This is a genomic window from Chryseobacterium rhizosphaerae, from assembly GCF_003385455.1.
Lineage (GTDB): Bacteria > Bacteroidota > Bacteroidia > Flavobacteriales > Weeksellaceae > Chryseobacterium > Chryseobacterium rhizosphaerae.
Map to the genome: position 1 here is coordinate 1 of NZ_QNUF01000031.1, position 57,671 is coordinate 57,671.

At 35.2% G+C, this 57,671-nt stretch carries 50 protein-coding genes and 1 tRNA gene (1 of these 51 running past the window's edge); 28 read left to right on the top strand and 23 right to left on the bottom strand.

Going from position 1 to position 57,671, the window contains the following annotated elements; translation table 11 throughout:
- Window positions 1–164: 164 nt before the first annotated feature.
- On the bottom strand, window positions 165–689 hold the full coding sequence (locus DRF57_RS19975) for a hypothetical protein (RefSeq protein WP_115920476.1): 525 nt from the start codon (window positions 687–689) through the stop codon (window positions 165–167).
- A 142-nt stretch (window positions 690–831) separates the two neighbouring features.
- Here DRF57_RS19975 and DRF57_RS19980 point away from each other — a divergent pair, with 142 nt between their 5' ends.
- The 9 genes from DRF57_RS19980 to DRF57_RS20020 all read left to right on the top strand — a co-directional run bounded on the left by DRF57_RS19980 (window position 832) and on the right by DRF57_RS20020 (window position 6,268).
- Entirely contained in the window at window positions 832–1,449 is a 618-nt protein-coding gene (locus tag DRF57_RS19980) for a hypothetical protein (protein WP_047496740.1), read from the top strand.
- A 59-nt stretch (window positions 1,450–1,508) separates the two neighbouring features.
- Window positions 1,509–1,799, top strand: coding sequence for a winged helix-turn-helix domain-containing protein (locus DRF57_RS19985; protein ID WP_115920478.1), 291 nt, complete (start codon window positions 1,509–1,511; stop codon window positions 1,797–1,799).
- A gap of 72 nt (window positions 1,800–1,871) precedes the next feature.
- A complete protein-coding gene (locus tag DRF57_RS19990; RefSeq protein WP_115920480.1) occupies window positions 1,872–2,168 on the top strand; it encodes a hypothetical protein in 297 nt (98 codons plus the stop codon).
- A 14-nt stretch (window positions 2,169–2,182) separates the two neighbouring features.
- Window positions 2,183–2,668, top strand: a complete 486-nt coding sequence (locus DRF57_RS19995; RefSeq protein ID WP_115920482.1) for a Coq4 family protein — start codon at window positions 2,183–2,185, stop codon at window positions 2,666–2,668.
- An 11-nt stretch (window positions 2,669–2,679) separates the two neighbouring features.
- A complete protein-coding gene (locus DRF57_RS20000) occupies window positions 2,680–2,973 on the top strand; it encodes a hypothetical protein (protein ID WP_047496726.1) in 294 nt (97 codons plus the stop codon).
- 38 nt (window positions 2,974–3,011) lie between these two features.
- Complete coding sequence (locus DRF57_RS20005; protein WP_115920484.1) at window positions 3,012–4,382, top strand: DUF4153 domain-containing protein; 1,371 nt, start codon at window positions 3,012–3,014, stop codon at window positions 4,380–4,382.
- A 6-nt stretch (window positions 4,383–4,388) separates the two neighbouring features.
- Window positions 4,389–5,078: a DUF1361 domain-containing protein gene (locus DRF57_RS20010; protein ID WP_115920486.1), complete on the top strand. Its 690-nt coding sequence runs from the start codon at window positions 4,389–4,391 to the stop codon at window positions 5,076–5,078.
- A 79-nt stretch (window positions 5,079–5,157) separates the two neighbouring features.
- Entirely contained in the window at window positions 5,158–5,697 is a 540-nt protein-coding gene (locus tag DRF57_RS20015) for a hypothetical protein (RefSeq protein ID WP_047496714.1), read from the top strand.
- A gap of 58 nt (window positions 5,698–5,755) precedes the next feature.
- Window positions 5,756–6,268: a hypothetical protein gene (locus tag DRF57_RS20020; protein WP_047496711.1), complete on the top strand. Its 513-nt coding sequence runs from the start codon at window positions 5,756–5,758 to the stop codon at window positions 6,266–6,268.
- 60 nt (window positions 6,269–6,328) lie between these two features.
- Here DRF57_RS20020 and DRF57_RS20025 read toward each other — a convergent pair whose 3' ends face one another.
- From DRF57_RS20025 to dtd, 3 genes are all read right to left on the bottom strand, one after another.
- Window positions 6,329–7,981: a S8 family peptidase gene (locus DRF57_RS20025; protein ID WP_115920488.1), complete on the bottom strand. Its 1,653-nt coding sequence runs from the start codon at window positions 7,979–7,981 to the stop codon at window positions 6,329–6,331.
- A 261-nt stretch (window positions 7,982–8,242) separates the two neighbouring features.
- Window positions 8,243–8,839, bottom strand: a complete 597-nt coding sequence (locus DRF57_RS20030) for a hypothetical protein (RefSeq protein WP_123863362.1) — start codon at window positions 8,837–8,839, stop codon at window positions 8,243–8,245.
- An 8-nt stretch (window positions 8,840–8,847) separates the two neighbouring features.
- Window positions 8,848–9,297: a D-aminoacyl-tRNA deacylase gene (gene dtd / locus DRF57_RS20035; RefSeq protein ID WP_084087816.1), complete on the bottom strand. Its 450-nt coding sequence runs from the start codon at window positions 9,295–9,297 to the stop codon at window positions 8,848–8,850.
- Window positions 9,298–9,607: 310 nt separating this feature from the next.
- On the opposite strand from dtd, the gene DRF57_RS20040 reads away from it, so the two are divergent.
- Window positions 9,608–10,441, top strand: a complete 834-nt coding sequence (locus DRF57_RS20040; RefSeq protein WP_115920490.1) for a GLPGLI family protein — start codon at window positions 9,608–9,610, stop codon at window positions 10,439–10,441.
- A gap of 35 nt (window positions 10,442–10,476) precedes the next feature.
- Here the strand turns inward: DRF57_RS20040 and DRF57_RS20045 are convergent, their stop codons facing one another.
- Complete coding sequence (locus DRF57_RS20045; protein WP_115920492.1) at window positions 10,477–10,932, bottom strand: Rieske (2Fe-2S) protein; 456 nt, start codon at window positions 10,930–10,932, stop codon at window positions 10,477–10,479.
- Between the two features lie 110 nt (window positions 10,933–11,042).
- Here DRF57_RS20045 and greA point away from each other — a divergent pair, with 110 nt between their 5' ends.
- The 7 genes from greA to DRF57_RS20080 all read left to right on the top strand — a co-directional run bounded on the left by greA (window position 11,043) and on the right by DRF57_RS20080 (window position 16,938).
- Entirely contained in the window at window positions 11,043–11,513 is a 471-nt protein-coding gene (gene greA / locus DRF57_RS20050; protein ID WP_047496698.1) for a transcription elongation factor GreA, read from the top strand.
- Between the two features lie 56 nt (window positions 11,514–11,569).
- Entirely contained in the window at window positions 11,570–11,959 is a 390-nt protein-coding gene (locus DRF57_RS20055; RefSeq protein ID WP_047496696.1) for an HIT family protein, read from the top strand.
- Between the two features lie 65 nt (window positions 11,960–12,024).
- Window positions 12,025–13,212, top strand: coding sequence for an ATP-dependent Clp protease ATP-binding subunit ClpX (clpX, locus tag DRF57_RS20060; RefSeq protein ID WP_047496693.1), 1,188 nt, complete (start codon window positions 12,025–12,027; stop codon window positions 13,210–13,212).
- A gap of 74 nt (window positions 13,213–13,286) precedes the next feature.
- On the top strand, window positions 13,287–15,248 hold the full coding sequence (locus tag DRF57_RS20065; RefSeq protein ID WP_047496690.1) for a T9SS type A sorting domain-containing protein: 1,962 nt from the start codon (window positions 13,287–13,289) through the stop codon (window positions 15,246–15,248).
- Between the two features lie 5 nt (window positions 15,249–15,253).
- Complete coding sequence (locus tag DRF57_RS20070) at window positions 15,254–15,466, top strand: hypothetical protein (protein ID WP_047496688.1); 213 nt, start codon at window positions 15,254–15,256, stop codon at window positions 15,464–15,466.
- A gap of 61 nt (window positions 15,467–15,527) precedes the next feature.
- Window positions 15,528–16,820 (top strand): TlpA family protein disulfide reductase, encoded by a 1,293-nt coding sequence (locus DRF57_RS20075; RefSeq protein ID WP_047496685.1) that lies wholly within the window; start codon window positions 15,528–15,530, stop codon window positions 16,818–16,820.
- A 44-nt stretch (window positions 16,821–16,864) separates the two neighbouring features.
- Window positions 16,865–16,938, top strand: a tRNA-Met gene (locus tag DRF57_RS20080).
- Between the two features lie 437 nt (window positions 16,939–17,375).
- Here the strand turns inward: DRF57_RS20080 and DRF57_RS20085 are convergent.
- The 5 genes from DRF57_RS20085 to DRF57_RS20105 all read right to left on the bottom strand — a co-directional run bounded on the left by DRF57_RS20085 (window position 17,376) and on the right by DRF57_RS20105 (window position 23,067).
- Window positions 17,376–18,581: an NUMOD4 domain-containing protein gene (locus tag DRF57_RS20085; protein ID WP_047496682.1), complete on the bottom strand. Its 1,206-nt coding sequence runs from the start codon at window positions 18,579–18,581 to the stop codon at window positions 17,376–17,378.
- A 221-nt stretch (window positions 18,582–18,802) separates the two neighbouring features.
- Window positions 18,803–19,024 (bottom strand): hypothetical protein, encoded by a 222-nt coding sequence (locus DRF57_RS20090; RefSeq protein ID WP_047496681.1) that lies wholly within the window; start codon window positions 19,022–19,024, stop codon window positions 18,803–18,805.
- A gap of 168 nt (window positions 19,025–19,192) precedes the next feature.
- Window positions 19,193–20,542, bottom strand: a complete 1,350-nt coding sequence (locus DRF57_RS20095) for a D-arabinono-1,4-lactone oxidase (protein ID WP_115920494.1) — start codon at window positions 20,540–20,542, stop codon at window positions 19,193–19,195.
- Window positions 20,535–22,112: an NAD-dependent epimerase/dehydratase family protein gene (locus DRF57_RS20100; protein ID WP_115920496.1), complete on the bottom strand. Its 1,578-nt coding sequence runs from the start codon at window positions 22,110–22,112 to the stop codon at window positions 20,535–20,537. The genes DRF57_RS20095 and DRF57_RS20100 overlap by 8 nt, the downstream gene beginning before the upstream one ends.
- Window positions 22,113–22,143: 31 nt before the next feature.
- Window positions 22,144–23,067, bottom strand: a complete 924-nt coding sequence (locus tag DRF57_RS20105; RefSeq protein ID WP_047496677.1) for an aldo/keto reductase — start codon at window positions 23,065–23,067, stop codon at window positions 22,144–22,146.
- Window positions 23,068–23,486: 419 nt separating this feature from the next.
- On the opposite strand from DRF57_RS20105, the gene DRF57_RS20110 reads away from it, so the two are divergent.
- The 3 genes from DRF57_RS20110 (at window position 23,487) to DRF57_RS20120 (ending at window position 28,405) form a co-directional block, all read left to right on the top strand.
- Window positions 23,487–24,551: a T9SS type A sorting domain-containing protein gene (locus DRF57_RS20110; protein WP_047496674.1), complete on the top strand. Its 1,065-nt coding sequence runs from the start codon at window positions 23,487–23,489 to the stop codon at window positions 24,549–24,551.
- A 360-nt stretch (window positions 24,552–24,911) separates the two neighbouring features.
- A complete protein-coding gene (locus DRF57_RS20115; protein ID WP_047496670.1) occupies window positions 24,912–26,438 on the top strand; it encodes a T9SS type A sorting domain-containing protein in 1,527 nt (508 codons plus the stop codon).
- 410 nt (window positions 26,439–26,848) lie between these two features.
- Window positions 26,849–28,405, top strand: a complete 1,557-nt coding sequence (locus tag DRF57_RS20120; protein WP_115920498.1) for a tetratricopeptide repeat protein — start codon at window positions 26,849–26,851, stop codon at window positions 28,403–28,405.
- 465 nt (window positions 28,406–28,870) lie between these two features.
- On the opposite strand, the gene DRF57_RS20125 is transcribed toward DRF57_RS20120, so the two are convergent.
- The 5 genes from DRF57_RS20125 to DRF57_RS20145 all read right to left on the bottom strand — a co-directional run bounded on the left by DRF57_RS20125 (window position 28,871) and on the right by DRF57_RS20145 (window position 31,846).
- The gene (locus DRF57_RS20125) at window positions 28,871–29,215 is read right to left on the bottom strand and encodes a hypothetical protein (protein WP_047496661.1); all 345 of its coding nucleotides are present in this window, start codon (window positions 29,213–29,215) and stop codon (window positions 28,871–28,873) included.
- Window positions 29,191–29,622 carry a transposase gene (locus tag DRF57_RS20130; RefSeq protein ID WP_047496658.1) on the bottom strand — a complete coding sequence of 144 codons (432 nt, stop codon included), beginning with the start codon at window positions 29,620–29,622 and terminating at the stop codon, window positions 29,191–29,193. The genes DRF57_RS20125 and DRF57_RS20130 overlap by 25 nt, the downstream gene beginning before the upstream one ends.
- A 97-nt stretch (window positions 29,623–29,719) precedes the next feature.
- Complete coding sequence (locus DRF57_RS20135; protein ID WP_123863363.1) at window positions 29,720–30,478, bottom strand: hypothetical protein; 759 nt, start codon at window positions 30,476–30,478, stop codon at window positions 29,720–29,722.
- Window positions 30,479–30,488: 10 nt separating this feature from the next.
- Window positions 30,489–31,172, bottom strand: a complete 684-nt coding sequence (locus DRF57_RS20140) for a hypothetical protein (protein ID WP_047496653.1) — start codon at window positions 31,170–31,172, stop codon at window positions 30,489–30,491.
- A 20-nt stretch (window positions 31,173–31,192) separates the two neighbouring features.
- The gene (locus DRF57_RS20145; protein WP_123863364.1) at window positions 31,193–31,846 is read right to left on the bottom strand and encodes a hypothetical protein; all 654 of its coding nucleotides are present in this window, start codon (window positions 31,844–31,846) and stop codon (window positions 31,193–31,195) included.
- A gap of 888 nt (window positions 31,847–32,734) precedes the next feature.
- Here DRF57_RS20145 and DRF57_RS20150 point away from each other — a divergent pair.
- Together DRF57_RS20150 and DRF57_RS20155 are read left to right on the top strand one after the other, a co-directional pair.
- Window positions 32,735–34,471, top strand: coding sequence for a hypothetical protein (locus DRF57_RS20150; RefSeq protein ID WP_115920500.1), 1,737 nt, complete (start codon window positions 32,735–32,737; stop codon window positions 34,469–34,471).
- On the top strand, window positions 34,468–35,841 hold the full coding sequence (locus DRF57_RS20155) for a hypothetical protein (protein WP_115920502.1): 1,374 nt from the start codon (window positions 34,468–34,470) through the stop codon (window positions 35,839–35,841). Before DRF57_RS20150 ends, DRF57_RS20155 begins: the two co-directional genes overlap by 4 nt.
- Before the next feature lie 61 nt (window positions 35,842–35,902).
- On the opposite strand, the gene DRF57_RS20160 is transcribed toward DRF57_RS20155, so the two are convergent.
- The 8 genes from DRF57_RS20160 to DRF57_RS20190 all read right to left on the bottom strand — a co-directional run bounded on the left by DRF57_RS20160 (window position 35,903) and on the right by DRF57_RS20190 (window position 46,095).
- Window positions 35,903–37,201 carry an HlyD family secretion protein gene (locus tag DRF57_RS20160; RefSeq protein WP_115920504.1) on the bottom strand — a complete coding sequence of 433 codons (1,299 nt, stop codon included), beginning with the start codon at window positions 37,199–37,201 and terminating at the stop codon, window positions 35,903–35,905.
- Window positions 37,202–37,255: 54 nt separating this feature from the next.
- Complete coding sequence (locus DRF57_RS20165) at window positions 37,256–39,448, bottom strand: peptidase domain-containing ABC transporter (RefSeq protein ID WP_047496643.1); 2,193 nt, start codon at window positions 39,446–39,448, stop codon at window positions 37,256–37,258.
- Window positions 39,449–39,531: 83 nt separating this feature from the next.
- Window positions 39,532–39,684 carry a hypothetical protein gene (locus DRF57_RS23735; protein WP_157969923.1) on the bottom strand — a complete coding sequence of 51 codons (153 nt, stop codon included), beginning with the start codon at window positions 39,682–39,684 and terminating at the stop codon, window positions 39,532–39,534.
- Between the two features lie 98 nt (window positions 39,685–39,782).
- The gene (locus tag DRF57_RS20170) at window positions 39,783–41,291 is read right to left on the bottom strand and encodes a vitamin K epoxide reductase family protein (RefSeq protein WP_115920518.1); all 1,509 of its coding nucleotides are present in this window, start codon (window positions 41,289–41,291) and stop codon (window positions 39,783–39,785) included.
- A 755-nt stretch (window positions 41,292–42,046) separates the two neighbouring features.
- Window positions 42,047–43,090 (bottom strand): DUF3810 domain-containing protein, encoded by a 1,044-nt coding sequence (locus DRF57_RS20175; RefSeq protein ID WP_115920530.1) that lies wholly within the window; start codon window positions 43,088–43,090, stop codon window positions 42,047–42,049.
- A 4-nt stretch (window positions 43,091–43,094) separates the two neighbouring features.
- Window positions 43,095–44,864 carry an MFS transporter gene (locus DRF57_RS20180; protein WP_047496637.1) on the bottom strand — a complete coding sequence of 590 codons (1,770 nt, stop codon included), beginning with the start codon at window positions 44,862–44,864 and terminating at the stop codon, window positions 43,095–43,097.
- Between the two features lie 40 nt (window positions 44,865–44,904).
- Window positions 44,905–45,633, bottom strand: a complete 729-nt coding sequence (locus tag DRF57_RS20185; protein WP_047496635.1) for a lysophospholipid acyltransferase family protein — start codon at window positions 45,631–45,633, stop codon at window positions 44,905–44,907.
- Between the two features lie 3 nt (window positions 45,634–45,636).
- Window positions 45,637–46,095: a GtrA family protein gene (locus DRF57_RS20190; protein WP_115920520.1), complete on the bottom strand. Its 459-nt coding sequence runs from the start codon at window positions 46,093–46,095 to the stop codon at window positions 45,637–45,639.
- Between the two features lie 335 nt (window positions 46,096–46,430).
- On the opposite strand from DRF57_RS20190, the gene DRF57_RS20195 reads away from it, so the two are divergent.
- The 6 genes from DRF57_RS20195 to sov form a co-directional block, all read left to right on the top strand.
- Window positions 46,431–46,694 (top strand): hypothetical protein, encoded by a 264-nt coding sequence (locus DRF57_RS20195; protein WP_047496631.1) that lies wholly within the window; start codon window positions 46,431–46,433, stop codon window positions 46,692–46,694.
- Window positions 46,695–46,778: 84 nt separating this feature from the next.
- Complete coding sequence (locus DRF57_RS20200) at window positions 46,779–47,630, top strand: ATPase (protein WP_047496627.1); 852 nt, start codon at window positions 46,779–46,781, stop codon at window positions 47,628–47,630.
- Between the two features lie 15 nt (window positions 47,631–47,645).
- Complete coding sequence (locus DRF57_RS20205) at window positions 47,646–49,934, top strand: NADP-dependent malic enzyme (protein WP_115920522.1); 2,289 nt, start codon at window positions 47,646–47,648, stop codon at window positions 49,932–49,934.
- A 563-nt stretch (window positions 49,935–50,497) separates the two neighbouring features.
- Window positions 50,498–51,796: a carbohydrate porin gene (locus DRF57_RS20210; protein ID WP_115920524.1), complete on the top strand. Its 1,299-nt coding sequence runs from the start codon at window positions 50,498–50,500 to the stop codon at window positions 51,794–51,796.
- Window positions 51,797–51,994: 198 nt separating this feature from the next.
- A complete protein-coding gene (ruvA, locus tag DRF57_RS20215) occupies window positions 51,995–52,579 on the top strand; it encodes a Holliday junction branch migration protein RuvA (RefSeq protein WP_047496615.1) in 585 nt (194 codons plus the stop codon).
- 57 nt (window positions 52,580–52,636) lie between these two features.
- On the top strand, window positions 52,637–57,671 hold the 5' portion of the coding sequence (sov, locus tag DRF57_RS20220) for a T9SS outer membrane translocon Sov/SprA (protein ID WP_115920526.1). 2,009 nt of this gene lie beyond the right edge of the window; 5,035 of the gene's 7,044 nt are visible here — the first part of the coding sequence; it begins with the start codon at window positions 52,637–52,639; the stop codon falls past the right edge of the window.

The window sequence follows — 57,671 nt, forward strand, 5'->3', positions numbered from 1 at the left end:
CCAATACTGTAATCTCTTTGAGTACGCTTTTCCTTTTTTAATTCTTGATCTTTCATAATATAAGTTGAGTAATTGTCAACTTATTTCAGGACGGGACAAAACAAAACAAAAAGCCATTGATTAATTCAGTGGCTTTTTTGTACTCGTGAATTGTTTCCCGGATCTTATGTATCCAGCTTGTGAATCGAAAGAATCACTTTACTGTATTTTAAATAGGTTACCACTACTTTTGTCCCAGCCTCATACCGGTGGTAATCTTCTCTTTCGGCCGGGAGCCTTATTTTCTCATGCTTGTTACGCCCGGCAAAAGTCATAATGTATTCATCATTTTCAGTTTTATGACGGGATGTAACAATACTGGTCAGCTGATTTTTCCCATTTTCAATATCTTTTTTCCAGTTTCGAAGAAAATACTGATAGATCAGCCAGATGAGAGCATAAAAGAAAGCGTATAATGCTACTACAAGGCTGATAAATAAAATATAATGGTAGTACTTGAAATTCTTAAAATCATTCTGTAAAAAGTAGCAGGCAACAAGCACCAGCATAATGAGAGCTACTAATAGGGAAGCTGGGACATTTTTGAAAAAATCTTTTTTTTGACTTGCTATATTGTTGATCTCTTCCTCATGTAAGGAAATGTTCTCCTGTAAATGAACCTGTGAATAATCAACTACTATTTTTTCCATAAGGATTCAATATTCTTAACGCTTATCTCAGCTTTTTTAAAGATAAGATATTAAATGACCTGATTAGAAAAAGGTATTAATTTTTAAAAATTATTTTGCACATTCAAAATAAATTATAACTTTGTAATTCAAAGTTCTTTTTATGGAGACAAAAAACTATCACGAAGACTTATCTCATATCCGTTCCATGATGGAGCGGTCTTCCAGATTCATTTCACTAAGCGGGCTTTCTGGTGTTGTAGCTGGGCTTGCTGCTCTTATTGGTGCAGCGTATGTTTACTTTGTTTTTAAAAGAGAGGGGATTGATTACTTTGAGGGAGAGAGAAACTTTTTTGCTCCGGCACTGGTGAAAGAACTGACTTTTATTGGAACAGTTATTTTACTGGTAGCGGTTTTTAGTGGCTATATTTTTACAGCCCATAAAAGCAAAAAGAAAGGGCTGAAGATCTGGGATGCTACGACCAAAAGGCTTTTAATTACTTTTGCAGTACCATTATTGGCTGGCGGAGTTTTCTGTTTAGCACTGCTTTTTCACCATCTTTTTGTTTGGATTGCTCCTACTACGCTTATCTTTTATGGTTTGGCGTTGGTAAGTGCAGAAAGATATACTTTGACAGATGTGAAATACCTGGGATACTGTGAAATCATTTTAGGTTTGTTTTCATTATTTTTTCTAGGCTGGGGATTAGTCTTCTGGTCTGTGGGCTTTGGTATTCTACATATTGTTTATGGTCTTATTATGCACAAAAAATATAAATAAAAACTAAATTTGCAGCTTGTCGGATGTGAGTTCTGCCATCTGCAACCTATTACCGTATTATGATAAAAATAAATCAACTCAATAAAGAATTTGAAAGTCGTGTAAGATTGGGCATTATGTCTGTTCTTATGGTTAATGACTGGGTTGATTTTTCTGAAATGAAAGGTTTACTGGAGATTACAGACGGTAATCTGGCCAGTCATAGTAGTGCTTTGGAAAAAAACGGTTACATTGAAGTGAAAAAAGAATTTGTAGGAAAAAAACCGAAAACATCTTACCGTGTTACACAGAATGGCAGACAGGCTTTTACCGAACATCTGGACGCACTGGAAAAATTATTGGGACGTTGATCCTATATTTTTTTGAAATTTTACTTTGTGATTCAAAGTTCTTTGTATTTAATTTTTAATTCAAAATAAATAATGGAAGATCAAAACATTTTAAACCTTGGAAAAATGGTATTCGGAATATCTTTTCTGGCAGGGAATATCTGTCTGTTCGGATATGTGATTACGAAGAATTTCTGGTTTGCCGATTCAGGATTCTTGTTGCTGGTTTATGGAACCCTTATTAACCTCATTATCGTATTGGGATTATTGATCTATGGAGGTATCAGGAAAGCTAAACGCAAAACGTGCTTCCAATCTGCCGGCATCCTTCTGATCAATATCCCGTTTGCCATTATCTATACCATGATAGGAATTACCCATTTAAAATAAAGAAACAATATATTATGAAAAAAATACGTGTCCAATTTCTGCTTTTTGTATATGATAAAACCCAAAAGCTGTACAGGAAATATTTTAAAAAGAAAAAAAGACAGTGGCAGTTTACGGAAAAACAACTGCTGGAATTTCAAGAAGATTCTTTGGGGAGAAAACTTGGAGAATTTTATAAAAAATATGGGTTTTCTATGATCCCTAAAATGGAGAATCACGATGTTCATCATCTGATCACAGGCTGCGGAACCAATTTCGAGGATGAAATCGCCATGCAGTATCTTTTGCTGGGAAATGGTAAACTCAATGCCCATCTTTTGGCAGCAATCGTATTAGGAACATTTATTTTGCCGGAATATGTGGAAATTTATATCAAAGCCTATAAGAAGGGACAGGATATGAGAGCCTTTCATGAATGGGACTTTGAAGGCCTCCTATGGCAAAATTTTGACCATCTGAAAGATTTTATTCACCAGAAAGATCATGTTGTTCTTCACTAAAAATTATTCTTATGAAAAACAGAGTATTCAGTCAGCTGGGAAGACGAACATTCCTTATATCCTTCCTTTGTGGCACCTTTTTACTCCTATCTTTTCTGCTCACCAGATTAGATTTTCTGCTCATAACAGGCTTTTATTATGTGATCGGTGCAGCAATCATCAACCTGCTTATTCTTCTGTATGAATTGATAGAATATGCCAATAATGCATCTGAAAATAAAAATTCCGGAAACGCTGTACTGTTATTATTGGTCAATATCCCAGTTGCTATAGGATATTTTTTTATAGTCTGCGAATCCTTGTAATTATTGATGACCCCTTTAACCCTTATATATTTATTATCATGAAAACACATCATTATATATTTCTTACAACTGCCTTATTTGTCTTTGTATTTTACGATCAGGATATGGGGCTGAACCTCGGAATTCTGGGAGCAGTATATGCAGTCTTAACTTTATTTAAAACTCCAGAAAAAAATAAAACCAGAACTTTGTATCTTCTGTTCGGAACAAGTATTCTTTCAAGCATAGCTTTTGCATGGTATGGAGATTTTCCGTCTTTCCTGGCAGTTGTAAGTTCACTGCTTCTGTTATCATATAAGTCAAAAAACAGAACCATGAAAATTCTTTTTCTCATTCCTGTTTTTATTGTGAACAGCTGTACCTCATTCTGCCGGTTTTTCAGTTTTGACGCCTGGCTGCCTCAAAGAAATATTTCTGGTTTATGGCAGAAGATATTGTCTTTTGTTCTGATTCCTCTTATATTACTTTCTGTATTTTTTGGAATTTACTCTGCTGGAAGTGATCATTTTGCTGCTCTTTTTACAGACTATGAATTGGATATTAACCTTTGGCAGATATTCTGTCTTTCAGCTTTAGGTTTTTTTATAGCCTTTAATTACTGGAACTATGCCGTGGAAAGATTGATCTATAAAAACCATCATATCCTGAATGATGAATTTCAGAAAGACTCTCAGGTTCCAACATCTACCTATTCTTTCCTGGATCTTAATTCCGAAAGGATAAGCGGCGTGATGTCTTTCCTTTTGCTTAATATCTTACTGGTCTTTTTTATCATTACTTACAATTACGAGCAATTTTATGAAGTTACCAAAACACCCGTACAGCTTTCAGAAGAAACCCATGAAAGGGTGAATGCGGTGATCATGTCCATTGTTATGGCTATTTTGGTGATTATGTTTTACTTTAAGGGTGGTTTTAATTTTGATCCTAAAGCCGGTCTGTTGAAGATTTTGGCCAAAATATGGATCTTCCTCAATGCTGTTCTGGTACTGTCTGCTGCGGTAAAAAACTATGAATATATTGTGAATTATGCCTTTACCTATAAAAGATTGGGGGTCTTTGCCTTTCTGCTTTTGTCACTAATTGGGCTGGCTTTGACCTTTATCAAAATCCAGAAGAAAAAAAGAAATGCTTTCCTGTTCAATACCATGGTTTGGTATATGTACGGAACCATTCTGGTGTGCAGTTATATCAATTGGGGAGGTTTTATCACTTCTCAGAATATGAAGCGCAAAGATTTTGCCGTTAATTACCACTTGGGTTCTGTCAATTTCAGTGAGAAAGGATTATGGAAATATGCAAAAGACAAGAATGATAGCCAGCTTAAAAAAAAGCTGGAGGAAAAAACGAAAAATGAAAGGTCAAAAACTTTTCTTTCAAAGATCATGTATTATCAAACTATAGAATAATCCTGTATGAAACAATTGATTGAGTCTCCACGATTTAAAATGAATATGTTGCTTATACTCATGACTTTGTTTTGTGTTAGTCTGTCTGTTTTCAGATACTACATCACCGAAACTAAAGTGTTTTTTTTCCTGAACTGGAACTTATTCCTGGCATGGATTCCTTTAGCACTAAGTACCTTTCTTGTCGCCTTTACGGTTAGAAGTAAAGTTTCTTTATCCGTGATTATAGTGGTATGGATCTTATTTTTCCCCAATTCTCCATATATTCTGACCGATCTTTTTCATTTAAAAGCGAGAAATGCAGTTCCTATCTGGTATGATCTTATTGTTATTCTGTCATATGCCTGGACCGGGTTGGTTTGTGGTTTTATAAGCCTTAGCGATATTGAAAAACGACTTTCAGAGTACTGTCAGGGAACTATGCTCAATGCTATTGTTATCAGCTTTCTTTTTATGAGCAGTTTTGGGGTTTACCTGGGAAGATTTCTCAGATGGAACAGTTGGGATGTTCTCCATAATCCTTTTGGATTATTCAATGATATTGTGGTAAGATTTATTTACCCGCTGGAGTATACAAAAACCTGGGGTGTTACCATTCTAATGGGTGTTCTGCTTAATTTTATGTACTTCACCTTTAAATTGGTGAGAAATAATAATGAAAGAATTATACAACCGGGAAATGTGAACAATTTATAAGAGTTGGAACAATTTTAGCATTTATAATGGACAATATCAAACAGAATGTTGATTTTATACATTCGTAAAATTAATTATTATGAAAAAAAGCTTATTGTTAATACCATTGATTATTATTTCCTGTAAAAAAGAAGCTAACGTACCGGCAGTATCCGATAAAGATTCTGCGGTGGTAACAGAGATGCCGGATTCTGTGATGAAACCGGATTCTGCAGCATTGAGAAAAAAAGATTCAATCATTAACAATGCTCCTGCTACAAAAGAAGTTCTACGTAAAGGTGTCATGAGAGATGAGAAAGACGGACAGATCATTAGAACAGCAGATGCTTCCCAGCTTCCTTTTACATTGGGAGAAGAGTTTACAAAAGAGGGTCAGGAACTGGTCTTAAAAATTACTAATTATGAGAAGCCTTCTATCAAAGCTGCAATTACAACCAAGCAAAAAGATTTTAATATCCGCTTTAACCAGATTAAGCTTCCAAACGGAGATTATGACGGACCTTTCGGAAGAGAAATTACTCATGAAGTTTCCGGGAAAGGTGAAGTTTGGCTGATCATTGGAAAAAGTAATATGGCTTCTGGAAATACGAAAGGAAATTTTACAGTAAGTATTGACTAAGGTAAACTAATTTGGTACAGTTTCTGCAAACTAAACTTTAAAATTTAAATTTAATATTATGAAAAATATAGTTCTAACCGCAATGGCTGCTTCGGCTGTACTTGTAAGCTGCGGAACCGTACAATCGCTGGTTCAGAATACCTTCCCATACACAACGAATGTTTTAGTTTCTACAGGAGTACCTGCAGATAAAGAAGTTTCTTCTACGGCGACGGCTACCAATGTTCAAACCTGGTTTGGAGGAAATAATAATGCCAAGATTAAAGATGTAAGGATTTCTGACGCTAAAGTATCTATAGTATCTCCTGCCGGAGGTAATTTGAGTGCATTCAAATCTGTGAAGATATATGTTTCTTCTACAGGAACCAATGAAAGGCTTATTGCTTCTCGTTCCAATATATCCACAAACTCATCCAGCTTAAATTTAGATCTGAATGATACGGGGTTTCTTGACGAAATAGTAAAAAGTTCGGGACTTACCGTAAGAACTGTTTATGAGCTGAAAAATCAAACCACTTCAGACATGAACATCAAAGTAGCTCTAAATTTCAGCAGCGTTCCTGCAAAATAAGAGTATAATAACAGAGTAAAAAACGTCTTTCAAAATTCTTGAAAGACGTTTTTGTTTACATTATAATTTTGAAAATTTTTCTATTGCTCTCCGTTGGCCATCATTAAAATTGATGATATACTGACCTTGTGGAAGTTGTGAAACATTGATTTTTTCATCAGGAATAATGGACCCTTTGTTCACAGTTCGTCCATTCATATTGATAATTTCAAAATCAAGCTTTTTATTTTCTTTGCTTTGAACTGCTATATAGCTTGTTGTTGGATTTGGATAAATTTTAATTTCTAAAGGAAGCTGGCTTTTAATTGTGCCCCGCAGGGTACTTTCCAATTGCAGTATAGCATTTTTTACATTAGGTAAAGGACCTATTTTTTGGTTGACAACTGTCCCTCCCTGAGGAATTCCTGTGCTTATTAAAAGGTTTTTCATAGCTGAAGGGCTTAGGTACTGGCCCGTATTCTGGTAGTAATAAGACTGGATCAGTGTTGCTGCTGAAGCCACTACAGGAGTTGCGGAACTTGTCCCATTAAAATAAGTATAAGTCCTGTTATTGTCGTTGTCATATTTTTGATATGAGCCGTATCCTGCTGCCAGCACATTGCTTCCCCAACCCTGTACATCCACTCTGTTTCCGTAGGTACTGAAACTTAGTTTCGAGTGGGTAGTATTAGGAGAGCCTGCACCTACAATAATGGCCCCACTGTTTCCTCTTGCATTATAAGCTGCATAGAAGGGATCATCAAGGTTTTGATTTCCATTTCCTGCTGCTGCAATAATGATAATTCCGGAATCAGTTGCTGCTTTTGTCAGATCCCAGATAACGCTATCATATTCTGCAGGACAATATTGATTATCTTTTCCTCCTGTCTGCATTTCATATAAAATAATATCACCGGCCTGAGACGCATTGATCGATCTGCTTACTGCCGAAGCTCTGTTGTAGCCTACAGTAGTCCATTCCATGTATCCCTTTATTTCAGAGGCGCTGTAGGCCGCTCCGGAAAGTCCGATATTATCTTTTACAGATCCTAAAATACTTACCACAGCCGTTCCGTGATCACGGTAGTTATTATTTGATAAACCGGAGTTGGGACTGTATCCGGGCTCCAGTTGTATAGCATTTTGATTAGCCAGCATTTCATGTGTTTTATAAAAACCATATTCAACATCACGAATTCTGATATTTTGCCCTGTAATTCCTCTGGACCATGCATAGGTGGCGTTGATTCCCGGATTATCGGTCAGATAAGTCTGCAAGCTTTCTAAATTGGGAGTGGTTACAAATGTATTAACCAATGGAGGCTCAATAGGCTCACTACTCATTACCGATACATATTCTATTTCAGGGAACCTTTCAAGAATCTGAATGAGCTTTTTAGCTGTATCTCCATTTTGAACCGGAACATCGGCTTTAAAAATCCTTTTCAGTTTTTCCACAGACTCCCCGGAAAAACCATTCATTCTGCTGTTTTTTGCCATTTCATCCAATTTCGTATCGCTGAAACCAAGATCATACGTAAAGGAAATTTTATTTTCAGTGATGAATTTTTCCAAATCCGGATTCTTATCAAATGCCACTTTCTCTGAGGTTATACCTTTTGAAAAGCATACATAAATATTTGAATTAAGATGAGTACCCCGGTCTGAAGAATGCTGACCGAAAGAAAGAGAGCAGGAGAGCAGTAATGCTAAAAGATTAATTTTTGTTTTCATAAAATATTTGTTAAATGGTTGTGAATTAAGTTTGTTTATGGTAAAAATAATAATAAAATAAAAACAAAATCACAATATTGTGAATTTATTTAAAAGAAAATTTTATTTTAAATAGATGATTAGGCTCTTCAGGCTATACTAGAGTATATAACAGAGTTTATAAAAATTATATAATAAAAAAAACACCTTTCGGCTAGGTCGAAAGGTGTTTTTTAGATTGGTAAATCAAAGCAAAATACTCAGATTCCCGATATAATGTGATCAATTATAAAACTCATCGTCTTCTTGATTTTTATGATAAAATATGTGCTTTTTACCCATAATCTGATACTCAATTCCAATACTGTCTTTATTGCTGCTGATTAATTTTGCCTGTTGGATCTGAGGATCTTTTTGGCCGGGTTCACGTTTGAGAGGGTTTTGAATAACATGTTCTACAACTTCTAAATAAGGGGTTTTGTAGATTTTTTTTTCAAGGATACCTTCTTTTTTGTAAATATAAATTTGGGGCTTGTTTAAAGCTCCAGGCCTTGTTCTCTCAATTCTGTAGCTGTCATTAAGCTCAATCTGTTGATAATCATCGATAGTTGAAAAATAATAGACGATCCCAAAGAAAGGAATCATCATAGGTAGTATGCTTAAAATAATGACAGAAACGAGCAGTGTAAAATAAGCTTTTGCTGTTTTTCTCTTCCAGAATCTTATGATCATAAATACAGTCATCGCAAGCCAGGCCCAATTAATCAATTTATCAGTATAATAACCAGCGAAACTATATTGTTTCCAGCTTAAAATGATTTCAATGACAAATAAAACAGTAATGGCCAGGTAAATAATAGGTAGGTGTTTACTTTTCATCAAGGTCATTAGTTTTTTGTGATTGAATCCATAACAATGGTAACGGGACCATCGTTGATCAGTGAAACTTTCATATCAGCACCAAAGATTCCGCTTTCCGTTTTTAATCCTGATTTTGCTATTTCTTCTTTAAAATAATCAAATAGAGGAATGGCCTTATCCGGTTTGGCTGCTTTGATAAAAGAAGGGCGGTTTCCTTTTTTATAATCTGCGATCAGTGTAAACTGGCTGATGCAGAGGATTTCTCCTGAAATATCTTTTACAGAAAGATTAAGTTTGTCTTCTTCATCACCAAAGATCCTGAGATTTAGGATTTTTTGTACAAGCCAGTCGGCGTCTTTTTTTTCATCATTTTCATCAATGCCCACCAAAAGCATTAATCCTTTTCCTATTTCTCCAACGGTTTTTCCATCTACTTTTACACGGGCCTCAGAAACTCTTTGTATAACGATCTTCATTTTTAATTATAATTGTGTTTTGCTAAAAAAGATAGGAATGAAATATTCCCGATCTTAATCACTTTTTTTGTAAAATCCTAAATTACAGATTTAACTTCAGTATGTCAAAATCTTCTCTCTTCTTTTTTTAATATGATCTGTAAAAATACTGGATTTTATTCATATCATTGCCTTTCATTATCAATTTAAGGAACATATTCCTGTGGGAAGCAAGAGGTGAATCAATAAAACAAGCACCAGATGGCAGGTGGCCTTATGAGATAAAAAAACTATTGACAAGAGTGAATTTTTTTAAACATTTGAATTATTTATGAAAAAGATTATTGCATTACTGTTATTCGGTACTCAATGTTGGTTGTATGCCCAGAATGATCGGTTTATTTATGCGGTTGACTACAAAAAAGACTCCACCTCTCAGGAAATGATCCGAGAGAATTATATTTTAGATATTACCAAAGAAGATCTTGCTTATTATAACCGGATTGATTATATTAATGATTCAGTATTCGCAAGTACCGGAAAAGATGGTTTTAAAGGATTTAAGCTGACTCCATTTTTTACTAAAAAACTAAATAATACTCTGTATGAAAATTATGAATACATAGGAGACGTCAATTTTTATAAAATAGAAGAGGCTGTTACCCTTGACTGGAAAATTACCGATCATACAAAACAGATCAATGAATTAAAGGTACAACAGGCAGAAACCAACTTTGGCGGAAGAAAATGGATTGCCTGGTTTACTCCGGAAATTCCATTGTCCTATGGGCCTTATAAATTCAATGGTTTACCGGGGCTGATTATAGAAATATATGATACCCGTAAAAATTATTTTTTTCAACTGATTAAAAGTGAAAAAATTGCGGATAATTACCAAAGCCATACATTGAAAGGACGTAAGAGTAACGCTATAAAAACAAATTACAAAAAACTGGGTCATTTAAAATTAGAATTGTATCAGGATCCTTTTAAATATGTTTTTAACGGAAAACTAAGCATTCCGGAAGGGAAAAAGCTGTTACTAGATGACGGAACGATCTTAAGCAAAGAAGAATTAAAACCTGCCGAGAAAAGAGAAAGAGAAAAGATGAGGTCTTTTAATAATCCGGTAGAATTGGATAAAGCCGTGAAATACCCGGATTAAATAAAAAACCGCAACAAGAGATTGCGGTTTTTTATTTAGTAGTAAATATTTAAAACTTTAGTGGCGGTATCATAATTAAAAGGATACGTTTTGGGAGGGAGCGAGGTTTTAGAACCCGATTCAGGCTGTCCGGTTCTTAAGATCCACCTGGTATTATCTTTAGGACATACAATAGCAATATTATCTTTTACCTCAAGAGTGGTGTTATTATCCGGGCATATATGAGGGGCATTTCTATCATATGCTTTGAAGGAATTTCCCACACGAACAACGATGAGTCCTCTGGTTCCGGATTGTTGTTCATTTACATAAATCCAGCCGTTCTCATAGTTCAAATTATTATAAGCCGGCAGGTTCAAATTCAAACTGACATTGATTGGATTATTGGGAAAGCAGCTTACCGTATCTTCTCTGCTTCCGCATGAGTTTATAGATAAAATACTGAAAATCAACAAGGTGAAAATAGATATTATTGAGAAAGTTTTTTTCATTTCAATTTAAATTTTTATATATTTGTAAAAGTTAAACGATTATAACACGTAAAACATTGTCCGGCAAATGTCGGATTATTTTTTTATACTAAAACTAAATTTCGAAAATTATGGCAAGCTATGTAACCAAGGAGGGACTAGGGAAAATGAAAGCTGAGCTGGAACAGTTGGAAACTGTGGAAAGACCAAAAATAACTCAGCAGATCGCAGAAGCAAGAGATAAAGGAGATTTGTCTGAAAATGCTGAATATGATGCGGCTAAAGAGGCGCAAGGAATGCTTGAAATGAGAATTTCAAAGCTGAAAGATGCTGTTGCAACTTCTAAAATTATAGACGAAAGTCAACTAGATACATCAAAAGTTTCCATTTTAACAACAGTGAAGCTTAAGAACAACGCTACAAAACAAGAGCAGGTATTTAAATTAGTGCCTGATAATGAAAGCGATCTTAAAACAGGAAAAATCTCTGTAAACACACCTATCGCAAAAGGTCTGTTAGGAAAAGTAATAGGCGAAACTGCAGAAATTACTTTACCAAACGGAAACAAACTGTCTTTTGAAGTATTAGACATTTCTCTATAGTCTGATATAAATTTCTATTTCTAAACTTCTAATATCTAACGCTAACTTCATACAAAATGAGCACTATATTCACAAAAATCATCAACGGCGAAATTCCCTCTTATAAAATTGCAGAGGATGAAAATTTTATAGCATTCTTAGACGCAATGCCTTTGGTGAAGGGACATACTTTAGTAGTTCCTAAAAAAGAAGTGGATTTGATTTTTGATCTTGAAAGTGAAGAATACAAAAACCTATGGGGATTTGCCCAGGAGGTAGCCAAGAAGATCAAAACTGCAGTTCCATGTGTAAGAGTAGGAGTAGCAGTAGTAGGATTAGAAGTACCTCATGCCCACATCCATCTCATCCCTTTAAATAAGATGGAGGATATGAACTTTAGAAATGAGAGATTAAAATTAACGAACGAAGAATATACAGAGATTCAAAACTCAATTATTAATTCTTAAAAACATAAAATCGTAAAAAAGAAATTTTTTACGATTTTCTTTAACATATACATTATATATATATTATGAATTCAAACCAATGTTCTTTCTGCGGTAGAAAAAGAAATGAAGTACAGATGCTGATTTCTGGGCAGAACGGTTTTATTTGTGAAAATTGTATAGAGCAGGCGCACACTATCGTAAAAGACGGTGCTTCCAAAACAGAATATTCACCTGCAGATAATATGGAGGAGCTTAAAAAGCCGAAAGAAATCAAAGTATTTCTGGATCAGTATGTAATTGGACAGGATCAGGCAAAAAAACAGCTTTCCATAGCAGTATACAACCATTATAAGAGACTCCTTCATGCTAAGGATGAAAACAGAGAAGTAGAGCTTGAAAAGTCCAATATTATTATGATAGGGGAGACGGGTACAGGAAAGACGCTTCTTGCAAAAACCATTGCAAGAGAACTTAATGTTCCGTTTTGTATCGTAGATGCTACCATTCTTACAGAAGCAGGATATGTAGGGGAAGATGTGGAAAGCATCTTATCAAGACTGCTGATGGTGGCAGATTATGATGTGGAAAAGGCAGAAAAAGGAATTGTATTTATCGATGAGATTGATAAAATTGCAAGAAAATCAGATAACCCTAGTATCACAAGAGATGTTTCAGGAGAAGGAGTACAGCAGGGATTACTGAAGCTGCTGGAGGGAAGTATTGTCAATGTTCCACCACAGGGAGGAAGAAAGCATCCTGACCAGAAATATATCCAGGTGAATACCCAGAATATATTATTTATTGCCGGAGGAGCTTTTGACGGGATCAAAGAGATCATCGAAAGAAGAATGAATAAGCAGGCCATAGGTTTCAGCTCTGAAAAAATCAATAAGGTAGATGAAGATGAGTATGTATTAACAAATATTAATGCTGTCGATCTTCGATCTTTCGGATTAATTCCCGAACTTTTAGGAAGATTTCCAATCATCACTTATCTCGATAAACTCACAAAAGAGACGTTGGTAAGAATTATGAATGAGCCAAAAAATTCAATTGTGAATCAATTTGTGGAGCTTTTTAAGATGGATGGCACGGATTTGGTTTTCACAGAAGGCGCAATTGAAAAAATTGTAGAGGAAACCATGGAAAAAGGGTTGGGAGCGAGAGGGCTTCGAGGAACAACTGAAAAGGTTTTGGAGGACTATATGTTCTCGATTGGAGAAGAGAAAAATATTGTGTTAACAGGAGATAATATTTTGATTAATAGATAAAATGTTTTTTTTTTTAAGAAAAAAAATATACCTTTGCGGGTGAAGATTGTATTAACACACAAATAATTTATACAATGAGAAAAAGTTTATTTGCTATAGGTCTTTTAGCCGTTAGCTATTCTGTTCAGGCGCAGAATGTTTTATGTCACGTAGACACTAACGCTAATATGTATGTGAGCGAAGGCACCCTAGTATATAGCGGTGGTGGTGTACAAACCAGGGGTAATGGCCTTTTGGATGTACACGGGAATATTATGGTTGTAGGGGCAACCGGAGACGCTTTTAAAACAATTGATGCTGCCGGCGGAGCTAAAACCGATGGTGGAAATATTGTTTTAAGATTGAACACTCCAGCTTCCTTTGCAACTTCTACTTATGGACAGCTGTACATTGATGGACTATCCCAATCCAATATTACAGGTGTTGTAAGTAAAGAGTATAGAACAACAAATCATGGTGGTTCTACTAATCCAAATTATTTTCAACAAGTAGCATTACCTTTCTATGGTAAAGCGTTGAGTACATTATCTACTGAACTTGGTAAAACCTTTAATACAGCAAGATATGGTAATCCTATTCTTAAATGGGATAACACAACAGCTGTGTCCAATCACTTCACCAACTTAGCAACTACTACCACTGACGGTTTGGGTTACTATATGTTGAAAGTGACCAACAATGACTGGAGTGCAAGTGCTCCTGCAACAGGGAATGTGTACACCATCAACGGAGTACCTTATGCCCAGTTTGCAAGTGCAACAACGCTTCAAAATGCAGGAAATGTGAACTTCGGACCAAACGGAAGTAATAACAACGCGTATAATGAAAAGTACTATACGTATTTGGACGATTCATTTGAATTTACTACTTCTGCATGGACGGGAACATTTGGAAAAAATTTCTACCAGTTTGGAAATCCATTCTTAACTAATATCGATTTATCTAAAATAGGATATACCGAGAGTACTACGGGATCTGACGGGAATGCTGTGACAAATATCTGGGGTGTTGAATATAACCCGGGTACAATTAACACACTTCCGAATGGTTCAACTTATGCTACCAATTCCAGAGTGGTTACCTTCTTCCCTACAGGTGACGGTGTAGCTCCGGCAGTTGGAGACGTAGATTTGGTGGTTATCAAACCTATGCAGTCATTCAAAATGAAGTTAAGAAACAACACTGCTCAGACTTTAAACTTTAATACTTTAAGAAGATTTAAAGAAACAGCAAGAGCAGCGGGTACTGATTATAGTGTAGGAGCTGCAAGACATGCTAACGACAGAGGAACTATTAAACAACTTGGAGTTATCGGTCTTGATGCGAATCAAAATGAAATTGCAAGAACGTATTATGTAGTTTCTCCGGAATTTACAACAGGTCATCAGGTTTCTACAGCAACTACAGTACAGGCTTCAGCCGGTAAGAATATCATCGGTACTTTTGAAGAAGCATTAACTGGAGGGTATGATAATAACAATACAAACTATTGGTTATATATCAATGAAGCGAACGAAGATACTTTCAAAGGTAAAAATGTTAAGTTAGTAAACTACTATCAGGATAAAGTTAAGTATTATAAATTTGAGGTAAGAGAAAATGCAGAATTAATTCCTGCAGGGGCTCACCAGTTATCTTCAGGTATCGGTTTCTACTATAAAGCAGAAAACGGAAGTATACTACAGGCTAAGCAGGGAGATATTGTTCCTGTTACCAATGAAGAAGCAAATTTATATTACGGGCAGCCTAATGATGCTACTTTAGCTGCAAGTAAAGATAATAAAGCGGTATCAACATCAAGAACATTGGTGGTATACGATCCGTCAATTACAAATTATATTGTTAGATTTGATCCACAGTGGAAAAAAGCAGATATTGAAGTTTATGATATGAGCGGTAAACTGGTAATCTCTAAAAAAGCGGTTGATGCGTCTAGGGATTTTGTAATCGAGCTTAATAACTCTATTAAAAATTCTTACATAGTAAAAATTGTCTCTGACAAGGGTGAAACTGTTAACACAAAAATCTTAAAATAATCAATATGAAAACTATTAGTAAACTAGCATCCGCTTTTTTTCTTTTCGCCATATTATTGGTGAATGCTGCACCCCCGATACCAGGAGGAGGAGGAAATGGAGGAAATGGTACAGGAGCGCCATCCTCACCAATCGATATGTATGTATATGTACTTTCTGCTATAGCAATTACATTTATTGTATTCTTTACAAAGAAGTACAAAAATCAAAAAGCATAAAATTTTATTAAAATAATATTAAACTCTCTGATTAGTCAGAGAGTTTTTTTATTTTTACTCTATGAAAAAGGTTTATATATTATCTGCGGTATTAACCGCATTTTCTCTGCAGGCTCAATTTACTGTTACAGTACAGGCATCGGCAGATTTTAAAGATCAGGATGCGATTTTATATACATTAAACGGTTCAAAGGATATTATTGTTACCAAAGAACAAAGTAAGAATAATACATGGACTTTTAAATATCCCAGTAATTATATGGGGATGATGAAAGTTTATTTCCCAGGTAGTAATAATGCGGTCAATTTCATTTCTGAAAATAAAAATATCAGTGTAAAACTGGATATCCAGAATAATAAAATCAAAGATGTTTTCTATCTGGATGAAGCCAATGAGCTGATGAGCAAACAACAGGAGGGTTCACAAAAGAAAGAGCTTATTCTTCCTGCTTTAACTCAGATTAAAGAATATTATAAGGATAATACTGAGTTTGGAAAAGCTTTACATGCAGAGATCGGTAGACTTACGGGTACTTCATCTTCTGTTGATGCAGCAAATCACCCGTTTATTTCTTATTACAACAGCAATTATAGTAAGTTTTTGTCCAATTCATCCGACCCTGCTAAAAAGGTTAATCCGGACGATATCATTAATTTCCTGGATAAATCCAATGATATGCTTGAAAGTTCTTCTTTGCTGCAACCTTTGCTGATGTCATACCTGAATTCAGGTGGTAATACAAATGTAGGCGGATCTGTAGACAAGCTTTTAGACCGTTTAAAGGTAGAAACTCCAAGAGGGCAGACTGTTTTGTCTGAATTGATCGATATCTTTGATACATACCAAATGGATGAGTTTAAGAATAAGTATCTGGGGCTTGCCAAGGACCTTAAATGTACCATCAATGACAGATTGGCTTCTACATTAAAATCTAACGCTAATGTTCAAATAGGAGCTGCTTTCCCTAACTATAAATTCCAGGCACCGGTGAATACCAATGCTAAGTCACTTTATGATGTAAAAGCTGATAAGAAAATTATTATCTTCTGGTCGTCCACATGTTCTCACTGTGAAAGTGAACTTCCAAAGCTATTGGAAAAATACAATGATCTGAAATCAAAAAATATTCAGGTTGTAGCATTATCTTTAGATGTTGATAAGAATTCTTATTCCACAAAGATTGCTGCTTTTCCTTGGATCAATGATACAGAATTGAGAGGATGGAAAAGTACTTATGTAGATACTTACAATATTCATGCAACACCAACGTATTTTATTTTAGATGCTAACAATAAGATAATCAACAAACCAGACCATGTTGGCGATGTTTTAGAATATTTTAAGCTAAAATAATTTTGGAGGTAAAGAAATATTTACTATATTTGCACCACCAAAAAGGCGAGGTAGCTCAGTCGGTTAGAGCGCAGGATTCATAACCCTGAGGTCACGGGTTCAATTCCCGTCTTCGCTACAAACACTCTTGTTAATCAAGGGTTTATAAATATAGGGGATTAAATTAGGGACTATCTAATTTGGTCCCTTTTCTTTTAGGCATAGAATGAATCGATTATAATGAAAGTTTTACAAGATCCATTTCCCATCGGGATTCATTCTCATTATTTATTAGCAGCGTTTTGTTATTCGGGTTAAACTGCTTACAAAATAATAATAAAGCAAGCGAAGAGACATGCTTGATCCGCAATTGTCTATGTAATAAAACCTAACCAAAAGGTTGCCTTTGTCAATCCTAGGGGTTTATAAATTTCTTTTGGAGCTTTCGTTTGATCTTTTTAATTGACATATTTTATTAAAAAATAAAAATCTCCAACATAAATTGAGGATTAATAAGTTTATTGTGGATCTCATATCTACTCATTAGGAAAGTAGTGTCCAGGAAACTTCTTTAAATTAATTATTTTCCTCACCAAGGCTATCAGAATTTCTATATTTTTCCTTCAGTACATAATAAGCCGGATGCAGTGAGAGTTTTGAAATATCGATATCCCATAGAGGATTACTTTCATTGACGACCATCAAATTTCTGTCTGATAAATCAAATTTTTCTACAAAACAACAATAGAGCAATTTACTCATTACAACCCGAACGTATTTTCCTTCATTACTTAATGTACACGATAGAGAGTACGTTTTTTCACTATTAATGATCAATTTTTGGGATAATATTTTTTCCTGCAAAAACATAACCCTTCCTTTCGAAATCCAACCACTTAATCGTTTTACCCTACCCTTATTAGATAAAACAAATCGAGATTCAAAACCGGGAATGGGAACTGGAACCCAGTACTCTCCGGGAAGATCTTTAACTGACAAATTAAAACAGGAAGGGAGGTTGTCTTTGTCAATTATGGGCTTGCCAAGCTTCTCCCAAAGATACTTATTAAGTAAACCATTTAAGATATCTGAAGTTTTGACCATGTAAAAATCCTCTTTTTTCGGAGGATTATCTTGCAAAAACCATCGAAATGTTCCTGACGTTAAGATTTTTTTATTTATAACGTCCATAATACTTTCGCAAGCAATACCCAATTTTTTTTCAACAGCATATATACTTTCAAAACTAGCAATACACTCTCCTTCTACAGTATATTGACTGACAGGCTTCATGTAATCAACATGCACGTTTCTTGACCGATCATTGCGAAAGGAAGAAAGACGTTTTTCTTTGACTGAAATTTTCTCTAAATTACTGCTATGTTTATTAAATACGTTATTATCTTTATACGAAATCATAAAAAAGCGATCCTTGACATCAAATTTTTCAACAAAATGATAATACACCAAACGAGCAACAGATCTTGTATACTTATGACCTTCCAAAGATAATCCACAGTGCACATTATAAAAATAGACTTTAAGATAGTTATTATACTGTTTGGTAAAAAGCAACTTTCGGATTTTTTCGGAAACCCAATGTTCTACTCCTAATGATATATGAGAAAGACGGCTCAGGCTCTTAACTCTTCCGTAATTGGATATTTCATAATTTTCAAAACCTTCAATAGGCTTCCATTGTTCACCCGGAAGGTTTTCTAAAGATCTATTATATAGGACTTCTTTTACATATTGGTCTTCTAATTCTGGAGGTAGCTTCATGAGTCGGAAAATTTTTTAAAGAATTATATTTATTTGTGTTTGAGCAATCCATCGTTATTCTTTGTGCAGATTACTCAAATCTTCAAATAAATTTGTTCTCTACTTTTAATTCAGAAGTACATGGTCATTTGTTGTAGTGTATCACGGAACATCCCATCCCATTGGGTGGAACAGGCTAGATGGTATGTTTCTTTAATATTGGAGTAAGCTCTGTATTAATTTTAATTGATAGTGGAAATAATTCCACCATTGATGTAATTTGTTGTACCTGTGATCCAGCACGCTTCGGGAGATGTCTCTTGGCTTCCTTCTTGTGTCAGTAACTCAGTAAGTGTACGACCAACATTAGATGGCGCGCCTGCTACTATAGCAACTTTACCGATAAAACGATGGGCTCCTGCACTGGTTGCTATTGGATAATTTTTTGAAATTAAATCTTTCATAATGTATGTGTTTTTTATTGTAAGTTAAAGATATAAAAAAAGCATTAATTTAAATTATCCAAATTTTAGTAAAGGTTCTTTTACAACTTAGATTGGTTGATTAGTTTACCTAGCTACACTTAAAAATGTATTAACTATACCCGGATTGTTGTAAACTAACTCTAAAATCTAGAGGAACGTTTTAAGAAATTTATTCAAAAAAATTCCATTGGGATCCATATTGTTTCGCAATTCCCGGAAATCATTTATTCCTGGAAATATTTCTTCCAAAGCTATTTTTGATAAGTCTGATAGCTTCCCCCAGTTGGGACGGGCATTATATTTTTTCATGACTTCGAAAAATAATTGCATAGAAGGATGAGTTTTTTTCTCCCGGTATTCACGCACGCACATTCCAATATAAAACGTATTCTGTTGATAGGAGGGACTAAGCAATGAGTCTTCTGCTGCAGTATAACGCAGATCTATGGGAAAATGAATCTTTTGTTCAGAGCGTTCCAAGGTATCCCTGAACTCCTTTAATGCTTTTTTATGATTGTTATTGAGCATGGATAGTCCGTATTCTGATACGACCATTGGTATAGTTTCTTCATGGACTAATATTTCAAAACTATTTCCAATTTTTGTACGGGGAGTGAAAAAATAGTTCAAGCAATAGGAGTTTATTTCAGGAATTATAGAGGGGTTATGATTACTTTTTACAAATAAAGGAGTTGTTAATATATCAATTTCGATATCGCGTTTTTTTTGTTCTTCAGTGTATTGTATCCATTGATCTTTTTTATTGTACTGATCTTTCTCTATTCGTTTTGCTTTAAATAGATATACTTTATCTGTGTGTGGAAACCACCATGCTTTAAAGTATTCATAGCACCTGGCATAATCATCCATAGATTCGAGGAATTCATTAAAATCAATAACAGACTCTTCTGATTTCAGATAGAATAAAGGTTCACATTTTAAAGTCACTTCTGTAACGATCCCAAACAAACCCAATGAAATAGAAGCTGCTTCCCATAAATTGAATTCTTTATCATTAATTTTCCATAGGGTATCTCTGGTTATCTCCATTGGATCTCCTGAAGCAGTTATTATCCGTAATTTTTCAATTTGTGCAGAAAGACTTTTGTGTGTCAGTCCGCTGCCATGCGTACCAGTTGCTAAAGCTCCGGAAATCGTTTGCTTATTAATGACTCCAAAATTAGGAAATGACAATTGGTTTGTCTTCATAATAGTATATAACTCATGTAAATACATTCCACCCTGACAGGTGATGGAATCTCTATTTGCTGCAATTAATTTCCGGTGTTTTTTTAATGAAATTAAAATTTCATTACTGATAGCAATGGGAGAAAAAGAATGACCAGAGCCGACAACCCTGATCTTTTTTTTATTTTTTACTGCAAGCTGAACTATTTCAATAATCTGTTCTTCTGTTTCCGGTTCAAAATAGTTTTCAGCAAGGCAGGATTGATTTCCTGCCCAGTTATCCCAGATGTAATTATTTTCTTTAATCATTGATATCAGATGCTTCGGTAACGACAACTTTTGATTCGCTGTATGCTGATGTATTGATCCCTATTTGTTTTTCTGCTTCAACCTGCTCTTTCACCCATCTGTATGTTTTTTCTATTCCTATAGCTAAGGGAATAGAAGGCTTCCAGCCAAGTACATCTTCAATAAGTGTGTTGTCAGAGTTTCTTCCACGAACGCCTTCAGGTCCTTCGATATGTTTTAAAGGTAAATTTTTGCCAGCAATTTCCATGATAAGCCTTGCGAAATCATTCATTGATATCATTTCTTCGGAACCAAGGTTGAGGGGTTTATTATAATCAGACTTCATTATCCTAATTACCCCTTCCACACAATCATCAATATAGCAGAATGAACGTTTCTGTTCTCCATCACCCCATATTTCGAAAACTGAATCTGCAGCAGCGGCTTTACGACAAAATGCAGCGGGCACCTTTTCTCTTCCTCCTTTCCATGTTCCTTGCTCACCGTAGATTCCATGGAATCTCGCAATACGTATCTGCATTTGTGGGAACTCTTCCGAGTACTTCAAGGCTGTTTCTTCACCATATAATTTTTCAAGTCCATAGATGTCCTGTGGATAAGCCGGCCAGGCATCACTTTCTTTTAATCCAATTGTGTTTTTAGAATCGTCCTGCACATGTAAAGGGTAAACGCAGGCACTTGAAGAATAAAAATAACGTTTCACATGATGATGTCTTGCTGCTTCCAGCATATTTAAACTGATCATTGTATTATTGTACCCGATACGACTATGGTTACTTTGAATAAAACCCATACCGCCCATATCAGCGGCAAGATTAAATACCCAATCGATTCCTTCGCAAGCCTGTAGACAGTTTTTCATTATTCGCAAGTCGATTTTAAGGAATTCGTGGCAGAATTCATTAGTTTCCATGAATTCCGGGCTTTTCCAATCTACTCCTACAACATAATATCCTTCTTGTTTTAGTCGTTTTCCCAGATGGGAACCTATGAATCCACTTGCACCTGTTACCAATACTTTAATTTTGTCAGTTTTTAGAATGCGCTTAGGTTCAATTAATTGTAGAACTTCAGCAATGTAGGGGTGATGTTTGTACAAACCTTCTAATTCGGCCGGAATTGACCCGTCAATGTCAAACCATTTTCCATCTGAATGATCATGATCAAAGCCTAAAGAAATATCATCATCAATTTCTGCCTGAAAAGTAATATTTACAGTATGTGAAGAGGCTCCTTGTTCAGAATCATTAAATTCTGTGGAGAAGGTACCAAGATAGTTTGTTATTCTTATTTTATCTTCAGGGATTTTGAGTTCCAAAGCTGCTTTCCTTATGCCACACTCTTCTATTCCTTCATTTTTTAACATTCTTCCGCCTTGCATCCAATAAATGTCTTTGCTAGGTTTGTTTTTACGTTTGGTAAGGAAAGCCTTGTTGTGTTTTATAATGATAAGATCAACACAGATCAAAGGTACATTGTCGAGAATAGAGCGGTAAAGTTCAGTAGGGATCATCCCGCCGGAAGATTTTAAAATATTTCCATCTTTGTAATTTAGTGGTTTTTTTTCCATTGATTAGTTTCTTTAAGTGATTTATTATATTTTATAAAAGATTGAATTGTTGCAGAAAGAGCTTCATAAGATTTGGATTTATATTTTCTTTATAGGCATGTAGGCTTTTTTCAACTTCTTCTTTAGAGGAAGCTCCAATTATGATGGTATTCACAGCTGGATTATTAAGAATAAACTGATAGTTAAGAGCCATTAAGTTGACTTCATTTTTACAGCACCATAAATACATTTGTATTGCCTTTTCTATTGAAACATCTTTCTCTATATCATAATGTCGAATGTTGATGTCAGCTGGATTTTTACCTGAAAGTATCCCCATACATAAAGCTGATCCCAGTAAAACGGAAATATTATTCTTGTGTGCTGTTTCCAGTAACGGGCCTGCTTTGGTGGATAAAAGGTTATAATCAAGATAGGGTAAGATAGCGTCAGCATAACCAGAGGCAATGAACTGAAAATGAATATGATGATCTCTAACTCCTAAGCCAATATTTCGGATTATTTTTTCTTCCTTTAAACGTAGCAAGGTTTCCATTCCTCCATTTTCCATCATATTTTTAAATTCGATAGTTGAGGGGTCATGTATGTGTACAATATCCAGGTAATCTGTTTGTAACAATTTTAAGCTGTTTTCGATACTTTTCCGGAAGTTTTCTCCTGAATATCCTTTGTAAATAGGATGCGTTCCTGCTTTTGTGGAAATAACAAGAGATGAGCGGTTTCCATATTCTTGTAATGCAATACCAATTTTTTTCTCACTATTACCATAAAAAGGGGAGGTGTCAATAAGATTAATGCCATTTTCCAGTGCATATAATATTGTTTCTACAGCTTGTTTTTCAGAGATAGCTTCCTGGAAAAAAATATTTTCATTACAAGAGCCAATACCAGCGCCCCCGAGAGAAAGAGGGAAAACGGGAGTATGGTCAACGCTGGAAAAAGAATTATCTTTCAATTGTGATTTATTTATAATTCAAATATAATAATTTTATATTATTATTTTAAACGCAATAATGTTTATAAGTTAAAAATATAATGTAATATTTTGATTATAAATGAGTTTTATTTTATAATGACAAGCTTGCCAAGCTTAATGGATATTATCGAGAAGAACTTAAAATATGCTCTGATTTTTATTATCAGTTCTGGATTTTAAGAGTTCTTTTAGTTGACAGACTTAGTGTAAAATTGCTATGCAATGATGGTATGTTTAGGTATTATTAACTTTTAGCTATAGGAGATCAGGACGAAAAATTAAAACTATTGTATCAAAAAAAGTAACAAAAAGGAATCCGGCTCATTTCGTTGAGGGGTGGTAAATTCAATTGATATAAAATTATATGTTTTTTCTTAACTAGAATATGAATTGAAATAATGGAAGATTTTGAAAAATACATTTCCCGTCGTGATTTATCTTCATTAACTATTCCTTCAGTAAAAACGTACTCAAAAGTGGTCATAGGTATTGGCACCAATCAAGCTGGTTTATCTGTGCAATTGCTGGGAGGTATTGCAGTGGAAACCTTTAACGGAAGCCTTTCAAATAATGATTACAAGATTGTTAACAATGAGATCCTTAAAATTGGAGTCACTGATCCCAGCAAGGGTACTATAGAATTTAATACTGCCAAACCTTATGATCGGATCGTTTTGTACCTAAATTCTGGAGTTTTACTTAATGGAGGCCTTCAAGTCTATTATGCTTATCAGCTTGACAGAGTTTATGCAAATAGTGAAACTCATGTTGCTCAATGTCCCGGCTGTGCAGTCCAAAATCCACAAAACGCTGTAGGTCCCAATGAAGTCGATTTTTCAAAACTAATTCAACCTATTTCTGATAGTCAATACCCTATTCAACAATTGCTTCACTTCCAGACCCCTAGGACCTCTACTAAAGTTGTGATTGGTGTAAGCAGTGACAGTAAACCTATTGATCAGGTAATTGGTGGATCCTCTAATTTTGGTGTTTCTCCAGTAAATAATGGTGCTCTATCTGAATTACCTTTTATTCAACTAAAAAAAGCCCCTCAAAACCCTTATTACGGTACAATAGAATTTATAACAACCGATCCTTATAATGATGTTTTATTGAGTGCGAGAAGTTCTCACTTTTCTGAAGAATTAAAAATTCATTATGTCTGTCAGGAGAATCTTTATAATCCTGCACTTTCTAACAATACAATGAAAGCTGATTCTACAGAAAAAGTCCTAACCTTATTTCCTAATCCTACAACAGGACAAATTACCCTAGAAGGAAATATCGTTTTAACGGATGCCGATATTTTCATTAACAATACTCTTGGAAAAGAAGTTTTCCGTTCGAAATTCAGATCTAAAACCATTGATTTGCCAGCAACATTACCCGGAGGGGTGTATATGCTTACCGTGCAAACTAAAGATAAGGAAATCTATACTCATAAGATTATTCTGACGAGGTAAATTTATGGAGTCAGCTGGGCTTCATGTTTTTATCATTATAGATATATGCTCAGATGATAAATGAATTATGATTAAAAAAGTTAAAATTATTTAAAGACAGAGGCAACTAAATATAGAGACTATAGCTCCAGATTATAGTCTCTAATTTTTCTATGAAATTTATTGTTTTGGATATCTCATTTCATGATAAATCTGAATTATTTGGTTTCTCTATTTTGTTCCTCATGAAAATTACAGTTTAAACAATATTAGACATAATCAGTTAACATAAACTATGATAATTGAAATAATTAATATTTTTTGGTCAATAACAAAACTTTGTTTTTTTTGAATAAAACTAAATACCAAAATTCTTCAAATATGAAAACACATTTGTTCTCAGGTTCCTGTTTTACAAAAACAGCCCTGCTAGTCTCTTTATTGTACCTTATGAGCAGCTTGTTCTCTGCACAACCCAGCACTTATGCAACAAGTGAAGCCCATACCGTCTCTGCCCCTTGTCTGGGCTGCAGCATTCAAAATCCACAAAATGCCGTAGGCAACAACCTAACCAATTATTCTTCTTTAAAGATGGGAATCGGTTTATTGGGAAAAGTAGAGAAAACGCTCATATTCCCGGCAACCAGCTTACAAAAATTAGCAATCCACATTGGGACAGGTAATGGCGAACTGACAGCGGCATTGCTAAGCGCAGCCACCATAGAAACCATGAACGGAAATGTTTCCAATGGGGACAGCAGGATCATAGACAGCCAGATCCTAACCATTAACGCAGGACCTGGTGACAATGGAGTGATCCAACTCAGACCTTCCAAGTCTTATGACCGGGTTAAAATAAGCCTCAATGCAGGAATTCTTAGCCTGAATCGTGAATTGCGAATTTATTACGCCTATCAGTCGGCTTTTGTCACACCATGCGCCGCCATCCTACCGGGTGATCCTTACCTTTATTATCCTTTTGATGGAAATAACGAGGAAATAATCAGAAATTTGGATCTTTATCCTTCATCTCCTCCTAATTCATTTCAAAATAGTCTGGTATGCGGCAAGGCCCTCATAATTCCTTCCTCCCTTTCAGAAATATTAGAGTCTGAACATCTTCCAATGAATTATGAAAAAACGATATCTTTCTGGGCAAGCACAACGAGCGGATTAACTCTAGGTATAGCTGATACAGAAATTGATATAACATTAGATTCAATTAAAGTAAGAGCATTTGGTCCTGGTTATCAAGTGTCTAAAAGAGTACCAGTGTATACTAGTACCAGCCTTCATCATTATTCAATAACCGTTCTACCAACATTCCGCACCCCTATTGAGAAAACGCTCTGTGAACAACAGGGAGGAACTTCTTACGATTGTTCAGTACCAACAAAAGAAACAATCTCTATTTATATGGATGGAGTTAAATGGTCTTCCTTTCCTCTTATTATTCAACCGGACATCAGTGCTCCAGAGCCAGATGATCAATCAATAATACTTAACGCTTTCCCTTACAGCTCAACCATTATTGATGAACTTCTTGTATATGATGAGGTGCTGCCTGATGAAGTACTCAAAAATTTACCTTGCGCTTATAACCTACCACAAAACTGTCCTTCAGGAAACCCTGCCCCATTAGTATCTGCAATGAAGACCACTCCTGCTGAAAATATACTTACTCTATCTCCCAATCCAACGAAAGGACGAATCATACTGGATGGAAATATTCCTATAGCAGGAACAGAAATTTTTGTTAATAATACTTTTGGGAAAGAAGTTTTCCGTAAAAAATTAAATTCCAAAACAGTTGATTTACCAGCTACATTACCAGAAGGAATCTACCTTATGACCCTGCAAACTCAGGATGGAAAAGTATATACCCATAAAATTATCCTTACAAAATAAAAAGATAACAGCATATGATGAAGACAGGCGATTTAAGCCTGTCTTTTTCATTCTATAAAAAAACAGATACTATCATTTTTTGCAACCAGATACTTTTCAACCATAAATCGAAAATTCAACGTAGCCAAAAGTTACAAAAGTGTTTATTTTGAACACTTAAGCTGGTTTAATATGCTACTGTATAAAAATTCACATAAGATAAAAGTCTTTGATTTTTCAAAAACTTAAGTGTACTTAATATATACAAAACATTCTTTCGTACTCTTGATATTATACAAAGTAGATTATCTTTTAATTTTTCAAAATATTATATATATTTCTTATATTTAACATTAACGAAATAAGGAGGAAATAGTTTTGACATCAAAAGCGAATACTCTAAAAGTAAAAATAAACACAACAACATATCGATGGAGAAAAAAATTATGCTCTTTCTCTTTCTTATCATTTCGAGTTTCTCATTTTCTCAAAACTTTGATTTTGATAGCAAATACAATTATGCGCGCTATCTAGCTTCTAAAAATCCGGATAGCTCTGAAATCGTTTTGAATAGTATTATAGATTCAGCACGGAAACAAAAAGAACCTGCCTATCTTGCGAAAGCCTATTATTTGAAATCATACAACTGTTATTTGAGATCAGACGCCAAAGGAACGCTTGATTTTGCCCAAAAAGCGCTGACAGTTTCCAATGAAGCAAATTATGCACCTGGAAAGGCTCTTGCATATAAAATGCAAGGAGCTCAATATGCTAAGTTGGGACTTTTAAAAGAAGCTTTTGAAAGCCTGAATAAAGGGTTATTTGAAATAAAAAGTAATAATACTGATGAAGGACATGAACTGAAAGGAATGCTTTACAATTCTTTTTTGATTCTTTTAAATCAGAATGAATACCAAAAGAAAGAATTCTACTCTACAAATGCTATTAGGGAGTTCCAACTGATTAAAAACAAGACCAGAAGAAATGAATTATTAATTTCTGCTTATACAAATTTTGGTTATATTTTATCCGAACTAAAAAAGTTTGATAGGGCAAAGTCTTTTTTTGTTAAAGCTCTTGCACTAGCTGGTAAGGATAATCATTACCTAAGATCTAATATTTTCCATGATATAGGATTTTCATTTGATCAGCAAAATAAATCTGATAGTGCCGTTTTTTATTATCAAAAAGCTCTAAAAATTGCCAATCAATATGGATTTAATGAAAAAAAAATAGACATTACTGAGGATCTTGAAGAGGCTTACAAAAAAATGAACGATCGTCAAAATGCTGAAAAATACAAACTGAAAAAGCTTGAACTTAAAGACAGTATCTCCTACGGTCAAAAAATGGTCGTCAATGAAACTCTTAATCAAAAAGAAGAGAACTTTAACCAAAAATTGGGTGAAAGTTATAAAGTGTCAAAAGGTGTGATTATTACTTGTTTAATTCTCCTTTTTCTTTTAATTATCTTTATTTTTTATATAGTAAGGCTGAAGAAAAATCATAGAATTCTTGTAAAAAGGATTTATGAGAAAGGAATACCTACTGCTTCTTATGAAGAAATCTCTCCTGAGGAATCTACTCAAGATCCAACTCCTATCAGCATTCCTGCAGATCTCAAGATTTCATCTGCTTCTGAGGAAAATATACTCAATGGTTTAATGAAATTTGAGAAAAATCTTGATTTTAATAATAAAAACGTTTCACTTTATAGTCTTTCTTCTGTCTTAAATGTGAACTCAAAATATCTATCGGCTGTCATCAAGAAGCACAAAAAGCTAAACTTCAATCAATACATCAATCACTTGAGAATCAAATATGTTATTGATCAATTAAAAAATGAACCACAATACCGTAAATATAAAATTAATCATCTTTCTGAAATTACTGGATATTCTTCCCATAGTGCTTTTTCTCTTGAATTTAAGAAAATTACAGGAATGCATCCTTCAGCTTTTATTAAAGCACTGGAAACAATATCTTAGATAGTATTTACTCTGGTTAAATTATACTTTATCTGATTTTATTTTATTCTTGGCAATTCTATCAAAAAACTTGTTTGATGGTAGTGTGCCAGCTTTACCAAAAGCCTCTACTCCTGTGTATATTCCTACAATAGCATTTGACAGTTTTTGATAGACAGTATTTGAAACATAATCAATCCAATCCTGTCATTTCAGATTAGGTTCCCTTCTGTTCTATAGATGCTACCTCAAACTCTCAACTGCAAATTGATTTGTATTATACCAAGACCCTCCGGCAAACCAAAAGACGTATTCATGATTATTTCTCGTTTATTTTTGCGCATAATTTGCTATCTGTAAACATTGTATGTTACGATTATAGATACAGGAATATTTAATGTTCTAGGCTATAAACTTAATAAAGAAAGTACATTAGAAAAATTTCACATGAGTTTTATTTCAACATATCTCAAAATCTGTTAGATGTTAAACTTTGAATAATCTTTTCCATTTTGTTATTGTATTTCTACTGATATTAAAATGACTAGCCAATTCACCGTTATTATAACCTTTTTCCTTTTGAAATCTTAAAATATCTAAAATTGACGATTCATCATAAAAGCGATGTTTTTTATTGAATTCAATTTCATCATCTTCTGTACCAATGAAAAGTATTTTATCTAATTGAAGAATATCTTTTATTTTCCATTCATCTTTTGCCAGGATAGCCTGACATTTTTCCCACTTATCAGGATGTTTTTTCTCTATTATATCTTTATAGATGCATTTGTAGTTGGGACGGGATACTACTTTTTGTACTTTTTCATCCATGTATACAAAGTTGTTTTTGGTATTCTATAATCTTCTATAATCTGTTTTCTAGTTTTTGTACCAGACTCAATGAGCTCTAATATAAAATTTATTATTCCTTGAGTATATAAGCTTTTTTTAAATTCAGGGAGATTTGATATTTTGATATTTGAAATTTTATTTTTTCCCAATGATGCAGGAGGAGAGAACAAGATCAGATGCTGAGAATAAATTCTAAAAAAATCATAATCAGTTAATTTGCACCATTGTAATAGTATATTTGAATCGAGGCTTTCAGATAGATACATCTGATCAATTTCTTTGATGCTACACTTAAAAAAATTACTGATTCTTGATATTCCAATTTTTTTCTCTTCCACACATTGCTTGATTAAAGAACCAATATGTATTATTTTAAAAGATTCCATGGGCTTAGTATTAAATTAATGTAATTACCTCTCTTATTTCGTATTATATACTATATTAAATTTGTATTTTTGATGGGAAAAGAGAGGCAATCCATTGTTATAAAATTGATGTAAAGTTAACAGGCATAGCCAAAATTTTATTCTCTGAACTTACATTAGGAGAAATTGCTGGATTCCTTATCCTCATATTAACCGGGTTTTGCGCTGAAGGGACAGGAAATGCACTAATTCCTTGTAAACTTGCTTTTAGATAATATGTTTTACTTGCCTCAGGCTGTCTAATAAATAACTCTCCATAGATTAAAGTACTTGTAGCTGGTCCATTAATTGTTCCACTTACCAGATTTCCTCCCTTTACATTACTATCGGATGATGATTTGTAATTTGAAGACGTTGTGTCGGAAGATAGAATCATTCTTATCCACATGGCTTGTCGATTCGTTAGCGGTACCCAATTTCCTGATGAATTTTGAGTCTCACCTTGTGCATTCAGGCTAAATATAACTAGCCAATCTCCTTTGGGAAGAGTAATGGATGTTCCGGTATACATTGCAGGGGAAATGGATCCTGCTTCAGTAGTATCATCTGTAATACTAAATGTAATATCTGAGGGTTCTGCTTTATAGTCTGCCAAATGTGTTGTTCTGGAATCTTGTATTTGCCAAGAAGCATTTCCATACTCATCAGATACTAGTGTTTTTCCAACTAATGGCTGGTTTGGATCTCCTGATTCAGGCTCATATCTCATTGTTCCTTTCACGTGTAGTGTTTCCTTTGGGGTTGCTGTATTTATACCAAACTGCCCATAAAAAGATTGACTTAATATAAAAGTTAGGGGTAGAAATAATTTTTTCATTTCAAATAATTTAGTTAATAGGAATAGCATAAATTTGATTCTGTTTTTCAGTGGAAGCTCCAAAATTTATAAAATTTTCTAGACCTCCTATTTTCTCAATATTTGCAATCATATAGTAGGATTTGTTAGTTGATGTATTATTATTGATTATAATATTTCCTAACATTAAGTCATAAGGAAGGGGGGCAACTAAAGCTCCTTTGAAATATGCCTGCCCAGATGTTCCTGAATTTGCACCTTCAATATCTAAAGACGGATTTACACCTCCTATTACATCCGAAAATGTTGCTCGTCCAATTAAAGCTTTATTACTTCCAGAAAGAGAAGTTGAAGCCTTCAATAACACAACACCTGTAACGATCCATCTTCCTGGTTGTAATGTGATTATTATACTTGTTGATTGCCATAAAGGATAAAGAGTATTAATACTCGTACCAGTAGTTAAGGGAAAGATCTGAACTTTTCTAAATTTATTAGTAGCAACTTTTTCAAATGTTCCCTTGTTATCAGAGCTTTGTATAGTATAGTTGGAAGAAGATGTATTTACATTATCTTCAATTCTTAAAATATAAGGATTTGATGTTTTCACATGTAGTGTAGCAGTAGGTGATGTAGTACCTATACCTACATTCCCACTTTGCCCTTTAACAATAAGTGCAGCACATGATAGTGCTATAATATATAATAGTTTCATTTTTTAGATTATTTTAAAAGTTATTCAAATGGAACTGCATAAATTCTATTTTCTCCCCAATAACTGGCAGAAAAACCATAAACTGAGTGAGAACCTCCTGTTCCAACCGGAGTTAAGGTTCCCCACAGATAATAGCTTTTAAGATTATTGGTTTGATTATTTAAAAGTATATTGCCTACAAGCATTCCGTAGATATTGGGCCCTTTACATGAACCTGACATGATGGTTGCTGAATTTGGCAGATAATCTGATGTTGGACTACTTGACATGTTAGAGTCTGTAAAATAAGTCTCTGCTACAGCGCCAGCGGTTGAATCTCCTGTAAAAGCAGCGCTTATTAATTGTGACATCTTTACAATCCACTTACCAGGAGGTAGATCAATCCGTCCATTTAAATAACGAGGAGTTGTAAAAAATGTATTTATGCCGTTATTGGTTTCAATAGTGCCAAGTAAAGGACTAGCAGTACTTACTGACCACTTCATCGACCCATTATTAAAAACCTGTAACACCTTGCCTATACCCTCTGAAGGATTTTCTAATCTTAGTGTTCCTTTAACGTGTAATGTTTCTTGTGGTGAATTTAACCCAATGCCTACCTGTGCATGAACAAAGAAACAAATAAACAAAGACCCGCCAATCATTGCACTTTTTGTTGATAACAATTTTTTCATATTTTCATCATATTTAGTATTTATTCGAGTTTATTCGAGGATAAAAAATCTGGGTGTAAAGGTAAATTCAAAAGAACTAGGGATGCAATACAAGAAAAGTAAAAGCAATATGAATGATTATAAATAGTTGTATTTGTGTATGTTAAGTTGTTTTTAATAATACTAAAATTCCGAATTTTGATAAATTATATGGGGATTTCTTTAAGAACTCCTGGCTTAAGAATATCTCCTTTTGACTTATGGACACTAAAATATCTCTAGAAAATTGAATTAAAATTTTCCCTTTTGGCAAGTTATCTTACATTTTCAAAAAAGCAAAATGTTACTGCTTAAGAAAAACTTAAGAGATATATAAATGCGTTTAATCCGGATTATTTAAAATGATAAAAATGCTAGGCACAAAAAATACAACTGTGTTTTTTTAAAAAAAATTTCAGTCCTTCATCTGGAACTTATAAATATTTTCTAAAGCTAAGGCTAGAAACAAATATTGTAAAACGCATTGCTATTGATGACGTGATTGAGAAGTTAGAATTTTAGCAGTTTATGAAGATTTCTGGCAAAATATCGAATACTTCTCCATACAACTTTCAGGAATCTTATCATTGCCACTTTGGCTGTCAGTCTCAATTATTTCAAACATGTTTTCAGGGCTCGTAAAATAGTAAACTGATTTATTTTTTCGGGCATCGTATTTTTCACGGATTGGAGAAAATGGGTAGAAATACGTAATCTATTTCCACAGATAATTTCTAGCTTTGAAATATCAATAATCATTTTTATTGATCCTCCGAAACCCAATCTCAGGTTTTACTCGTCATGTACTATCTGCATATTTTAGATTAAAATAATTTATTCAAGATAAAAACTATAATAAAACTTAACACCATGAAAACATTTGACACCCCAGCCTATCAGGCAGAAAAAGATTTTAAAGACAATCCGGCTTTGAGAGAAAAGCTTCATAATGCATGGAGTAATTACGTTAAATACTGTACAGTAAATTCGATAATGGGAAATCCATGGTCAAGCACGTATGATCATCCCAGAAGCTGGTATTACAATCCATTGGTCACTCCTTCGATACCTAATGAAAATAATACGGTTCCTATACAATGGAATGCTTTCCCAAACAGAATCAATCACTATTTTACCACTCTTTTTACCGATAAATTTGGAAAGCAGGATTATGAGGATAAATTACATGAACTGGCAGATATTGGTCCTATTGCTTTTGGGCAAAAATATAATATGAAGCTTACGGTTCCTAGAAACCCGTGTGATCCTACTGATACAGGAACTAAAGCTTTCGGACCTTCAGGACCCAGAGGATGGCAGGATGAATATTGCGAATGGTCTGTAACAAGAGACGAGAGTGGAGATATCATTGCTGTTAATTTTACACATGAGAATCCGGAATATTGGTTCCACATGTGGAAAATCTCTCCGGATACGGTAGTGTCCCTGTATCAGGAAATTCTTAATAATGAAAATGTTCAGAAAGAAGATCTCTATCTGCTGGACAGTCATGGAAATCCTGTTATTGTAAGAGAAACCGGGCTTCCTGCCTATAACCCGATCAATAAATGGAATAATGGACCGGATGCTACTTCTTCAGGAGGTGGGGCAGTGCATCTTACGAGCCCTCCCAATTCATTAGGAGCAGAAATATATCTTGGGGCAGCAGCTACCATACTTAGAGTGGTAAATGGAAAGGTAATAACAGATGCGAATACATTGATTTGTGCAGCTCAGTATGGACAGATCTACAGAAACAGTGATCCCCGTATTGGGCAGAACGTAAACTCATTGGTGTATAACCATAATGTACAGGTATCTTTAACGAACCCAATTGCATTGTATGGACAGATCCCTCATTTTGATCAATTTGAAATGCCAGCTACAGCCAATTATAAAATTGAAGACTGTTACACTGTAGTAAGAGGTGCTTTGAAGAATAAAGGAATTACTTATTATCCTAATAATATGTTGCTTCATACAAGGTTTTCTGTACCTGCTGATGCGAACTTTAAACTGAGTGATATATTGGTGAATAAGAAACCGCTAAAATGGGGCTCCCAGATTGCAGATACTTTTTTTGTGCAGCTTGCCGGTACAGGATTGAGTCCTGCACAGGGGCAACAGCCTGAAAAATTTCCTCCGGTGGGAATACCAGCCACCACACTTCCGAGTGTGCAATATCTGTTGGATAATAATTTGCTACAGGCCAGTCTTTACAATAAACTGAATACTTTCTCAAACCTGACTTCCTGTATTACCCAGGTTGAGGCTGGAACGACCACAGAAGGAATTGCAGTCCTGGCTAACGGAGCTATTCAGCAAACCGGTTTTGATTTTGGCCCGGGGGTTACAGTTGCAGTAACGGATTTTCAGAATCTGGATGAAGATACACAGCTTTTCCTCATTAGTATAACAACAGATGGTGGGGTGGCTTTGGGAGAAAAACCGCTTACCCTGTATAATAATGCTTCAGATCCTGGATTTGCATTATCAGGAGTATTGGAAGTGGTGGCAGCAGGATCGTTACCTAAAACAGATAGTACTCCAAACCGTACATTACTTTCCAGCCAGCAAATAGAACAGGTTAAAAAGATATTAAAATGAAAGCTTTAATTTTAATATGGTCACTTGCCATAGTGAGTATAGTCTCGTGTGAATCCAGTAAAAAGGATAAAAAGCTAAACTCTGCAACGGGGTTTTCGAAGAAAGTAACCAGTGAAACGATTTTCTGTGGAGCTTATTGTAATCCACCTGCAATTAGTTATGAACTGGCTGCAGATTCTACCTGTGCCCACAGTTCCCAGGAAGTGCTGAATTGTTTTGCCTGGAAAAATTTTATAGCATTAAACTGGATCGCTTCTGCCCAGCGCGGTATTCCGGATACTACAGCAACAGCTGCTAATTATGGGATGCCTGGGGATTACAGCCCTACAGTATGGGAAAGTTTTTTAAGTATTGATGATGTATTTGCTCCTAAGCCCCCTTTAGCATGGAATCTTAAAAGTAAAACAGGCTATATAAAGAGAATTAATGAGATCAATAAATTTACGGATATCATTTCAAGTCTTCCTAAGGCTACCCTCAGAGCAGCAGTAGGCAGTAGCAATGTAGATGAAATCATGCAGGCTGAAGGCGCCTGGCTTACTGATCAGAATGGAAATATAGTTTGGTATGAAATTAAAATAAATAACCTTGAAAGTGATTTTATCCGGCAAAATAAACTCTATGATTATGATAATCTGAAAGCTTTTGGTACAAAAAATAATGGAGTCTGGCTGCCTAATGAATCTATAGAATTAAAAGCAGCATGGCGCGTAATTCCTGACGATCAATTGGACTCCCTGAAAAATTACTATAAAATATCCAAAGCTATGGTGCCGGAAATTAAAGGATTTAACGGGAAGAAACCTATCTATGGGAAATATACACAAAAGTATCTCGGATTGGTCGGTTTGCATATTATCCGTAAAACTCCACAGTCTCCACAGCTGAACTGGATGACTTTTGAACACGTCAATAATGCTCCCGGCCCAGGACCTGCTGATCCTTCTGTAAAGTACAGCTTTTACAATCCAAACAGTAAAGATCCGGCCAATCAGTCTCCGGTTCCCGGAAAAGACAGTTTAAATAAACCGGTTCAGGTGGTAAGGGTCAATAGAATAAGTCAGAGTGTTCAAAAACTGAATGCCCAGATGAAACAGCTGATCAGGGCCAGTAACCCGAAATCGGTATGGCAATACTATCAGCTTGTCAATATCCAATGGCCGGAAAATCCGGTTGCGGATAAAGATAATAACACGCAGACTCCACTTATGGAAGGAGGGGTAAAACCCAACCAAATCTCAAATACAACTATGGAAACCTACGCCCAGAGCAAACAATGTATGGACTGTCATAAAAATGCTCCTGTGATTGGTACCAGTATACCGACAGATTACAGTTTCATCTTTTTAAAAGTGAAGCCTAAGAAATAAATTTAATATTTACACAGTCTATAAAAATTAAACCCGCACATCTGCGGGTTTAGTTGTATGGTTAGCTTTGATAGCCAAGTAATTTTCTAATCTGGTAGAAGAACCTTTCAATAAGTCTTAAATCCTGAGTTACAATTTCAGCACTTCCTCTAAGCTCTTTATCAAAAGTAAGCGTTTTGTTATAGCTTGTTTTTAATCCTTTGGGCAAAACCACATCTACGTAGTAATTACCTTTATCATCAGGGATCAGGGAAATATTCTGAACTTTACCTTCTATAATACCATACTCCTGGAAACGGTAATTATCAAGTTTAATGAGAACTTTCTCCCCAGGAATGATCTTTCCGGAGTTTACTGTAGGAACAGACATTCTACCGACTAATTTTTCCTTATTCTCCGGAAGAATAGATAGGATAGGGTCTCCTACCTTTACAAACTGATTTTCTCCGAAAAACTGCTGGAAACTGGCGATACCATCCGTAGAAGAGATCACAAGAAAATTTTGTTCCCATTGTTTTAAAGATTTACGTAGTTGTTCAAATAATTGTAGGGTTTGAGAAGAATAGGTGATCTTATCTTTTTCCGTATTGATGGCAGTACCGCTTTTGGTCTTATTAAGATTGGAGATGCCTTCTTCCATCTGAGATATGGAAATGTTAAGGTTTTCAATGTTCTGTTGGGCCTGAATATATTTTATTTTTTCATTTTCAAGCTCCAAAGAAGAGATTACCCCTTGATTAAAAAGCTCCTGAGATCTCTGGAAGTTTTTCTTAGTAAGGTCATATTTAGCTAGCTCCAGATTTTTTTGTTGCTTCAGGGTAGATATTCTTCCTCTGTTTTCAAGAATACTCTGATTAGCGGCCAGGTTTTCCGGTGCATAAGGCTGAAGTCTTGTAAAAAGCTCCTCATCCTGAAAAGCTTTTGCAAAATTATTATAATCCCCTTGAAGTTCTCCAAGTTTAAATCTTGAAGTTACAGAAAGAGGAAAAGTGTAGAGTTGATTAGGCGCAGTAGAATCTACCAGCTTTTTCAGCTCCAGTACATCTTTATAATTAGCAGCTGACTGCATCACCATCAGAAGATCATTTTTCTTTACTTCCTGATGATCTTTAATAAAGATTTTTTCAATTTTGGAACTGGTCCTTGCCTCTAATTTTTCCGGAGGATTTTGAGAAGTTACAATAATGGGAGCCGGAACAAATTCCGGGTATTTTATAATGTAGCTCATCACAAGAATGAGCAGGAGAATAACAAAAATAATGGTATTACCCCAACGTATCATCCAATGTGGCGGCTGGGTCAGGATATCCTGTACGCTTTCTGAGCGGAGTTCTATATTGTCTAAAATGTCTTCTTTCATGTTTTAAAGTAAAATTTCATCAATGTTCCGGGAGAAACAATTTTTACGGTTTTATTAATTTCCTAATTCCAATTGGTTTTTAACAAGTCTGTAATATTCTCCCCGCATATCTACAAGCTCGGCATGGCTGCCTTCTTCTACTACCTTTCCTTTATCCAGAACAATGATATTGTCGGCATGTTTTACGGTTGACAGTCGGTGGGCTATCACTACTGCAGTTTTACCTTTGAAGAACTGCTCAAGATTTTCCATAATAATCTTCTCATTATTGGCATCCAGTGCTGATGTTGCTTCATCAAATAAAATATATTCAGGTGACTTGTATACTGCTCTTGCGATAAAGAGCCTTTGCTTTTGGCCACCACTTACCCCAACTCCTTCATTTCCTATCTTCGTGTTGTAGCTAAGAGGAAGACTTTCTATAAAGTCTTTGATATTTGCAATTTCTACAGCACGTCTTAGTTTTTTCTTGTCAATATGATCTTCTCCTACAGCGATATTGTTAGCAATGGTATCATTGAAAACATATCCCTCCTGCATTACCACTCCGCAATGGTCTCTCCAATGTCTTGGTGAGATATTTTTCAAACTGGTACTTCCTATTCTGATTTCTCCCTGGTCAGGATCATAAAACTTCATTAATAATTTAAGCAGGGTTGTTTTTCCACTTCCACTGGCTCCTACGATGGCAGTAGTTTTCTGGAAGGGGATGCGAAGGCTTAAATTTTCAAAAACAGGAACATCAGAACCAATATATCTGAAGGAAATATCTTTTACCTCAATATCCTTATGGGGAATTTCTGTAGCATACTGCTCATTTTTATCCTCTTCATCGTCTTTATCATGAATTTCACCCAATCTTTCCAGAGAGATCTTGGCGTCCTGGGTTTGTTTTATAAAATCAATCAACTGAAGCAGGGGGCTGTTAAGCTGTCCGATGATATACTGTACAGAAAGCATCATCCCTAAAGTAAGGTTTCCGCTCAAAACCAATTTTGCAGAAAGGAAGCTCACCAGGATATCCTTTATCTGATTGATAAAGTTTCCTCCTACAGACTGCCACTGTTCCAGACTCAGAGATTTTATTCTTATTTTAAAGAGTTTTACCTGTAAAAACTCCCAATCCCATCTTTTCTGTTTTTCGGCATTATGCATTTTAATCTCCTGCATACCGTTGATAAGCTCAATTACTTTACTCTGTTCCTGAGAAACCTGAGAAAATCGTTTGTAATCAAGCTCTTTTCTCTTTTTAAGGAAGAAGCTGATCCAGCCAATGTATAATATAGCTCCTACAAAATAAACCAGAAATAATCTGTAATCATACAAAAGTAAAACTATACTAAAGATGATAAGATTCACTAATGAGAACAGGGTATTTAATGAAGAACTTGTAAGAAGTTGTTCTATCCTGTGATGGTCATTAATTCTCTGCATAATATCTCCAGTCATTCTCGTGTCGAAGAAACTTATAGGAAGCCTCATCAGTTTGATAAAGAAATCTGAGATAATGGAGATGTTAATTCTGGCTGAGAGATGGAGCAGGATCCAGCTTCGGATCATCTCTATTCCCATTCTTCCGAGGAAAAGCATGATCTGTGCGGTAAGTACAAGATAAATAAAATTAATATCCTGATTTTGAATCCCAACATCTACAATACTTTGGGTAAGAAACGGGAAAATCAGTGATAATAAACTTCCCGCGAGAAGCCCTACTGCCAGCTGAATAACCAGTGATTTATATTTAAGTAGATACCTGGAAAGAAAAGAAAAGCTCGCCTTACTCTGATCAATATCAAATTCAGTCTGGAAAAAAGTGGGTGTTGTTTCTAGAATAAGAATAATACCTTCTTCTGTATTTTCATTCGCATTTTCACCAATCCAGAATTTGATAAACTCATCACGCTCATAGGTGATGAGCCCATAGCTGGGATCGGATATATAAACCTTGTTATTTTTATCAATTTTATAAATAACAACGAAGTGATTTTTGTTCCAATGGGCAATACAGGGAAATGGAACTTCCTGTGTAAGGGTATTGAAATCTATTTGTACACCTAAGGAACGGAATCCTAAGTTTTCTGCGGCATCGCTTAGCCCCAGAAGGCTACTTCCTTCACGTGTGGTTTCAGAAAGGGCGCGAATTTGCTGTAACGATATGCTTTTGCCATAATATTTGCTTACAATCCTGAGGCAGGTAGGGCCGCAGTCTTTGGCATCTGGTTGCTTATAAAAAGGAAATTTCTTCAAAACTAATACTCATTATAAAATGCCGTCATAAGGTGACGACATTTTTTACTTTATTCAATGTTTTAACTCAATAAAATGGATCACTAGAAATAGCACCATTTGTTGCACGTATCTGTAGCAGCTTCTTTGGATGGGTCTGTTTTCGATCCGTTATAGCATGCCAAAACCTGTATTAATGCACAGTCCAGGGCAATTCCTCGTTCTGGAGGTATTAGATTCTTCTTTATATGTTTCATATTATTAGTTTTAGTTTTGCAGCTCTCATGTAGCTTTTAGAACGTTATTTTTCTTTTCCTAAGATAGTGAAATTTTTAATTCAATTGTATTTCTTAGTTTAAAAGTCTTCATCCTCTATTAATTCATCAATGAAAAACCAGATATCTTCACGATCATATTTGTCCGGGAATTGATAACCATTGATAAGAAAAATAGGGGTAAAGTTCAACCCTGCATTATTATTTTCTGCAGACATCGCGATTAATGGATTCAGATTTTCAGAAGTAGGAACTCCTCCGGATAATAGATTGATCTTATTTTCATCTTTGCTTTCAAACCATTCTTCCACTGCATGAAGGAATTCTTTTTCCGGCTTGTTATGGTAGATATAGGTCAGGTCTGAAATTAACTGAGTGTATTTTTCGTTGGCTCTTTCGGGTGTATAATTGAACCTCATTTGTACGGAGATATCGTTTGGATATTTTTTCAGAAGGCTTTCCATTATTTTATGACCATCTTTACAGAAGCCACAATAAGGATTGGAAATTATGGAAATACGAAGTTTTGAATCTTTTTGTCCTACGGAGAAAGTTTGAGTATCCTGAAATGTTACTTTTTCATTTTCCAGCAGTTGACTTTTAAACAGATCATAATTTCTTTTGAACCTAAGGTTTTTAGCATTTGATTTTTGAAGATTTTCTTTTTGTTCAAGAAGGTTATTGAAGTATAAAACAGCAGAGAAAATAAGAACCCATAATATAACGGTCAATAAAAGTGCTCCAATTCCAAAAGACAGATTTTGGAAAAATATACTGCTGATCACCAATTGTCCAACCAGTACAGAAATAATCAATAAACAAACCCTACAAAATGTTTTCTCTACAAATGCTTGTATATACAGTGAATAAGCTATAGCAAGTACTGAAACAAAGGTAAATCCTTTTACAATATAGGCTGAGGCAGGTAGAAAAAGACCTAATACGGCAAGCCCCGAAAAATAGATTAATGAAAAATCAGAGAATTTTAGTCCTAAAATACTGGTTTTATCCTGTTTAATAATCTTATCACATGAATTTGCGGTCTGTACAGTAGACGCTCCACCACATATACTTCCAATAACAGCAGAGGTGTTTCCGAATTTCTGGTTAAAGATTTCCAATGATATATATACTCCGGCAAGAGAAAGCAGGTTAAATAACGCCTCGTAGATGGTCTGACTTAAAAAAGAGTAAATAAGAACCGTTGCAAAAATAAAATAGAGGATAGGTTTGAAATTAAACGTAAGCTTATTTTCTGCAGCTACAGTTTTTTCAAATAAAAGTACAAAGTCAGTAGAGTTTTTGTAAAGCTCGTCTTTATCAATTGTTTTTGATTTTTCTGAATAAACTGAATAACTATTTCCCGACTTTTTCACTAATGAAAAAGAATTTTCGACTATGGCAATAAATTCTTCAGGCAATTCGTCCCAATATTCTTTATCCAGCTCATAAGCATCATTTTTTACCCCCATGAAATTTAAAGTATCACTGAAAGCCAGTGCTGAAGGGTAGTTAGGGTGGGAATTGAACTGGAAAATAAACTCCTGTTTATCGAGTTTTAGATAGTTAATTAGTTTGTCAAAAATCATATTAATATTTTTATCTAAAATACATAGATGTTTTAAATAAACAAAAATATTTTTCTTTTATTAGTGAGATATAACCGAATGTTATAGGATTTAGTTTGACTTTCAATATTTTGTTGGCAGAAAAACATACTATCTTATTTGTGGAAGTGGTTCCCCTCTTGTCAACACCTTGTTTTTAATTCTAAATGCGTCTGTACGCTATCAGATTTGTTATTTTTTGTTTTATCCGTGACTTCCGGCACTTATTTTTTATCATTATCATTTTAATTATACATGCAGCAAAATATCTTTAATAATGACACGATTCCGGGGAATTAAACGTTAAAATAGTTAAATTTCCGTTTAAGATTTTCGAGGATAAATAGCGTTATTTTTTTTGAAATACTTCCAGTTTTTGAATAATAACTCTAATTTTTTGGGCATGAAAAATAGGCAATAAGTCGAATATTTTATCTTTAAACAAATGTTTAATTTTGTAGGTTTTTTACAGTCTGTGGCTGCTTTTAATGGCGTTTTGCTATCGGATAAGGGGATTATTTCTAATTAATAATAAGTGGGGTTGGACTCAAAAAAACTTAAAAAATCATAAAGTTTTCATAAAGTTTTAAAAAAGGGAGTAAATGTTTTTGTATTTATAAAATATATTGTACTTTTACATCGCCTTGAATGAGGGAACAAGTCAAGGTAATAAATTTTTTTTCATCATTTGTGTTTTTAGAATCGTATCGCCTGATACGATTCTTTTTTTTATGTAATTATTTTTCGTAATTTAAGAGGAGATCTATAAAATAAGAATAGGTAACCGAACCTTCCTGTTGATTACTTTTCAGGAATAAATTGTTGGTAAATCCAAAAAAATCATCCAACAAACCCTGGTGATGGGTGATAAAAGCCTTTTCATAAGCCCGATCTCTTTTCATCGCTGGAGAATAGCCTTGAAGAGCAGATTTTACAAAATCAGGATCTTGTTCTACAATGAATCGTAAAAGGCTTTTTAACGTGAAATATTCGGTGCTATAGCGCAAATCGGTATTGTCTGACTGTGTTCCTATTAAATATCCCACAAAATTGGCTTCCTGCTCTCTGGCAAACCCAAGTTGATGAGAGCTTTCATGGGCGGTTGTAAAGGGGATGAATGTAGAGGGCAATTCAGAATTATACTGAGCTTCAGCTGTAAAAGGATTATAGTAACCCAGAATTCCTGTAAAACTCATTATATTTTTAAACAGACTCGGCTTAATATCGAGGATCTGAGGAGCTTTTTTATCTGAAATATAGGTAGGGAGTTTCGTTTGCTGAAAGAGGATTTCCTGCTGCAGAGATTTCAGATCGGTAATTATGAATACTCCTTTACGATCTTCTTTTACCTGCTGTCGGGTTGCTTTACACTTCTCAAGGTATTTTAAAGCCAGTATTTTAGCTTTATTCAGTTGCGGAGTATCCTGGCTTGATAGCTTTTTAATAATAGGGGTTTGGAAGTACAGCATTCCCCAGAATATTTGATAGGTAAAATAAAAGATATTGATGATTCCCAGAATTTTGATCATGGAATTATTCCGGGTTTTCTTCCTGAAGAGTGAACTGAAGTAGTACAGAAGAAATATACCCAGTATTCCATAAATAACATCTCCTGCAGAGAAAGGAAGCCAGCTGAAAAGGGCCTGATGAAGTGGCTTTTGAAGTTCAAAAAATCCTTCAAAAAAAGAAATCATCAGTTTTGATTTTGAAAAACAGTAAAACAAAAGAAATTGGGCAAGTAATAAACCTGCCCAAAATCTCTTTTTCTTATATGTATGTATATTTTTAATGACCACCTTCGGATTCTAAAACGTCAACATTAATTCCTTGTCTAAATAAAGATTTTTTAGCCAAATAAGCAAATATTGTAATGTAAACAAAACATAATACTGGAATAATATACGAGCTGTGAATACCGATAATATCAGCAAGCTTCCCCTGTAATGGAGGAATAATACCTCCACCTAAAATCATCATGACCAGGAATGCTGAACCCTGAGCCGTGTATTTTCCTAAACCGGTAATGGCTAAGGTGAAAATAGAAGGCCACATAATACTGCAGGCAAGTCCTCCTGAAAGGAATGCATAGATCGCAAAATTACCTGTTGTAAGTAACCCGGTAATCATTGCTGCAGTTCCGAATAACCCGAAAATAATCAGGGTCACAGCAGGCTTGTTTTTGCTGATCAGGAATAATACTACCTGAATGGCTACGCAAACTGCATAATAATATAAATGCGACATATCTTTCTGTGCAATCGTATTGATTCCTATAATCACTGAAAATGCAATAAAAGGAACAATGATTGTCGCAATAGTCTGTTGTTGTTTATTAAGGTTGAAAACAGCAATGGCACCGGTCCATCGTCCGATCATTAAACTTCCCCAGTACATAGAAATATAAGGAGCAAGATCAGAAGATTGGTGTCCGCCAAACTCAGGCATGCTTAAAAGTTCTCCAAGGTTACTTCCTATGGCAACTTCTACACCCACATAGGCCAGAATAGCAATCATTCCTAATAAAAGCTGTGGATACTTCATAGCACCCCAGCCTTCAGCATTTTTCTTGGCACTGCTGTTAGCAAATAAAAGAGAAACCACAACGGCAAGTAAAGCCCCTCCAAGATAAAGCATTCTCTTCTTTTCTAGCGGGTGTTTGATGGTTTCCAGTTCTATTTTTTTATCGCTGATCTGTTTTTTGAATACTGTGATTTTTGCAGCATCGGTTTCTTTTGCTACAGTCTGATCCAATACAGTGATTTCATTACCCAGTATTTCAATGTTTTTAGCTTCTTCAGAATTGTAGCTGCTGAACACAGGAATGAAGAAAAGAATGACCAGTATAGTCATTACAACCAATGTTTTTCTGGCTTTTCCTGCTTTTTCCATAGGTTCTGTAGAGATTCCGTCAGGAAGTTTCTTTGAAAAATAGAAAATTCCGGCAGCTATTAAGAAAAGAGCTCCCACTGCTGTGTACAGTAAAATAACTTTATCGAGAGCCAAATGTTTAATCTGGTCATCATCTACAGTAGCTGTCGTTCCGAACAGTGCCAGTCCTACAATAATGGGTCCTATAGAGGTTCCAAAGGAATTGATCCCACCCGCAAGGTTCTGTCTGCTTGCTCCGGTTTTAGGATCTCCCAGCAGAACGGCAAAAGGATTAGCAGCAGTCTGCTGAATCGAAAACCCTAATGCAACCACAAAAAGCCCTATAAGCATCCCGTAGTATACATTGCTTTTAACGGCAATGATCATGATGGCTGCACCAACGGCAGAGAGCAGAAGCCCATAAACAATACTCTTTTTATATCCCCATTTACCAATTATATCAGTACCTTTTATAGTACTGAATATGAAGAGCAGCAATGCTCCCAGGAAATAAGCGGTATAAAATGCAAAATCTATTAACTGAGACTGAAATTGGTCAAGAGAAAAATAGTTTTTACAGAAAGGGATGAAAATACTATTGCCGGCAGCAATAAAACCCCAGAAAAAAAATACAAGTACAAGTGTGTACAGCGCCGGGTAATTAGTCGGCTGATTGGTTTTTGACATATTTTATTGAAAATTTCGCAAACAAATATAACTATTTCTTTTAAATAGAATACTCCAATAAGGTTTTTTTAATTTCTTGATAAGCTTCTGATTTTGAATCTTTTGGAGAATTTGTAGGTTGTATAATTCCATTGAAATAGACCTTTACTCTTCCAGGGTAGCCCTGAGAACTGTCAAAAGGAAACATTTCTTTAAGGCCTATAAAGGTGTATACAGCAATGGGAGAATGGTATTTTGAAGACAACATAAATGCTCCATCCTTAAATTCGTCCAGGATAATACTGGTATCATCAGGAACCCCGCCTTCAGGAAAAATAGCAATGCTGTTTCCTTCTTGCATTTTCTCAGCACACCTCCTGTATACATCTGCTCTGCTTTTTGCACTGGTTCTATCCACCATGACGCATATTCTTTTATAGATGGTACCAAAAATAGGAATCTTTACAAGCTCTTTTTTTCCTACAAAACAAACCGGATGATCCGGGAAAAGAATGCAGGTAAGCATGATATCCATAATAGAAGTATGGTTCGAGATGAAAACATACTGTTGATTTTTATCTTTCTTCTGTTCAGAAAGTTTTATGAGGTCATATCTGAACCCCATTCCGTAGAACATTCCGAAACACCAGATCCTTATAAATTTATAAGCATATTTATAATGCTTTTTATTGAATGATAAAATATAAACAGGGATTCCCATCGTAACTGTTAAGATAAATGCAAGTAACAGCAGCCAGAATCTCCAGAGATAATTTAAAATTTTTGTCACAGTTTAACCATTAAAAATTACTTTCTTTTTTACAGAATAATTGAGAATAGAAACCAGCAGAATAGCAGCAATCTTACTGATCATTTCAGGGCTTAAGGTATAAAAAATTAAATTGATATTATCTTTAAATACAAAGTTGTAAAATATCTGGAAAAAACCTAAGCTGAATAAAGTGGAGATAAAGGAAACTACCATGAAATAAGCAAACTCTTTTTTCTTGGAGTGTTTTCCTCTTTCAAAAACAAACCAGATGCTGAGAAAGTAATTGGTAATGATTCCACAGCTGGTAGAAAAAATATTACTTAAGGGATAATGGATGCCATGGAAATTGGTTTCTCTGGCAAGAAATTGTGGAAGATAGGTGCTGAACACCTTAAAGCTGCCAATTTCTATAATAGCACTGAGTCCTCCTGCTATGATGAAAAACAAAACCTGTTTCTGACGTATGAGTATTTCTTTCATTTAAAAAAACTTATATATCGTGTTAGCTATTAGAATATTATGTCTGTAATTTACTATAATATTGCTTATCAGGGAAAGATTTTTCCGCTGATCATCTTAATGTTTCACAATATGAAGTGCAAATTTATAACTATATGTTAAACACTGAAAAAAGATGTTAAAATATTTTTTTTAATAAAATTTATTTCTAAATTTATTATTCAAAACAGTGTAAAAATAACCTGATAATAAATTCATTTTCAACTTCTTGTGTTGATGGTTTTTTCTATCTTGTAATGCGTGGTTGAAAGCATACTACTCCCATATTTAATGACCCAAATTTTAATAATATTTGTATGAAACGTCAAAACAAATACAGAAAATTCCAGCTTCAACAGAAAAATATTGAGGCTCTTGAGAGAGAAAATTCCCGCTTCAAAAGAGTGTATTCCGAGTATGAAAATATGTCTAATGAGCTTTGGAATCTTGAGAATTCCAGTGGTGAGCCTGTTCCCGATGATTTTATCAATGCAATGGTTTTACAGACATCTTATCTGGAAGATGAGATCGAAGACTGGCTTCTGCAATTCAATGAAAAAAAAACTGATATAAAACATTAGTGATTTTAGACAGCTTCCAGCTTGTTTTAAACGCTAATTGAAGATAAATTCATAATTTAGCATCCTTAAATTAAAATCTAAAATATGGTTGCTATTGTAGATAGTGGTTCTACCAAATCGGATTGGGTAATACTTGATGACTTTAAAAAAGTCTTTCTGAAAACAGAAACCATCGGCTTTAATCCGAATTTTATCAACAAAGAACTTATCGCTCCTGAAATAGAGAAAAACAGCAATCTAATATCGGTCAGAAATTCAATTACCAGAATCTTTTTCTATGGTTCCGGATGTGGAGTACAGAAAAACTGTGAAACCATTGAAAACGAACTCAAGAAAGTCTTTGGAAAAGCAGAAATTATTGTCAGGGAAGATCTGATGGCAGCTGCATATGCTGCATATAGTGGAAAACCGGCAATTGTATGCATTCTGGGGACAGGGTCAAATTCTTGTTTTTTTGATGGTGAAAATCTTAAAATTGAATTGCCGTCTCTTGGTTTCCTTATAGGGGACGAGGGGAGTGGAAGCGCTATTGGAAAACAGTTGGTGCGCAGGTATTTTATGAAAAAGCTGCCCGCAGACCTTCACCGTGAATTTGAATCAGATTATCAGCTGACCATAGAAGATGCATTGAAAAATATGTATCATGCTCCAAGGCCAAATGCTTATTTGGCTCATTTCAATAAATTTGTTGTGGATAGAAAAGATCATCCTTATCTAAGGGATATGGTTTTTGAAGAAATGAAAAATTTCTTCGAATACCAGGTTCTTCCTTATCACGAAGTGAATGAAGCTGAGATTAATTTTATTGGCTCCATTGCTTATTATTACGAAAATATTCTACGTTCTGTTGCTACAGAACTTAATTTAAATGTGGGACATGTTGTTCAGAAACCAATTGAAAGCTTAGTAGATTACCACATTAAATATATACTCTAACAAAAAATAAAACCTATGTCAAGTAACAATAATCGCGACGAAAAGAACTTTAGTCAGGCCGCGTTAGACTATCATAAAGCAGAACCTAAAGGGAAAATTGAAGTGATCCCGTCAAAACCGCACTCTTCTCAAAGAGATTTGTCATTGGCATATTCTCCCGGAGTAGCAGTTCCTTGTATGGAAATCTTCGAAAAACCTGAAACGGTTTATGATTATACAGGAAAAGGAAACCTGGTGGCTGTAATTTCTAATGGTACTGCTGTACTTGGATTGGGAGATATTGGGGCAGAAGCTTCAAAACCGGTAATGGAGGGAAAAGGTCTTTTGTTTAAGATCTTTGCTGATATCAATGTTTTTGATATTGAGATCAATGAGAAAGACCCGGATAAATTTATTGAAATTGTAAAGGGTATTGCTCCTACTTTTGGAGGGATCAACCTTGAAGATATTAAAGCTCCGGAAGCATTTTATATAGAGCAAAAGCTGAAAGAGGAATTGAATATTCCTTTGATGCATGATGACCAACACGGAACAGCTATTATTTCTGCTGCTGCATTAATTAACTCTTTGCAGATTGCCAATAAAAAGATTGATGAAGTGAAAATGGTGGTGAATGGAGCTGGAGCAGCTGCTATTGCCTGTACCAAGCTTTATATTTCATTAGGACTGAAAAAAGAAAATGTTCTGATGTGTGACAGTAAGGGAGTTATCAACCATAAAAGAGAAAATCTTACTCCTGAAAAGCTAGACTTTATTGCTCAGACAGATATCGAAACATTGGAAGATGCGGTAAAAGGATCTGATGTTTTTGTTGGTTTGTCTAAAGGAAACGTGATGACCCCTGAAATGTTATTGAGTATGGGAGAAAATCCAATTGTATTTGCATTGGCTAATCCGGATCCGGAGATTGCTTATGATCTTGCGATTGAGACCCGTAAAGATGTTATTCTTGCTACAGGAAGAAGTGACTATCCTAACCAGGTTAATAATGTACTGGGATTCCCTTATATTTTCCGTGGAGCATTAGATGTTCAGGCTACAGGAATTAATGAAGAAATGAAACTGGCAGCGGTACACGCTATTGCTGATTTGGCGAAAGAGCCGGTACCTGAGGCTGTTATTCTGGCGTATAACGTTCAGAGTCTGCAGTTCGGAAGAGACTATTTTATTCCAAAACCTTTTGATAACAGACTGATCACAAAAGTATCAAGCGCTGTGGCAAAAGCTGCGATTGAAAGTGGAGTTTCAAGAAAAACAATTACTGATTTTGAAGAGTATGAGCACCAGCTTTTAGACAGAATGGGAAGAGATGAGAGATTGGTAAGAATGATGCAGAGCCGTGCAAAATCTAATCCGAAAAGAATCACTCTAGGAAATGCAGAAGAGTACAATGTACTGAAAGCAGCCCAAATTCTTTATGAAGAAGGAATTGCTTACCCAAGCCTTCTGGGAGACAAAAAGTACATCAAGGAGCAAATGGAACGTTTTGGAATCAACCTGGATATTCCAATCATTGACCCAAGTGATGATGATCAGAAAGAAAACAGAAAGAAATACAGAGAAACACTTTGGAAACTTCGTCAGAGAAAAGGGATGAATGAGTACAAAGCGAAAAGATACGTTCGTCAGAGAGACTATTTTGGACCTCTAATGCTAAAGCATGGAGATACCGATGGTCTGATTGTAGGATTCTCTAAAAACTATACTTCAGTATTGCGTCCTATTTTGGAAGTTATTGAAAAAGATAAAGGAGTAGATAAAGTGTCAGCAATGATGATGATTCTTTCTGAAAAGAAACCTATTTTCTTTGCAGATACTTCTATCAACCAGAATCCTACAGCAGAAGATCTTGTGAATATTGCTAAAATGGCAGAATTTACCGTGAAATCTTTTGCTATCGAACCTAGAATTGCGATGCTTGGATTCGAAAATTTCGCAGCAATTTCTGATACTTCAAAGAAAGTAGCTAAGGCTGTGAGTATCCTTCATGAGAAATATCCTAAGATGATTGTAGATGGTGAAATTCAGCCGGATTTTGCGATGAATGCAGATCATTTAAGTGATTATCCTTTCTCCAAATTAGGAACAACACCTGCCAACACATTCATCTTCCCGAATCTTGAAAGTGCCAACTTATCATATAAAATTCTAAGAGGTATGAAGGTAGCGCAGGTAATAGGACCTATCTTAATGGGATTAAAGCAACCGGTACATGTACTTCAGATGCGTTCAAGCGTTGATGAGATTGTGAACCTTGCTACCATTGCTGTTCTTGATGCACAGAGAAGAGAGAAGAAGGCGTAATAATTAAGATATTTAAGGTTTTTATAAAAACCGGTATAGAACCAGACGAATATTCGTCTGGTTTTTTTATGAAAAGAAATATAAAGTTTGGCTTCTGCGTGCAAGATGAGTAATTTCTGCTATTTAAGGAGCATGGATTTTTATTATTTACGCAGATAAGTAAGTTTGTCTTTTTGCTGTTTTTTGTGGTTAGCTTAATTTATGTATTGGTTTTTGTGATAAATAGTTCAAAATATTCATTGATATTAGTTTTCTAATGAGTTGTCATTGGTTTTTTGGGGAGTGTTGGGTTTATTTAATATCTTAGGAGGTATTAAAAACACAAGAGAGATTAAAAGCAAATACAGATGCATGAAAAAAGATCCCCTTTTTGATTCCGGAATTATACATGAAAGGTAGAATATTACTGCCGAATCAAAGATTGGTTTTGGAATATCCCGATATTTAGATATATCCTTTCCGGTAAAATTCTTTGTTTTTTTATGAAACAAGACAACAGTTAGCCTTATGCTGTTGAAAGATCTGTATGGTTTTTAGTTGATTCTTTTTAGTAAAGAAACACTATGAAAAAAAAGACATTCACAACGTTGGGGTTACCTCTGCTTCTGATGGTCGGATCCCTGTGCTATTCACAAAAATTTAATTTCAACCCTCATGAGTTATCCATCAATGGGTACATAAGAACAGGAATAGGAGGCACTGACGGAAATCAAATGGTCAATTTTACAACTCCGGAAAATATACATAAATTCAGAATGGGTAATGAAGCCAATCATTATGGAGAACTCCAGTTTAATTACCGGTATAAAAATAAAGATTCTGTAAATATGTATGAAGTAACCTATATGATGGCGAAATTTATTCCTTATGGAGGTGATGATTATAAACAGTTTCCTCAGACCGCCCAGTTATACGGAAAGATAAATAATGTAGTCAGAAATGCCAATATTTGGATAGGAAAACGATATTACGATCGTAGGAATAGTGAATTATTGGATTATTTTTGGCTTAATTCTGCGCAAAATTCACAGGTAGGTATTGGGATTGAGAATTATAAGATTAAAAATTCCGGGAACTTAAATGCTGCATTCATAAGATTTAAATATGGAAATAATGATTCTCATTCTTATGTAACTGATCTTAGGTATTTGGATATTCCCGTTTCAGAACACTCGAAAATTAACCTCCTTGGCCAGTATAGCATTAAAACCGAAAATGAAATAGAGGATACTCCAAAATCTTTTGGATACGCAGTTGGAGGATGGTGGACGTATTCCAAAAAGAATATTACCCATACTTCTACCATAATATTCAGAAAAGGAAGTTCAATTACAGATAATTTTTATACAGGAAAAACGGTATCAGATTTTACAGGCGGAAAAAGAATGTATAATCTTGATCATGCCAACTCATTGGATATCATTAATAATTTTGTTTATGATGATAAACGGAGACATGCAGTGCAGGCATCACTTACTTATCAATACAAGGATTTTGGGATTGGCAATACCAATGAAAATGGAGTGGTACTCGATAATAAAGTAGCAAAAAACTGGGTGAGCATAGGCTTTCGATATCTGTATTATATTAACAAACATTTTAATCTGGCAGTGGAAGCCGGAAATGATTATATGAAAGATAACAGGTCTGCAATAGAAGGAAGTTTACAGAAAGTAACATTTTCCCCTCAGATTTCCTGGGATTACGGATATTATTCAAGACCGGTAGTAAGACCGTTTATTACCTATGCCCATTGGTCTGATAGCTTCATGGGGATAACAGGGGTGTCAGACTTCAATACCCGGCTTCTGAATAAAAATCATGGAATATCCTATGGACTTCAACTAGAGATTTGGTGGTAAATAACGAGGGCTGAACATGATAGGACTGCCTGGAAATCATGGGAGAGGCTAAGGTGAAGTTTTCGTTTTTTCAAATCTTTTGTTTTTCTTACAAATGATTGAATTCCACTTCAAAATTTAAGTTAAAAATCATTCGTACGTGAAATGAAAATATTAATTAGTTTAAATTGCTATATTTGGGAGTTTTAAAAATTAATAATGATATTTTCTTTACAAGGCACCGTTCAGGAACTTACGCCTACCTACGCAGTAATTAATGTACAAGGAGTTGGTTACTATGTAGGTATCAGTTTAATGACCTCACAGACGCTGGTTTTGAATCAGCAGACCTTCTTATTTATTCAGCAGATCATCCGTGAAGATGCTCATCTCCTCTTTGGATTTAACACTCGTTCAGAAAAAGAAATGTTTAATCTGTTAATAAGCGTTAATGGAGTAGGAGCTATTTCAGCCCTTATTCTGCTATCAACATTGAGCCTTGATGAGATTGCTTCTGCAGTACTTTCAAAGAACAGTGCTTTGATCCAAAAAGCAAAAGGTATCGGAGCAAAAACGGCTGAAAGAATTATTGTTGATCTTAAAGATAAAGTCCAGAAATTCAGTGATCCTGCAGAGAATATTTCTGCATGGGTAGATAATAAAATTAAGGAAGAAGCGTTATCTGCATTAGAAGTTTTAGGGATTCCTAAGCGGATGAGCGAGAAGATTGCTGATAAAATATTAAAACAAGATCCAAGCATCTCGGTTGAAGAATTGGTAAAACAAATTTTAAAAAACATTTAACATTTGGTGGCGAATAATAAGCATCTTAACATATTTTTGTTCCTGTCGTTTCTTTGTATGTCTGTCAGTGCCTTTGCACAACAGCAGAAGAAGGATACAGCAATCATAAGAAAAGAATATGAAGTGGCCGACCCTACAAGGTATGAAGCCTATTACGACATAAAAACCGGGATGTACTATGTGTATCCTAAAGTTGGGAATACCATTACAGGACCTCCCACAGCTATGTCTCCTGAAGAATATAAAGAATATATGCTGGCCACTCAGACCAGAGCATATTATAAGGAGAAATCTGAAAAATACAATCTCCTTTTCAGAAAAGATAAAACAGACGCGCGTAAGAAAGGGCTTATCCCTTCAGTGCAGATCAATAACAGACTCTTTGAAACTATTTTCGGAGGAAATAAGATTGAAATCATTCCTACAGGATACGCCTCCCTTGATTTTGCCGGCCTTTACCAAAAAATAGATAACCCGATGATTCTGCCTCAAAACAGGACCAGTTTTACTTTTGATATCAATCAGAGAATTCAGCTGGGATTATTGGGTAAAGTAGGAGAGAACCTTCAGTTAAAAGCCAATTATGATACCCAAAGTGGTTTTGCTTTTGAAAACAGGATGAACCTTGTATGGCAGGCTAAAGGAAACTGGAAGGATCTTCAGAGCAAAGGCCTTGGAAATGTGGATAAACCTAATGCAGGTGGCGAAGATAAAATCATCAAAAGGGTTGAATTTGGTAACGTAAATATGCCGCTTTCAACAAGTTTGATCCGTGGGTCACAATCTTTATTTGGGGTGAAGGCTGAATTTCAGCTGGGTAAAACCTTTGGAACAGTTGTCCTTTCCCAGCAACAAGGTGAAGCCAGAAATATTGTAGTACAGGGCGGTGGAGTAATGAATAACTTTAAAGTCAATGCCATCGACTATGAAGATAACCAACACTACTTTTTAGGACATTATTTCCTGGGTAAGTATGATGATGCATTAGCCAATTACCCACAGATTAATTCAACGATCAATATTACCAGAATGGAAGTTTGGGTATTGGATCAGGGAAATAGCAATCTGGCTTATCAAAAGAGTATTATCGGGATCAGAGACCTGGGAGAAGGTGCTGGTGGAGCAATCCTACCGGACAACTCTCTGAATGGGTTATATAATGCTGTGAGTACTACGGCAGGGACCAGAGAACCTGGTAAAAATTATGGTGCTATTTTTCAGGGGCAGGTTTTCCCGGGAAGTGCAGCACCCTATGACAATGGTGAAGAATTTATTTTCAATACAAAAGCGAGAAGGCTTAATACGAATGAATATACATTACAACCGCAATTAGGATACGTTTCCTTAAACCAGAAACTTAACGAGAACCAGCTTTTAGCGGTTTCTTATTCCTATACGGTAGGGGGAAGTAATAAAGTATATAAAGTAGGGGAATTTTCAGAAGAAAGCCCCGTTTTGATTACCAAGGTTTTAAGACCAAACAATAAGGTAAATACCCAATCACCAATGTGGAAGCTGATGATGAAGAATATTTATTCTTTAGATGCAGGGCAGGTTGCACAGGACGGATTTATTCTGAATTTATATTACAGAGATCAGAAAACGGGAGGTAAAGTAAACTATCTTCCAGGTACCCAGGTACAGGATCAGAACTTACTGAAATTAATGAACTGGGACCGTTTGAATATGAACGGAGATGTCCAGAATAATCAGGACGGTTCTAAAGGTGATGGTATTTTTGACTTTGTAAATGGCCTTACAATCCGACCGGAAACAGGAAGAATTATCTTTACTAAAGTACAGCCGTTTGGAGATTATATGCAAGCTAAGATCGGAAGTAATGATCCTCAATATGTTTTTCATGATCTTTATGATAAACAGAAACAGGATGCCCTTTCCAGTAACTTAGCATTGAGATATACAATGGAAGGACGTTACAAAGGAACACAGGGACAGGGTATTTCTTTAGGAGCTGTCAATGTTCCGCAAGGATCTGTAAAAGTTTCTGCCAATGGAGTACAGTTGAATGAAGGAGTAGACTATACCGTAGACTATATGCTGGGAACTGTGACGATCATTAATGAAAATGTGAAGCAGTCTGGGCAGGCCATTAATATTTCATTAGAAAACCAATTGACATTTAATACCCAAAGAAAAAGATTCTTAGGATTAAATTTAGAAAGAAGGTTTAATGAAAACTTTATTTTAGGAGCCACAGTTGTCAATTATTCAGAATCACCACTTACTCAGAAAGTAAACTACGGACAGGAGGCTGTTAATAATACAATGGCGGGGATCAACTTGATGTACAACAATCAGGTGCCATTCCTGACAAGGCTTACAGATAAACTGCCATTGGTGAAAACAGAGGCACCGTCCAACGTAAACTTTAGGATGGAGGGAGCTTATTTACTTCCGGGATTAAATAAAGGAACCAATGATCAATCCTATATTGATGATTTTGAACAAACGACTTCTAAAATATCCCTAAAAGAACCTGCTGCATGGAGCTTAGCCTCAAGGCCAGAGAAAAATACAGTGGCTCCGTTCAACAATCCTCCTCTTAATGATGATCTGACCAGCGGCTACGGAAGAGGTCTGTTATCCTGGTATAATATTGATCCGAGATTCTGGGGAGTAGGGGGAAGAACACCTGCAGGGATTACCCCACAGTCTGTATCCAATCACGCTTCAAGAAGAGTTCAATTATCCGAGATCTATAATAACAGGGATTTTGTAGCAGGAGAACAAACCTTTACAAATACTTTTGATATCTCATACTATCCTCAGGAAAGAGGTCCTTATAACGTAAATCAGGCCACTGAACTGGCACAAAACAGATGGGCCGGTATCATGAGACCGATCAGTGTTTCTAACTTTGTAAACTCAAATATTGAGTATGTTGAGTTTTGGATGATGGATCCTTATGCAGATGGTAACCAACTGGGAGCGAATCCCAAGCTTTTACTGCATTTAGGAAATGTTTCTGAAGATGTACTGAAAGATGGAAAAATGCAGTATGAAAATGGACTTCCGACTCCGGCAACTCCATCTACAACGACCAACTCAAACTGGGGAACACAGCCAAAGCAGCCACCTATTCTGTATGCATTCTCTACCGAAGGAGAAAACAGAAAAGCACAGGATGTAGGATATGATGGATTAAGTTCCGATCAGGAGTCCATGAAATTTGGAAATACATTTGTGAACCCGGTAACTAATGCATCTGACCCTGCATTGGATGACTTCGTGTTCTTTATGTCTGACCGGTTTACAGGAAGCCAAGCCGCTTCACTGGTTCAGCGATATAAATATTTCAGAAACCCGGACGGAAACTCTGAAGCAAACTCTTTAAATGTAGCTTCACAAACACCGGATGCTGAAGATATCAACAGAGATTATAACCTTGATCAAACTGAAAACTATAACCAATATGTTGTAAAACTGGATAAGCCAAGTCTTACATTGGGAGATAACAATATCGTTGATGTAAAGACGGTAAAAGCCAACTTCCAGAACGGACAGTCTTCGGATGTAAAATGGTACCTTTTCAGAATTCCAGTGTCTAAATTTGATCCTAGTGAAGGAGCACATGAAACCTCCGTTTTAAATAATGTAAGATTTGCCAGATTAATGTTAACAGGATTTGAGCAAACTTCTACATTAAGATTTGGGACAATGGATCTTGTAAGATCAGACTGGAGAAAATACCCTAGAAACATTGCTGTTTATCAGTCACAGGGTGCTAATCCTTCAAAGGATGAAGGAAGTATGGAGGTTAATACATCCAACTTAGAAGTTGGGAGTGTTAACATTGAAGAGAATGCCTTTAACCAACCTCCATATGTGTTGCCTCCGGGGATTGACAGACAGGTGTTGAGTGGAAATGCAGGAGCGCAAAGACAGAATGAAGCTTCTTTGTATATGAAGGCAGACCAATTGGAAAGTAGTGAAGCTAGAGGAGTGTTTAAAAATACGACTTTGGATATGAGAAGGTATAAGAGACTGAGACTTTTTACACATGCTCATGATCCAGCGAATAGAGATAAATATTTAGGAAGGATAGATCCTAAAACTAAGTTTTTCATCCGTTTTGGAAGTGATGCTACAGATAACTATTACGAATATGAAGCTGCTTTGAAACTTACAAGAACTACAGAAACAACACCAATGGAAATCTGGCCAATGGAGAATGAAGTAGATTTGGAAATTCAAAGCTTTGTAGATGCAAAAATCAGAAGAGATAAAAATAAGTCAGATAAAATTTCAGAAAGAATTTTAGATGATGTTTTTGGTGGAGGTGACAGTTCTAAAAGGATCTATATCAAAGGTCGTCCAAGTTTAGGAAATATCACTACTATTATGATTGGGGTAAGAAATGGTATTGCAAGAGGAGAAACAGATGCAGAAGCTATAAATAGAGTACTTTGGGTTAACGAAATCCGTCTTTCTGAAATTGAAAATGATGGAGGATATGCTGGGAATGCAAGCTTAAATTTCAATATGGGAGATTTTGCAACAGTGAATGCAAATGCTTCTTATACCTCAGTTGGATTTGGAAATATAGATTCAAAACCGGCAGAAAGAAATCAGTCTACCCAATCAGCATTCAGTATTAATACCGCTATTAATGTTGATAAATTATTACCGGAGAAAACAGGTATGAAAATACCTTTGAATTACTCTTATTCACAAACTATCGAAGATCCGAAATATAATCCTTTGGATACGGATGTTGAGTTTAGCAAGGCTCCTAATAAAGAGCAGCTGAAAAAGGTAGCAAGAACGTATACTCAGCAGAGAAGTATTGGAGTAGTCAATATGCGTAAAGAAAGGGTGAATCAAAATAAAAAGCCTAAATTCTATGATATAGAAAACGTTTCAGTAACCGCTGTTTATAACGATGATTATTTCAGAGATATCTACACCAAGAAAAACTACAGACAATACCTGAGAGGATATGTTGATTACAATTATACCTTTAAGCCATGGGTGATTAAACCGTTCAATAAGATGATCAGTGATACGGCAAAATCTACCAAGTATCTGAGATGGGTGAAGGAATTCAACTTTAACCCGGTTCCTACAAGAC

Coding starts and splice junctions, on each gene's coding strand:
- DRF57_RS19995 (WP_115920482.1), top strand. CDS start 2,183: ATGAAAAAAATACGTGTCCAATTTCTGCTTTTTGTATATGATAAAACC.
- DRF57_RS20005 (WP_115920484.1), top strand. CDS start 3,012: ATGAAAACACATCATTATATATTTCTTACAACTGCCTTATTTGTCTTT.
- DRF57_RS20135 (WP_123863363.1), bottom strand. CDS start 30,478: ATGAAAAAATTATTTCTACCCCTAACTTTTATATTAAGTCAATCTTTT.
- DRF57_RS20130 (WP_047496658.1), bottom strand. CDS start 29,622: ATGGAATCTTTTAAAATAATACATATTGGTTCTTTAATCAAGCAATGT.
- DRF57_RS20025 (WP_115920488.1), bottom strand. CDS start 7,981: ATGAAAACAAAAATTAATCTTTTAGCATTACTGCTCTCCTGCTCTCTT.
- DRF57_RS20160 (WP_115920504.1), bottom strand. CDS start 37,201: ATGAAAGAAGACATTTTAGACAATATAGAACTCCGCTCAGAAAGCGTA.
- DRF57_RS20090 (WP_047496681.1), bottom strand. CDS start 19,024: ATGAAAGATTTAATTTCAAAAAATTATCCAATAGCAACCAGTGCAGGA.
- DRF57_RS20065 (WP_047496690.1), top strand. CDS start 13,287: ATGAGAAAAAGTTTATTTGCTATAGGTCTTTTAGCCGTTAGCTATTCT.
- DRF57_RS20020 (WP_047496711.1), top strand. CDS start 5,756: ATGAAAAATATAGTTCTAACCGCAATGGCTGCTTCGGCTGTACTTGTA.
- DRF57_RS20155 (WP_115920502.1), top strand. CDS start 34,468: ATGAAAGCTTTAATTTTAATATGGTCACTTGCCATAGTGAGTATAGTC.
- DRF57_RS20085 (WP_047496682.1), bottom strand. CDS start 18,581: ATGAAGCTACCTCCAGAATTAGAAGACCAATATGTAAAAGAAGTCCTA.
- DRF57_RS20210 (WP_115920524.1), top strand. CDS start 50,498: ATGAAAAAAAAGACATTCACAACGTTGGGGTTACCTCTGCTTCTGATG.
- DRF57_RS20055 (WP_047496696.1), top strand. CDS start 11,570: ATGAGCACTATATTCACAAAAATCATCAACGGCGAAATTCCCTCTTAT.
- DRF57_RS20000 (WP_047496726.1), top strand. CDS start 2,680: ATGAAAAACAGAGTATTCAGTCAGCTGGGAAGACGAACATTCCTTATA.
- DRF57_RS20125 (WP_047496661.1), bottom strand. CDS start 29,215: ATGGATGAAAAAGTACAAAAAGTAGTATCCCGTCCCAACTACAAATGC.
- DRF57_RS19990 (WP_115920480.1), top strand. CDS start 1,872: ATGGAAGATCAAAACATTTTAAACCTTGGAAAAATGGTATTCGGAATA.
- DRF57_RS20010 (WP_115920486.1), top strand. CDS start 4,389: ATGAAACAATTGATTGAGTCTCCACGATTTAAAATGAATATGTTGCTT.
- DRF57_RS20045 (WP_115920492.1), bottom strand. CDS start 10,932: ATGAAAAAAACTTTCTCAATAATATCTATTTTCACCTTGTTGATTTTC.
- DRF57_RS20195 (WP_047496631.1), top strand. CDS start 46,431: ATGAAACGTCAAAACAAATACAGAAAATTCCAGCTTCAACAGAAAAAT.
- DRF57_RS20095 (WP_115920494.1), bottom strand. CDS start 20,542: ATGATTAAAGAAAATAATTACATCTGGGATAACTGGGCAGGAAATCAA.
- ruvA (WP_047496615.1), top strand. CDS start 51,995: ATGATATTTTCTTTACAAGGCACCGTTCAGGAACTTACGCCTACCTAC.
- DRF57_RS19980 (WP_047496740.1), top strand. CDS start 832: ATGGAGACAAAAAACTATCACGAAGACTTATCTCATATCCGTTCCATG.
- DRF57_RS20205 (WP_115920522.1), top strand. CDS start 47,646: ATGTCAAGTAACAATAATCGCGACGAAAAGAACTTTAGTCAGGCCGCG.
- DRF57_RS20180 (WP_047496637.1), bottom strand. CDS start 44,864: ATGTCAAAAACCAATCAGCCGACTAATTACCCGGCGCTGTACACACTT.
- DRF57_RS20170 (WP_115920518.1), bottom strand. CDS start 41,291: ATGATTTTTGACAAACTAATTAACTATCTAAAACTCGATAAACAGGAG.
- DRF57_RS19985 (WP_115920478.1), top strand. CDS start 1,509: ATGATAAAAATAAATCAACTCAATAAAGAATTTGAAAGTCGTGTAAGA.
- DRF57_RS20150 (WP_115920500.1), top strand. CDS start 32,735: ATGAAAACATTTGACACCCCAGCCTATCAGGCAGAAAAAGATTTTAAA.
- DRF57_RS19975 (WP_115920476.1), bottom strand. CDS start 689: ATGGAAAAAATAGTAGTTGATTATTCACAGGTTCATTTACAGGAGAAC.
- DRF57_RS20015 (WP_047496714.1), top strand. CDS start 5,158: ATGAAAAAAAGCTTATTGTTAATACCATTGATTATTATTTCCTGTAAA.
- DRF57_RS20190 (WP_115920520.1), bottom strand. CDS start 46,095: ATGAAAGAAATACTCATACGTCAGAAACAGGTTTTGTTTTTCATCATA.
- DRF57_RS23735 (WP_157969923.1), bottom strand. CDS start 39,684: ATGAAACATATAAAGAAGAATCTAATACCTCCAGAACGAGGAATTGCC.
- DRF57_RS20200 (WP_047496627.1), top strand. CDS start 46,779: ATGGTTGCTATTGTAGATAGTGGTTCTACCAAATCGGATTGGGTAATA.
- DRF57_RS20140 (WP_047496653.1), bottom strand. CDS start 31,172: ATGAAACTATTATATATTATAGCACTATCATGTGCTGCACTTATTGTT.
- DRF57_RS20075 (WP_047496685.1), top strand. CDS start 15,528: ATGAAAAAGGTTTATATATTATCTGCGGTATTAACCGCATTTTCTCTG.
- DRF57_RS20145 (WP_123863364.1), bottom strand. CDS start 31,846: ATGAAAAAATTGTTATCAACAAAAAGTGCAATGATTGGCGGGTCTTTG.
- greA (WP_047496698.1), top strand. CDS start 11,043: ATGGCAAGCTATGTAACCAAGGAGGGACTAGGGAAAATGAAAGCTGAG.
- DRF57_RS20030 (WP_123863362.1), bottom strand. CDS start 8,839: ATGAAAAGTAAACACCTACCTATTATTTACCTGGCCATTACTGTTTTA.
- DRF57_RS20115 (WP_047496670.1), top strand. CDS start 24,912: ATGAAAACACATTTGTTCTCAGGTTCCTGTTTTACAAAAACAGCCCTG.
- DRF57_RS20070 (WP_047496688.1), top strand. CDS start 15,254: ATGAAAACTATTAGTAAACTAGCATCCGCTTTTTTTCTTTTCGCCATA.
- clpX (WP_047496693.1), top strand. CDS start 12,025: ATGAATTCAAACCAATGTTCTTTCTGCGGTAGAAAAAGAAATGAAGTA.
- dtd (WP_084087816.1), bottom strand. CDS start 9,297: ATGAAGATCGTTATACAAAGAGTTTCTGAGGCCCGTGTAAAAGTAGAT.
- DRF57_RS20120 (WP_115920498.1), top strand. CDS start 26,849: ATGGAGAAAAAAATTATGCTCTTTCTCTTTCTTATCATTTCGAGTTTC.
- DRF57_RS20040 (WP_115920490.1), top strand. CDS start 9,608: ATGAAAAAGATTATTGCATTACTGTTATTCGGTACTCAATGTTGGTTG.
- DRF57_RS20110 (WP_047496674.1), top strand. CDS start 23,487: ATGGAAGATTTTGAAAAATACATTTCCCGTCGTGATTTATCTTCATTA.
- DRF57_RS20100 (WP_115920496.1), bottom strand. CDS start 22,112: ATGGAAAAAAAACCACTAAATTACAAAGATGGAAATATTTTAAAATCT.